Annotated in this window: 54 protein-coding genes (2 of these 54 running past the window's edge); 35 read left to right on the top strand and 19 right to left on the bottom strand. The window is 41.5% G+C overall.

What is annotated here, in order from left to right; genetic code table 11:
• Positions 1-186, bottom strand: the 5' portion of a protein-coding gene (locus tag AB6735_RS02910; RefSeq protein WP_370994326.1) for a hypothetical protein. It extends 15 nt beyond the left edge of the window; only the first 186 of its 201 coding nucleotides appear in the window; the start codon lies at positions 184-186; its stop codon lies off the left edge, out of view.
• 198 nt (positions 187-384) lie between these two features.
• Here AB6735_RS02910 and AB6735_RS02905 point away from each other — a divergent pair, with 198 nt between their 5' ends.
• The 3 genes from AB6735_RS02905 to AB6735_RS02895 are packed head-to-tail and all read left to right on the top strand — an operon-like array spanning position 385 to position 2,497.
• Positions 385-975 carry a TetR/AcrR family transcriptional regulator gene (locus tag AB6735_RS02905; protein WP_370994325.1) on the top strand — a complete coding sequence of 197 codons (591 nt, stop codon included), beginning with the start codon at positions 385-387 and terminating at the stop codon, positions 973-975.
• A gap of 5 nt (positions 976-980) precedes the next feature.
• Positions 981-1,214 carry a hypothetical protein gene (locus AB6735_RS02900; RefSeq protein ID WP_370994324.1) on the top strand — a complete coding sequence of 78 codons (234 nt, stop codon included), beginning with the start codon at positions 981-983 and terminating at the stop codon, positions 1,212-1,214.
• An 8-nt stretch (positions 1,215-1,222) separates the two neighbouring features.
• Entirely contained in the window at positions 1,223-2,497 is a 1,275-nt protein-coding gene (locus AB6735_RS02895; RefSeq protein ID WP_370994323.1) for an MFS transporter, read from the top strand.
• A gap of 445 nt (positions 2,498-2,942) precedes the next feature.
• On the opposite strand, the gene AB6735_RS02890 is transcribed toward AB6735_RS02895, so the two are convergent.
• The gene (locus tag AB6735_RS02890) at positions 2,943-3,554 is read right to left on the bottom strand and encodes a hypothetical protein (RefSeq protein ID WP_370994322.1); all 612 of its coding nucleotides are present in this window, start codon (positions 3,552-3,554) and stop codon (positions 2,943-2,945) included.
• A gap of 112 nt (positions 3,555-3,666) precedes the next feature.
• Here AB6735_RS02890 and AB6735_RS02885 point away from each other — a divergent pair, with 112 nt between their 5' ends.
• On the top strand, positions 3,667-4,161 hold the full coding sequence (locus tag AB6735_RS02885; protein WP_370994321.1) for a hypothetical protein: 495 nt from the start codon (positions 3,667-3,669) through the stop codon (positions 4,159-4,161).
• A gap of 76 nt (positions 4,162-4,237) precedes the next feature.
• Here the strand turns inward: AB6735_RS02885 and AB6735_RS02880 are convergent, their stop codons facing one another.
• Positions 4,238-4,831 carry a fasciclin domain-containing protein gene (locus AB6735_RS02880; RefSeq protein WP_370994320.1) on the bottom strand — a complete coding sequence of 198 codons (594 nt, stop codon included), beginning with the start codon at positions 4,829-4,831 and terminating at the stop codon, positions 4,238-4,240.
• Between the two features lie 397 nt (positions 4,832-5,228).
• Complete coding sequence (locus AB6735_RS02875) at positions 5,229-6,683, bottom strand: NADP-dependent isocitrate dehydrogenase (RefSeq protein ID WP_370994319.1); 1,455 nt, start codon at positions 6,681-6,683, stop codon at positions 5,229-5,231.
• Positions 6,684-6,864: 181 nt separating this feature from the next.
• Here AB6735_RS02875 and AB6735_RS02870 point away from each other — a divergent pair, with 181 nt between their 5' ends.
• The 4 genes from AB6735_RS02870 (at position 6,865) to purE (ending at position 9,404) form a co-directional block, all read left to right on the top strand.
• Positions 6,865-7,245 (top strand): hypothetical protein, encoded by a 381-nt coding sequence (locus AB6735_RS02870; RefSeq protein WP_370994318.1) that lies wholly within the window; start codon positions 6,865-6,867, stop codon positions 7,243-7,245.
• Between the two features lie 65 nt (positions 7,246-7,310).
• Entirely contained in the window at positions 7,311-8,450 is a 1,140-nt protein-coding gene (locus AB6735_RS02865; protein WP_370994317.1) for a 5-(carboxyamino)imidazole ribonucleotide synthase, read from the top strand.
• 72 nt (positions 8,451-8,522) lie between these two features.
• Positions 8,523-8,873, top strand: coding sequence for a four helix bundle protein (locus AB6735_RS02860; protein ID WP_370994316.1), 351 nt, complete (start codon positions 8,523-8,525; stop codon positions 8,871-8,873).
• Between the two features lie 33 nt (positions 8,874-8,906).
• Positions 8,907-9,404: a 5-(carboxyamino)imidazole ribonucleotide mutase gene (gene purE / locus AB6735_RS02855; RefSeq protein WP_370994315.1), complete on the top strand. Its 498-nt coding sequence runs from the start codon at positions 8,907-8,909 to the stop codon at positions 9,402-9,404.
• Positions 9,405-9,483: 79 nt separating this feature from the next.
• Here purE and AB6735_RS02850 read toward each other — a convergent pair whose 3' ends face one another.
• The gene (locus AB6735_RS02850) at positions 9,484-10,047 is read right to left on the bottom strand and encodes a YqgE/AlgH family protein (protein ID WP_370994314.1); all 564 of its coding nucleotides are present in this window, start codon (positions 10,045-10,047) and stop codon (positions 9,484-9,486) included.
• Between the two features lie 190 nt (positions 10,048-10,237).
• Here AB6735_RS02850 and pdxH point away from each other — a divergent pair, with 190 nt between their 5' ends.
• Positions 10,238-10,885 carry a pyridoxamine 5'-phosphate oxidase gene (gene pdxH, locus AB6735_RS02845; RefSeq protein WP_370994313.1) on the top strand — a complete coding sequence of 216 codons (648 nt, stop codon included), beginning with the start codon at positions 10,238-10,240 and terminating at the stop codon, positions 10,883-10,885.
• Positions 10,882-11,379 carry an NADH-quinone oxidoreductase subunit C gene (locus AB6735_RS02840; protein ID WP_370994312.1) on the top strand — a complete coding sequence of 166 codons (498 nt, stop codon included), beginning with the start codon at positions 10,882-10,884 and terminating at the stop codon, positions 11,377-11,379. Before pdxH ends, AB6735_RS02840 begins: the two co-directional genes overlap by 4 nt.
• A 136-nt stretch (positions 11,380-11,515) precedes the next feature.
• Here AB6735_RS02840 and AB6735_RS02835 read toward each other — a convergent pair whose 3' ends face one another.
• Positions 11,516-12,205 (bottom strand): hypothetical protein, encoded by a 690-nt coding sequence (locus tag AB6735_RS02835; RefSeq protein ID WP_370994311.1) that lies wholly within the window; start codon positions 12,203-12,205, stop codon positions 11,516-11,518.
• Between the two features lie 147 nt (positions 12,206-12,352).
• On the opposite strand from AB6735_RS02835, the gene AB6735_RS02830 reads away from it, so the two are divergent.
• Positions 12,353-13,372: a low specificity L-threonine aldolase gene (locus AB6735_RS02830; protein WP_370994310.1), complete on the top strand. Its 1,020-nt coding sequence runs from the start codon at positions 12,353-12,355 to the stop codon at positions 13,370-13,372.
• Positions 13,373-13,490: 118 nt separating this feature from the next.
• On the opposite strand, the gene AB6735_RS02825 is transcribed toward AB6735_RS02830, so the two are convergent.
• Complete coding sequence (locus tag AB6735_RS02825; protein WP_370994309.1) at positions 13,491-14,006, bottom strand: YceI family protein; 516 nt, start codon at positions 14,004-14,006, stop codon at positions 13,491-13,493.
• Positions 14,007-14,219: 213 nt separating this feature from the next.
• Here AB6735_RS02825 and AB6735_RS02820 point away from each other — a divergent pair, with 213 nt between their 5' ends.
• The gene (locus AB6735_RS02820; protein WP_370994308.1) at positions 14,220-14,756 is read left to right on the top strand and encodes a hypothetical protein; all 537 of its coding nucleotides are present in this window, start codon (positions 14,220-14,222) and stop codon (positions 14,754-14,756) included.
• A gap of 108 nt (positions 14,757-14,864) precedes the next feature.
• On the opposite strand, the gene AB6735_RS02815 is transcribed toward AB6735_RS02820, so the two are convergent.
• A complete protein-coding gene (locus AB6735_RS02815) occupies positions 14,865-15,878 on the bottom strand; it encodes an aldo/keto reductase (protein WP_370994307.1) in 1,014 nt (337 codons plus the stop codon).
• Positions 15,879-16,030: 152 nt separating this feature from the next.
• On the opposite strand from AB6735_RS02815, the gene AB6735_RS02810 reads away from it, so the two are divergent.
• Positions 16,031-17,116, top strand: coding sequence for a DNA topoisomerase IB (locus AB6735_RS02810; RefSeq protein WP_370994306.1), 1,086 nt, complete (start codon positions 16,031-16,033; stop codon positions 17,114-17,116).
• 34 nt (positions 17,117-17,150) lie between these two features.
• On the opposite strand, the gene AB6735_RS02805 is transcribed toward AB6735_RS02810, so the two are convergent.
• A complete protein-coding gene (locus AB6735_RS02805) occupies positions 17,151-18,908 on the bottom strand; it encodes a M56 family metallopeptidase (protein WP_370994305.1) in 1,758 nt (585 codons plus the stop codon).
• Between the two features lie 11 nt (positions 18,909-18,919).
• Positions 18,920-19,276, bottom strand: a complete 357-nt coding sequence (locus tag AB6735_RS02800) for a BlaI/MecI/CopY family transcriptional regulator (protein ID WP_370994304.1) — start codon at positions 19,274-19,276, stop codon at positions 18,920-18,922.
• A 246-nt stretch (positions 19,277-19,522) separates the two neighbouring features.
• Here AB6735_RS02800 and AB6735_RS02795 point away from each other — a divergent pair, with 246 nt between their 5' ends.
• The 7 genes from AB6735_RS02795 (at position 19,523) to accC (ending at position 27,772) form a co-directional block, all read left to right on the top strand.
• Positions 19,523-21,106 carry an FAD-dependent oxidoreductase gene (locus AB6735_RS02795; RefSeq protein ID WP_370994303.1) on the top strand — a complete coding sequence of 528 codons (1,584 nt, stop codon included), beginning with the start codon at positions 19,523-19,525 and terminating at the stop codon, positions 21,104-21,106.
• A 123-nt stretch (positions 21,107-21,229) separates the two neighbouring features.
• The gene (locus tag AB6735_RS02790; RefSeq protein WP_370994302.1) at positions 21,230-22,399 is read left to right on the top strand and encodes a histidinol-phosphate transaminase; all 1,170 of its coding nucleotides are present in this window, start codon (positions 21,230-21,232) and stop codon (positions 22,397-22,399) included.
• Between the two features lie 140 nt (positions 22,400-22,539).
• Complete coding sequence (locus AB6735_RS02785) at positions 22,540-23,532, top strand: Hint domain-containing protein (RefSeq protein WP_370994301.1); 993 nt, start codon at positions 22,540-22,542, stop codon at positions 23,530-23,532.
• A gap of 155 nt (positions 23,533-23,687) precedes the next feature.
• A complete protein-coding gene (locus AB6735_RS02780) occupies positions 23,688-24,551 on the top strand; it encodes an SDR family oxidoreductase (protein ID WP_370994300.1) in 864 nt (287 codons plus the stop codon).
• A gap of 217 nt (positions 24,552-24,768) precedes the next feature.
• Positions 24,769-25,260, top strand: a complete 492-nt coding sequence (locus AB6735_RS02775; protein ID WP_370994299.1) for a c-type cytochrome — start codon at positions 24,769-24,771, stop codon at positions 25,258-25,260.
• A 60-nt stretch (positions 25,261-25,320) separates the two neighbouring features.
• On the top strand, positions 25,321-25,827 hold the full coding sequence (locus tag AB6735_RS02770; RefSeq protein ID WP_370994298.1) for an N-acetyltransferase family protein: 507 nt from the start codon (positions 25,321-25,323) through the stop codon (positions 25,825-25,827).
• A 460-nt stretch (positions 25,828-26,287) separates the two neighbouring features.
• Positions 26,288-27,772, top strand: coding sequence for an acetyl-CoA carboxylase biotin carboxylase subunit (gene accC / locus AB6735_RS02765; RefSeq protein ID WP_370994297.1), 1,485 nt, complete (start codon positions 26,288-26,290; stop codon positions 27,770-27,772).
• Between the two features lie 3 nt (positions 27,773-27,775).
• On the opposite strand, the gene AB6735_RS02760 is transcribed toward accC, so the two are convergent.
• On the bottom strand, positions 27,776-28,423 hold the full coding sequence (locus AB6735_RS02760) for an HAD family hydrolase (RefSeq protein WP_370994296.1): 648 nt from the start codon (positions 28,421-28,423) through the stop codon (positions 27,776-27,778).
• Positions 28,424-28,562: 139 nt separating this feature from the next.
• Here AB6735_RS02760 and AB6735_RS02755 point away from each other — a divergent pair, with 139 nt between their 5' ends.
• Together AB6735_RS02755 and AB6735_RS02750 are read left to right on the top strand one after the other, a co-directional pair.
• On the top strand, positions 28,563-30,401 hold the full coding sequence (locus tag AB6735_RS02755) for an ABC transporter ATP-binding protein (RefSeq protein ID WP_370994295.1): 1,839 nt from the start codon (positions 28,563-28,565) through the stop codon (positions 30,399-30,401).
• Between the two features lie 269 nt (positions 30,402-30,670).
• Positions 30,671-30,994 carry a hypothetical protein gene (locus AB6735_RS02750; RefSeq protein ID WP_370994294.1) on the top strand — a complete coding sequence of 108 codons (324 nt, stop codon included), beginning with the start codon at positions 30,671-30,673 and terminating at the stop codon, positions 30,992-30,994.
• Positions 30,995-31,413: 419 nt separating this feature from the next.
• Here AB6735_RS02750 and AB6735_RS02745 read toward each other — a convergent pair whose 3' ends face one another.
• Positions 31,414-31,821: a DUF983 domain-containing protein gene (locus tag AB6735_RS02745; protein WP_370994293.1), complete on the bottom strand. Its 408-nt coding sequence runs from the start codon at positions 31,819-31,821 to the stop codon at positions 31,414-31,416.
• Positions 31,811-32,695 (bottom strand): helix-turn-helix transcriptional regulator, encoded by an 885-nt coding sequence (locus tag AB6735_RS02740; RefSeq protein ID WP_370994292.1) that lies wholly within the window; start codon positions 32,693-32,695, stop codon positions 31,811-31,813. Before AB6735_RS02740 ends, AB6735_RS02745 begins: the two co-directional genes overlap by 11 nt.
• A 321-nt stretch (positions 32,696-33,016) precedes the next feature.
• Between AB6735_RS02740 and AB6735_RS02735 the strand changes: the two genes are divergently transcribed.
• The 9 genes from AB6735_RS02735 to AB6735_RS02695 all read left to right on the top strand — a co-directional run bounded on the left by AB6735_RS02735 (position 33,017) and on the right by AB6735_RS02695 (position 45,219).
• Entirely contained in the window at positions 33,017-33,493 is a 477-nt protein-coding gene (locus tag AB6735_RS02735) for a hypothetical protein (RefSeq protein ID WP_370994291.1), read from the top strand.
• Between the two features lie 155 nt (positions 33,494-33,648).
• On the top strand, positions 33,649-36,603 hold the full coding sequence (locus tag AB6735_RS02730; protein WP_370994290.1) for a two-component regulator propeller domain-containing protein: 2,955 nt from the start codon (positions 33,649-33,651) through the stop codon (positions 36,601-36,603).
• 12 nt (positions 36,604-36,615) lie between these two features.
• Positions 36,616-37,242, top strand: coding sequence for a response regulator (locus tag AB6735_RS02725; protein WP_370994289.1), 627 nt, complete (start codon positions 36,616-36,618; stop codon positions 37,240-37,242).
• A gap of 249 nt (positions 37,243-37,491) precedes the next feature.
• Positions 37,492-37,848, top strand: a complete 357-nt coding sequence (locus AB6735_RS02720) for a VOC family protein (RefSeq protein WP_370994288.1) — start codon at positions 37,492-37,494, stop codon at positions 37,846-37,848.
• Between the two features lie 8 nt (positions 37,849-37,856).
• Positions 37,857-38,726 (top strand): helix-turn-helix domain-containing protein, encoded by an 870-nt coding sequence (locus AB6735_RS02715; protein ID WP_370994287.1) that lies wholly within the window; start codon positions 37,857-37,859, stop codon positions 38,724-38,726.
• 607 nt (positions 38,727-39,333) lie between these two features.
• Positions 39,334-42,522 (top strand): SusC/RagA family TonB-linked outer membrane protein, encoded by a 3,189-nt coding sequence (locus tag AB6735_RS02710; protein ID WP_370994286.1) that lies wholly within the window; start codon positions 39,334-39,336, stop codon positions 42,520-42,522.
• Between the two features lie 47 nt (positions 42,523-42,569).
• Positions 42,570-44,003, top strand: coding sequence for a SusD/RagB family nutrient-binding outer membrane lipoprotein (locus AB6735_RS02705; protein ID WP_370994284.1), 1,434 nt, complete (start codon positions 42,570-42,572; stop codon positions 44,001-44,003).
• 20 nt (positions 44,004-44,023) lie between these two features.
• A complete protein-coding gene (locus tag AB6735_RS02700; protein ID WP_370994283.1) occupies positions 44,024-44,713 on the top strand; it encodes a DUF5011 domain-containing protein in 690 nt (229 codons plus the stop codon).
• A gap of 11 nt (positions 44,714-44,724) precedes the next feature.
• Positions 44,725-45,219, top strand: a complete 495-nt coding sequence (locus tag AB6735_RS02695) for a lipid-binding protein (protein ID WP_370994282.1) — start codon at positions 44,725-44,727, stop codon at positions 45,217-45,219.
• Positions 45,220-45,865: 646 nt separating this feature from the next.
• Here the strand turns inward: AB6735_RS02695 and AB6735_RS02690 are convergent.
• Positions 45,866-48,013, bottom strand: coding sequence for an FUSC family membrane protein (locus AB6735_RS02690; RefSeq protein WP_370994281.1), 2,148 nt, complete (start codon positions 48,011-48,013; stop codon positions 45,866-45,868).
• A gap of 293 nt (positions 48,014-48,306) precedes the next feature.
• On the opposite strand from AB6735_RS02690, the gene AB6735_RS02685 reads away from it, so the two are divergent.
• Complete coding sequence (locus AB6735_RS02685; protein WP_370994280.1) at positions 48,307-50,880, top strand: phosphoenolpyruvate carboxylase; 2,574 nt, start codon at positions 48,307-48,309, stop codon at positions 50,878-50,880.
• A 387-nt stretch (positions 50,881-51,267) separates the two neighbouring features.
• Here AB6735_RS02685 and AB6735_RS02680 read toward each other — a convergent pair whose 3' ends face one another.
• A complete protein-coding gene (locus tag AB6735_RS02680) occupies positions 51,268-51,927 on the bottom strand; it encodes a YdeI/OmpD-associated family protein (RefSeq protein ID WP_370994279.1) in 660 nt (219 codons plus the stop codon).
• A gap of 442 nt (positions 51,928-52,369) precedes the next feature.
• Between AB6735_RS02680 and AB6735_RS02675 the strand changes: the two genes are divergently transcribed.
• The gene (locus AB6735_RS02675) at positions 52,370-53,341 is read left to right on the top strand and encodes a zinc-binding alcohol dehydrogenase family protein (protein ID WP_370994278.1); all 972 of its coding nucleotides are present in this window, start codon (positions 52,370-52,372) and stop codon (positions 53,339-53,341) included.
• Positions 53,342-53,609: 268 nt separating this feature from the next.
• On the opposite strand, the gene AB6735_RS02670 is transcribed toward AB6735_RS02675, so the two are convergent.
• Positions 53,610-54,140, bottom strand: a complete 531-nt coding sequence (locus tag AB6735_RS02670) for an RNA methyltransferase (RefSeq protein WP_370994277.1) — start codon at positions 54,138-54,140, stop codon at positions 53,610-53,612.
• 169 nt (positions 54,141-54,309) lie between these two features.
• A complete protein-coding gene (locus AB6735_RS02665) occupies positions 54,310-55,476 on the bottom strand; it encodes a galactokinase (protein ID WP_370994276.1) in 1,167 nt (388 codons plus the stop codon).
• A 247-nt stretch (positions 55,477-55,723) separates the two neighbouring features.
• On the opposite strand from AB6735_RS02665, the gene AB6735_RS02660 reads away from it, so the two are divergent.
• The gene (locus AB6735_RS02660) at positions 55,724-56,014 is read left to right on the top strand and encodes a YciI family protein (protein ID WP_370994275.1); all 291 of its coding nucleotides are present in this window, start codon (positions 55,724-55,726) and stop codon (positions 56,012-56,014) included.
• A gap of 35 nt (positions 56,015-56,049) precedes the next feature.
• Here AB6735_RS02660 and AB6735_RS02655 read toward each other — a convergent pair whose 3' ends face one another.
• Both AB6735_RS02655 and AB6735_RS02650 read right to left on the bottom strand, forming a co-directional pair.
• Positions 56,050-56,463: a hypothetical protein gene (locus tag AB6735_RS02655; RefSeq protein ID WP_370994274.1), complete on the bottom strand. Its 414-nt coding sequence runs from the start codon at positions 56,461-56,463 to the stop codon at positions 56,050-56,052.
• Between the two features lie 77 nt (positions 56,464-56,540).
• Complete coding sequence (locus AB6735_RS02650; RefSeq protein ID WP_370994272.1) at positions 56,541-57,398, bottom strand: aldo/keto reductase; 858 nt, start codon at positions 57,396-57,398, stop codon at positions 56,541-56,543.
• Positions 57,399-57,548: 150 nt separating this feature from the next.
• On the opposite strand from AB6735_RS02650, the gene AB6735_RS02645 reads away from it, so the two are divergent.
• A protein-coding gene (locus AB6735_RS02645) for a DUF6526 family protein (RefSeq protein ID WP_370994271.1) crosses the window boundary here: on the top strand, positions 57,549-57,671 show its 5' end (the start). 309 nt of this gene lie beyond the right edge of the window; 123 of the gene's 432 nt are visible here — the first part of the coding sequence; it begins with the start codon at positions 57,549-57,551; its stop codon lies off the right edge, out of view.

Genomic DNA, 57,671 nt, shown 5'->3' with positions numbered 1-57,671 from the left:
GCACCAGCATGGGTTTTCGGTACATCTGCATATCTCGCCGCCGGCGCAGGTAATGCTTGTAGCGCAGCCGCCCTGGTTAATGCTGCAGGTAGGACCGCTGGCACCGCCTGTTACATTTTTTAATTGTGTTCTTGTCAGTACTTCGGTAACGCCAAGCCCCAACGCTTTCAATTTTAAATTTTTCATGATTTTTGTTTTAAATGGTGGTTCATTTACTTACTCTTAAAAGTAAAGCGGTAATGTTACTTTATAGTAAATTGACCATGGTGTTTTTCTACAAATGTTCAGAACTTATAGAAAAACGTCTGTTTCACATTGTCAAAATAGTCACATAAATAAAACATCATCATAAATGAATGAATATTTATTTATCTTTGAGACGTTATGCGATTAAGAAATACAGATAAGGAAGAATTGGTAAAGCAAAAAGCTATTGAGCTCATCATCAAAGATGGTTTAGAAGGCTTTAGTATGAATAAACTGGCCAGGGCCTGTAATATTTCGGTAGCTACGCCTTATATATATTATAAAGACCGCGACGACCTGATCATGAAAGTGGCTATGGAGGAACTGAGGGTGATGGAAGAAGCCTTTATCAAAGACTTTGATCCGGAAGAGCCATTTGAACAAGGCTTGCGTAAGCAATGGGAAAACCGTTACCGTTACGCCAGGGAAAACCCCGGGATGAACCAGTTTTTTGATCAGCTGCGCAGTTCAAGTTACCAGGAAGAGTTTCTTTCGGGCTTTATGACCGGATTTATCAGCGCCATGACCAGGTTTATGCACAATATTACAGCGCGTGGCGAGATAGAAACTATGCCTTTTGAGGTTTATTGGTCAATCGCGTTTGGTACTTTATACAACCTCATCCGCTTTGATATGGAAGGAAAAAGCTTGGCTGGTAAGCCCTTTAAAATGACCGACGAAATACTCTGGAAGGCGTTTGACCTGGTTGTAAAATCTCTAAAAAAGTAAAACTGATGGAAACGGCTATAGATTTTAATCACATCCTCCTGTTTAAAACCAACATCAGCAGCAATAAGGGTAAACAACGGCTGCATTCCATACTGGATAAGCATCCCGCGGTACAATGCTGGAATATTGACATGGAGGATAGCGACTATGTATTGCGGATCATATCAGAAACACTGTCGCATACACAAATTATTGAAATCATAAATCATCATGGCTACCAGTGCTGTGAACTAACTTAAATTACATTATGGACAATCAACAACCGGTAGCTTTTACAGGTTACCAAAAACTCATTATATTTTTACTGGCTATCACCCAGTTTACCGTGATACTTGATTTTATGGTGATGTCGCCCCTTGGCGATATATTGATGAAATCACTTAACCTGAAACCTTCAGCCTTTGGTATTGCCGTATCGGCTTATGCGTTTAGCGCGGGTATATCGGGCTTGTTAACCGCCGGCTTTGCCGATAAGTTTGATCGTAAAAAGCTGCTGCTATTCTTTTACCTGGGCTTTATTGCCGGTACTGTTTTTTGCGGTTTGGCACAATCTTATGCCATGCTGGTTGCCGCGCGTATCATTACCGGTCTGTTTGGCGGGGTTATCGGTTCCATATCTATGGCTATTATTACCGATCTGTTTGTCCTGCAACAACGCGGACGGGTGATAGGTTTTGTACAGATGGGCTTTGGCGCAAGTCAGGTTCTTGGGATTCCTATCGGTCTTTATTTAGCGAACGCCTGGGGTTGGGAAGCTCCATTCTGGATGGTGGCCCTGTTAAGCATCAGCATTGCGGCCTTAATAGCCATTAAAATGAAACCTGTGATAGCGCATTTACTTATCAAAACCGAAAAATCGGCTTTTAAACATTTGTTACACACGGTTACCAAAAGCAATTATCGCATAGGCTTCGCGGCTACAGCGTTGCTTTCTATAGGTGGTTTTATGATGATGCCTTTCGGCAGCGCTTTCGCTATCAATAACCTGGGATTAACCAACGGGCAATTGCCTATACTGTTTATGGTATCGGGCTTGAGTGCATTGGTAATTATGCCATTGGTAGGTAAACTGAGCGATAAGATCAGCAAGTTTAAAATATTTGCAATTGCCACCACATGGATGATGTTTATGTGCGTGTTGTATACCAATTTGGGGGTTACCACGTTTCCGATGGTTATTTTTTACAATATATTAATGATGATGGGCGTGATGAGCAGGATGATACCTTCATCGGCCTTAACCAGCGCTATCCCCGATATGGCCGATCGTGGCGCCTTCATGAGCATCAACTCCTCGTTACAGCAAATTGCGGGTGGTGTTGCCGCTGCGGTTGCGGGCATGATCGTAACGCAGCCAGGCAAAGGCGCGCCGCTGCAGCATTATAACATAGTAGGCTATGTAATTGTAGGAATATCCATCATCGCCATCCTTTTAATGCGGAGGGTTGATAATCTCACTAAAAAGAAAGTCGAAAGCGGCAAGTCGATCATCCCCGATGAAGTTATAATTTTGGAAGGGTAATTTTAGCCGATGGTTAGACATAATGAACAATTAATATCCAAAAAGGGGCTGTCACCTCTTTTTAGCGCAAGTCTTGTGTGGCGAACTTGTGGGTAAAGGCTGACTTGTGACGTCAATACCTGGTATATAAGCACAAGTCATCACCCCACGGACCCACACAAGACTTGCGCTATAAGGGGGCTATTACTCTTTTATTGGAACTCCGGTCTGTTTTATTAAACGGAAAAAACAGAACAAACCGACCGTTTGGTATGTTTTATTTGAATGTCAATTTTTTAATACTTTTTAAACTTTTTAAAACACATCAAAACCGTGTCGAAATTTGTTAAAAGTGTTAAAGTGGAGATTTTTTCGAGCTGTTTTTGGACTGTTTTTGATCGGTTTTGGGTCCGAAAGTGTTAAAATTGAAGGTTTAAAAAGTCTTGCCGGGGGAGAAATTTAACCGTTAGAACACTACTTTTTTTTCGTCGACTATCTCTTTCAAAACAGCCTGAAGTACCACGGCATTCCAGTCTTTGGCAAAACTGCGGCTTTTGTACTGTTTTTTATTTTTGCGGTTATAGATCATAAAATAGTTGTAGTAATTGCTGATGCCAACTTCGCTCCATTGCAAAATGTTGAGCGCGTCCCAGCCAATGCCATTGGGGTGAAAGTAGATGCCGCAAAGCTCAAAAGTTTGGTTGATTTTGTACAGGTCATAATAGTAATTGTACTGATTTACAAAGTAATAGCGCCACAGCTGGTGGATGATTTCTGACCAGAGCTGATCATACAGTTTTTTACGGATACTATAATAGCTGCCCAATTTTATACTGACCACCTTTTGCTGATCGGTTTGAATTTCAATAAAATATTGCCTGCCAAAGGTAAAAGCGTATCCCCGTATCCAGCTAACGCCATACCGGAACCCGGTAATGGTTTCAGCAGGTATAAAATCAGGCGACTTTAAACCCGTGGGTTTTTCGATAATCAGGCTTTCTGTTTTAAACGTCAATATCTTACTCGTTTTTTTACTTAGCAAAGCCGGAATCTCAATAAGGCAGGTGTTATTATTCATTGCTATAAAAATAAGCATCTGTTACAAAAATTTACTTAAAAGCAAAAAATAAATTAATAATGCGCACACTGCAGTTTTATAAAAAGCATAAATTAGCCATTCAAATTTCCTGATGCAAAAAGATACACCAAATAAAAATAATGTTCTGCTCAATATCCTTGGTATCGGGTTAATAACCGGAACGCTCGATGGTTTGGCCGCACTACTGTTGAACTATAAAATACAACCGACCATCATTTTTAAATTTATAGCCAGCGCCGCATTTGGGAAAGCCGCCTTTAAAGGTGGCGCCGAAATGGTTGTTGCCGGCATAGTGTTCCACTTCCTGATAGCTGTTTTGTTTACCAGCGCTTTTTACCTGTTGTATCCCTTTTTTAAAAAAGGACTCAGGAATGCTTACTTGATAGCTGTTTTGTATGGCTTTACTGCCTGGATCATCATGAACCTGGTGGTTATCCCCATTACTCAAAAAGCATTCCCGGTGATTAAACTGTCAGTTTTGATAACAGGTATAGCCATCCTGATCGTGTGCCTGGGGCTACCCATAGCGTTGATAGCCGACCGCCATCTGAAGCAGGGAAAGTTCAAGATCTTATCGAAAAAATAATCTGTGTAAAATAAAAGAGCCCGGTATTTGCATACCTGGGCCCTTTTAGATTTAGAATTAATTAAACAAACGATTTTTATTGCGGCATCAACACACCGTTAAGGCCATGTATAACACCATTGCTGGCCATGGTATCAAATGATATCACCAGGGCCGCGTTTCCTTTAGCATCGGTGATCTGCAGGTTGCTCTTGTCGTTAACCGATAACGTTAGGGAGTCACCATCAATGGTTTTTAAAACAGCCTTGCCTTTACCGGCGCCCAGGGCCTTAATGATATCGGCTTTAGTATATTTACCTGCTACCACGTGATATTTTAAAACTTTGGCCAGCTTGGCATGATCCTTCATCAGGTCGTCCATTGTGGGTTTGGGCACTTTACTGAAAGCTACATCATTTGGTGCAAAAACGGTAAATGGTCCGGCAGCTTTTAAGGCTGCTTCCAGATCGGCGTTCTTGATGGCCAGGGCCATTGGAGCAAAAGTGGTTGAGCTGGAAAGTACACCAACCACATCGCCTGATGCTGCGGATGGAGCAGCAGTTGAGGCAGGAGCGGTTTTATTAGTTGTATCGCGTTTAGTTGTATCTTGTTGTTGTGTTTGGGCAATTGCATTGGTTGATAAAAATCCGATAGTTAGTGATGCAATGGCAATTAAAACTGACTTTTTCATGTTCATTTTTCTTTTGATTTTGTTAGTAATTAGCATGTAAATGAGTAGCAGTTTCTCTTATAAATTATCGTTTAAATTAATAGTTTATTTCAATTTGCGTAGGTTTATAACTTATAATTACAATAAATGTTTTTTTAATAATTAAAAAACATGGCTAAGTCGCTAAAAAAGAGGAAAATAAAAGTTGTACGAATTACACGAATTGGGGAAAACTACACGAATTTATCAAGGCTCAAGGGATGAGTTACATAGTATGTTTAGTAGTGTGGTGCCATTTAATGAATTGACGTTTGGCCTATATATTTATAAAAACCTGGTTTATACTTTTTTGAGGAATAAAACATAAAAAAGCCCGTGATCAATCACAGGCTTATTTTATATTGATGTAAGCGGTTACTTATTGACCCTGTGCCAATGTATAGCCGATTTTGCCATCAAAGTTCATCAGGAATTCAACAGAGCAAACTTTAGCCAGTTCAGAAAAATCGGCCGCGATGTGCAGCAGCTCTTTCTGGGTGATCTCTTTACCCGCTTTCTTTTCAAAACGTACCCGGTACTCGTTAACCAGCTCGGTATAAATAGAGCCTGTGGGCCAAACCTGTGTGCCACGGTTGGATATCATCACCAGCTCAAAATTATCGGTCAGTACCTTTTTTGCCATTTCGGCCAGTTCATTAGGTTGTACCCTGGCTTCCACAAAAACATCAACACCGATCATCTCTTCTTTGATATTTTTGGTAACGGTAAGTTTGTTTTTTATGGGTTGCAGATGACTCACCCTGGCTTCAAAATCAGGGTTTGAAAAAGCTCCGCCGTTTGCCGGTACCTGGCCTATATTGGCAATAATGGCATCGGTAAAGGCATTGGTATTGGATGCTGGGATAGCTTTGTTACCAAAATCGCCGGTATGTACGCCTTGCTCTAAAGTATACAACAGGGCATTTTCAATATCTGCCGCGTTTTTGGAAAAGCCTAAAAAACGTAACATTGAAATACCTGAAAGCAGCAAAGCGGTGGGGTTGGCAATGCCTTTGCCTGCGATATCCGGAGCGGTACCGTGTACAGCCTCAAATATGGAAATATTATCGCCAATGTTGGCCGATGGTGCAAAGCCTAATCCGCCGACAAGGCCTGCGCAAAGGTCTGATACGATATCGCCTTGCAGGTTAGTTAAAACAATGGCTTCGAATGTTTCCGGACGGGTTACCAGTTTCATGCATAGGTCATCAACAATAATGTCTGATGACTCTATCTCAGGATATTCTTTGGCTATCTGCTGAAAAGTTTCCAGGAAAAGGCCATCGGTCAGCTTCATGATATTGGCTTTATGGCCACAGGCTAATTTTTTTAAGCCTTTGCGTTTGGCCATTTCAAAAGCGTAACGGATAACCTGTGCCGAGCCGGGGCGCGTGATGATCCGACGACCTACAGCAACGTCATAAGTAAGCAGGTGCTCAATGCCGCCATAAGTATCCTCAATGTTTTCGCGGATAATAGTAAGGTTAATAGGGATGCCGGCTTTAGAAAAAACGGTATCGACACCGTTCAGCGTACGGAAATCGCGCTGATTGGCATAAGTATTCCAAACTTTACGGGCAGTTACGTTGATGCTTTTTACGCCTTTGCCCTTTGGGGTTTCCATTGGTCCTTTAAATAATATGCCCAGGGTTTCAATGGTTTCCTTTGCTTTAGCCGTCATACCGGTGGAGTGTCCCGCATCAAAATACAACTTGCCCATCTCCACAAATTCATACTCCAATGGTACATTATTGGCCTCAAAAACTTTAAGTACGGCCTGCATTATCTCTGGACCTATTCCATCGCCATTGGCTACTGCTATTTTAGTTCTCATTGAAATTATATTTATGTAAAAACGGTGCAAAGGTAGCTGTTTTTGGGGTATTGCGGGGCAATGAGCTTTGTTGTAATCCAATTTGTGACAATAGGATTAAAGCTTTTCGAACTCATATGTGTTTCTTTGCAGCCATAATGTCGGTGCTTAACCGGGCTTATTTATTATATTTGATATCAAGATGAAAATAATTCCTAAACAACTTTTCAGGGTCTTCTTATTCTCAGTTATCCTGTCTATAGCTGCCGTTTGCGTTTATTACAATATATCGCAAAAGAGCGATGATTATACCAAGACATTGCCCAAGATCATGGAGAATGTCACCTTTTTAAATATTATCATTTTTGTAATGACACTGCCTGCCATGTTCCTGGTTAACCCTCCGTATTGGAATAACCGCATTGTGCGTTTTCTGCTGTATTTTGGAGGGTCGGTAGTGTTTATTATTACTGCCCTGAGCATGAGAATAAGTCCTCCAGTTAGAGTGGTTTACCTGATGACAGGCGGTATATTCCTGGTTGTACACGCCATTTTTTATTATTTGCTGGTTAAAAAGCGGTAGTTGATATAGATGTTGAAGCATTTTATGGCTTTTTGAAAGATTTCAGGTAAACTTGCATCTTCAACATGAAAGCATTCTACGGAGATTTAAAATTAGGTATCCTGGGCGGTGGCCAGCTTGGTCGCATGCTGATACAACAGGCCATAAATTATAATGTTACCATAAAAGTTCTTGACCCTGATCGGGAAGCGCCTTGCCGTAAACTCTGCGACGAGTTTATCATAGGTTCGTTAAGCGACTATGAGACTGTTTACAATTTTGGTAAAAATGTAGACATGATCACCATCGAAATAGAAAAGGTGAATGTTGACGCTCTTGAACAATTAGAAAAAGAAGGAGTGATGGTTTATCCGCAGTCGCGCATTATCCGGCTGATACAGGATAAGGGACTACAGAAGCAATTCTTTAAAGAAAATGGTATCCCTACGGCCGATTTCCAGATCATATCATCGCCACAGCAATTACAGCAAAGCTTTATACCGTTCCCGTACATTCAAAAGCTGCGTAAGGACGGTTATGATGGCAAAGGGGTTTATAAAGTAGCCGACGAAAGTTATTTGCCCGGAGCATTCAAAGAACCCAGTCTGATTGAGAAATGGATCGATTTTGAAAAAGAGATAGCCGTAATCGTTGCCCGGAATGAAAACGGCGATGTAAGTACATTTCCATTGGTGGAAATGGAATTTAACCCACAAGCCAACCTGGTGGAGTTCCTGATATCTCCATCAACCTTACCTTTCGAAATACTGGAACGTGCCGAACAGGTGGCTAAAAAGATTGCCGAGAGCCTTAAAATTGTAGGCATATTGGCCGTTGAAATGTTTTTGGATAAGCATGGTAAGATACTGGTGAATGAGCTTGCACCACGTCCGCACAACAGCGGCCACCAAACTATTGAAGGTAATGTAGTTTCGCAGTTTGAGCAGCATTTAAGAGCTATATTCAACCAACCATTGGGTGATACCGCCTGCCTTAACAACGCCATTATGGTGAATATTTTAGGCGAGACGGGTTATGAAGGCCCGGCCATATACCAGGGCATCGAAAAGATATTGAAAATGCCGGGTGTATATGTGCATTTGTATGGAAAAGCTTTAACAAAACCGTTCCGCAAAATGGGGCACGTAACCATTGTTGATGCTGACCGGAAAAAAGCCATTGAAAAAGCAAGATTGGTGCAGCAGACACTAAAGGTGATTAGTTAAATTTGGTTCATAGTTGATGGTTCATAGTTCATAGTAAAACAGGTCATTAGATATTCAATAAATAAAAAATAAATGGCATTTAGGTTTGAAGATCTTCAGGTGTGGCAAAAGGCCATGGACTTAGATGAACAGATCAACCAGTTGACTAAAACCTTTCCTAAAGAAGAAATTTATATCTTAATATCTCAAATTAAAAGGGCTGCAGATTCGGTAGTGTTAAATATAGCTGAAGGCTCAACGGGGCAAAGTAAAGCTGTTTTTAAAGTGTTTTTAGGCTACTCACTAAGATCAGCAATAGAAGTTGTGAGTTGTTTATTTATCGTAAGAAGAAGAGAATATTTGAAAGAAGAGGATTTCAAAATACTATATAATGAATATGAGGTATTGGTAAAAATGATCACAGCACTCAGAAATTCAGTCTGAAGGTTTTTTACCATGAACCATGAACCATGAACCATGAACAATAAAGAACCAAAAGTAGCCATCATTATGGGCAGCAAATCCGATTTAAGTGTGATGCAGGATGCCGCCGATGTTTTAAAAGAATTAGGTGTGGAGTATGAAATCACGGTAGTATCAGCACACCGCACGCCCGACAGGATGTTCAGTTACGCCCGTGCTGCTGCTGATAGGGGCATTAAAGTAATTATTGCCGGCGCTGGCGGTGCCGCGCATTTGCCGGGTATGGTGGCTTCGTTAACGCATTTACCCGTGATAGGTGTGCCTGTTAAATCAAGCAACTCTATTGATGGCTGGGATTCGATATTGTCCATATTACAAATGCCAAATGGTATCCCTGTAGCTACCGTGGCCCTTAACGCCGCAAAAAACGCAGGTATTCTGGCCGCGCAAATACTCTCCACTGCTGATGAATACCTGGTTAAAAATCTCATCGACTTTAAAGAAGACCTGAAAAAGAAAGTAGAAGATTCCGCAAAGGAAATGGAAGGGTAGTTTTAAGTCATAAGTCTTGAGCCTTTAGTACTAAGTCATTTTTAATTGAACTTAAGACTAAAGGCTCAAGACTTAGAACTTAATTCAAAGCCGGGTTCTCCGGAAAATTGGCGATGTGGGCATAGCGCTGGCCCAGACCTATAACAACCTCTTTCCAGAGGTTTTGCTCATCATTGGAAAATAATGTTTCTGATTTGAATTTTTCGGCAACTATCCAGCTGTCCTGTAATATTTCTTCGTCGAGCTGCTGAGAAGTCCATCCGGAATATCCTGCAAAAAACTTAATCTCGTTTTCGGTTAATTGGTAATTGGATATCAGTTCTTTTGCCTGTTCAAAATCACCGCCCCAAAATACACCTTCGGCTATTTCAATGCCGCCTTCTATTTTTTCGGGGCAGCAATGCATAAAATGCAGGGTGTTTTTGGCTACCGGTCCGCCGTCATAAACCGGCATTTCGGAGTAGGAAACATCAGGTAAAACATCGCCCAGCATATATTCACTGTGATGGTTTAAAATAAACCCCATAGCGCCATCGGCAGAGTATTCTGTTAGTAAGATAACCGATCTTTTAAAATTCGGGTCCATCATAAAAGGCTCCGAAATCAGTAAACGCCCTGCAGCGGCAGGAATAGGACTTAACATAAGGTTCAGTTTTTAAATAATACAACAAGCATAATAAAAATATGTTCAATTATTAAATTAAAATTTGTGTGTCTGCTTTCGTATCAAGGTATTAGTATTAAGATGCTTTTATACTATAAATGTTACTTTCAAAAACTGTCTTGATACTTGATACTAACTACTTGCTACTATATTTGTAAGTTTGCATTCAATGAATCAACAGGAAATACAAAATTTAAGGCAGGATTATACTGCCGCTACATTATCCGAAAATGATACCAAGGGCGACCCGATAAATCAGTTCGAACAATGGTTTAACGAAGCTTTAGCCGCAAAATTGCATGAACCCAATGCCATGACGTTGGCTACAGCTACCACAAATGGAAAACCATCGGCACGTGTCGTGTTGTTAAAAGGCTTTAATCAGCATGGTTTTATGTTCTATACCAATTACTTAAGCCGTAAGGGTAAGGAGATCACCAAGAATCCGCAGGGGGCCATCACTTTTTTTTGGGCCGAGCTGCAACGCCAGGTTCGTATTGAAGGAACAATAGAAAAATTGAGCAAGGAAGATTCTGAAAGATATTTCCACACGCGGCCAAAGGGCAGCCAGATAGGAGCCGTAGTTTCACCACAAAGTCAGGAGATTGAAGGTCGTGAGGGGCTGGAAAAAAAATGGAGTGAGTTGGAAGCAGAATATGAAGGCAAGGAAGTGTCCAAACCATCATTTTGGGGAGGCTATATCCTGAACCCGCAACTGGTTGAATTTTGGCAGGGCCGGTCAAGTCGTTTGCATGACCGTATACTGTATAAAAAAGTTGATAAAAAAAGCTGGAAAAAAGTACGTTTGGCACCATGATGTTTGACGATATTAAACAACTGCTCATAGAAAAATTTGGCGAAGCCGTAATTACAGGCGAAGAAACAGGTGGGCTGCAATCTGCTCTATTAATCAACCCTGATGATATTACAGTGGTATGCCTGGAATTGCGTAATAATCCGCAAACCTATTTCGATTTTTTATCGAGCCTTAGCGGCGTGCATTACAATGATGAGGATAACCGCTATGGCGTGGTTTATCACCTGGCATCTATACCTTATAAAACACAGCTTACGTTAAAAATAAGCAAGCCGCATGACCGGGAAAGCACCGAATTGCCTGAATTTAAAAGCATAACCAGTGTGTACCGTACAGCCGACTGGCATGAGCGAGAGGCCTATGACTTGCTCGGTATCTTTTTTGAAGGTCACCCCGATCTTCGCCGGATATTATTACCCGACGATTGGGAAGGCTTTCCGCTCCGGAAAGATTATAAAAATGCCGAATATTATAAGGGAATCAAGATAGATTAAGCCCCCTGCCCCCTAAAGGGGAGCTTTTGAATGTGCGGATTTCAGATGTGCGGATATGCAAATGATCAGTGTTAAACAGAGTATTAAAAGCATCTGCACATCTGAAATTTGCACATCTGCATATTTTTGCTCCCCTTTAGGGCGTTGGGGGGCTCAGCTTAGTTTCATTATAATACTTCAGCAGCTTATCAATATTCTTTAGCCCATATTGATGTGCATGTATTTTCTCGACCACATCGGGATCATCGCCCATAATATCGGTCATAATATCTTCAAAATTCTCGTCGGTAAGCTGTTTCATTTCGGCGGTATTGGCGCCATAGTAATAAATGGTTTTGCCACCGTTACGGCCACGGCCGCCACCAAGGGATATGCCTATACCACCGCCTATACCGCTGCCATAACCTCCGGTACCTACGCCCATGCCAACTCCCGGCGAAATACCAAAACCGCTTCCACCACCGCCACCTTTCCCCCCCTGGGCAACATAAAGCTTAGTAGGTTCGTCTATCACAACTTTTACAAAATCGGTCTCTTCTTTACCCCAGGCGCCATTCTGAGGGGCGTGGGCTACTACAAAGCTATCTTTAGCCACGATGAATGACCGCAAGTCGCTGGCACTTAATTTATAAGGATTGTTTTTTTCGGTTTCTTTAAATTCAATAAAACCTTCATCTTTTATAGGTCCTTTACCGGGAGGGTTAAGCCTGATAAAACCGGTTTCGCGGTTGCCTTTTACATCGGTAAAAGTACCGGGCTGCCATTTTTGAGCCTGTGCCGATGTGAAGCTCAATACGATTAATGAAAGAAGTATGGTAATACGCATAGCGGGTTAAAAAACAGAGAACGTAAATTTAAAACATTTTAATATGACGGATACATATTTGTTACACGCATAAAATACATGGATGATTGTAAAATTGAACGCATATCATTTAGATTTGAGCATCTAAAATAGGAATTAAAAATTATCATGCAATTAACTGTTGATTTACGCAGCGATACGGTTACCAAACCGACACCAGGTATGCTCGAAGCCATGTGGAGCGCCAAAGTAGGCGATGATGTTTTTGGCGAAGACGAAACCGTTGCCGAGTTGGAAAAGAAAGCGGCCGCAATTTTCGGCATGGAAGCGGGCTTGTTTTGCCCCTCGGGAACTATGACTAACCAAATAGCTATTAAATGTTTTACACAGCCCTTAGATGAGCTGGTTGCCGACCAAACTGCACATGTGTACAGGTACGAGGGTGGGGGCATTGCCTTTAATTCAGGTGTATCCACCCGTTTGTTAAACGGGTACCGGGGCATTATTACTGCCGAAATGATAGCGCCCGAGATCAACGCCGAAAATATCCATTACCCCCATACCAGCTTAGTGGTGTTGGAAAATACCGTAAATAAAGGTGGGGGCAGCTGTTATACGCTGGCCGATATTGCCCCTATTGCCGAGCTTTGCCGCTCCAAAGGCTTGAAGCTTCATCTGGATGGCGCTCGTATATTTAACGCTCTGGCCCATACCGGCGATAAAGCCATCGACTATGGTAAATATTTTAATGGGATATCTGTTTGTTTATCAAAAGGACTGGGTGCGCCGGTTGGCTCGGTTTTACTGGCCGATGCGGCAACTATCAAATATGCCCGTCGTATCCGTAAGGTTTTGGGTGGTGGATGGCGGCAGGCCGGTTTTTTGGCGGCTGCAGGTATCTATGCACTCGACCATCATGTAGAGCGGCTTAAAATTGACCATGCTCATGCCGCTATTTTGGGCGACGAGCTAAGTAAATTATCCTGGGTAAGTAATGTACTGCCCGTAGAAACCAATATCGTGCTTTTTGATACTGTTGAGCCAGCGACAGCGGTACTGGCCAAGCTGGCTATACATGGTATTAAAGCCATAGATACCGACAAGCACCGCATCCGTTTTGTAACGCACCTGGATGTTCACCCGGATCAAATAGAACACGTTATTAAAGTGTTAAAGAGTTTTGAATAGGGAAGCAGGAGAAAGTATTCAATCAAAAGCCCGGAGTTTTTAAGTTCCGGGCTTTCTTTTTGAGCCATTAAATTAAAACACACAATTCGCCCCGCATAGCTCAAAATTCATGAATGGCTTATTTGATTACCGGCACGGTTAAGGAAATGTCCAGGTAATCGGGCGAACCATTTTTAGTGATGCCGAAATCTTTGGTAATTACTTTAAAAGTACCTTTAAAAATGCCCTCGTTTCCTTTATCATCAAATGTAAAATGGATAGTAACAGGCTTAGTAACACCCTTTAAAGTAAGCTTGCCGTTGGCATCATAACCCGCATTGGTTTTGCTCACAGCACTTGATGTAAAGCTGATGATGGGGTAATGGTCCACATCAATAGCATCCTTAGAGTGGCTGGTTTTAATAAAAAAACCTGTGCTTAAAGTAGTAGCATCAATAGTGGCCGAGATCCTTGCGTCTTCAGGATGTGCTTTATCGAATTCAATATTCGCTTTTAAACCCTGAAATTCCCCATGAATTTTACCGTTAGAGAATTTTATTTCATAAGGATCTTTTACCTTCCAGGTAGTGGCCGCAATAAAGGCCGAAATGCTGATGAATAATATGATCAGCGCGGGATAGACAGTTTTTTTCATGTGAATATTTTTTTGATTTGATATATAACCCCGTTTAAATGATGGTCGTTACAAAAAATACGATGGCTTTGAGTAATAGGTTGCCTGCACTAAAAAAATCATGCTAAGTCATTTTATATGGCTATTAATTAAAAAATAAATAAGAGGGGAGGCAACCTATTTGCAAATGAGATAGTAATGTATATAAACAGTGTTTACTAAAAATTATTACAAATGAAAAAACTATCAAAACTAATAGGTGTAGCTTTTATGGCAGCTATTTTGTTTTTTGCAACCAACGTAAAAGCGCAAACTACCCCGGCCAAAGACTTTGTTTTAAGCTTAGGCATTGAATCGGGCCTTCCGACTGGAGTTGCCAAACTGGGTACAAACTTTAGTCTTGGCGGAACCGCACGCCTGCAGTACGGTGTTACTAATGATCTTGCTATCACCTTTACTGCCGGTGGTTATCACTTTTTCCCCAAAAAAATACCCGGACAGGACAGAAGATATCAAAGCTATGGTGAACTGCCTATAAAAGCCGGTGTTAAGGAGTTTTTTCTGCCCAATGTATATGTAGGAGGTGAAATTGGCGTGGCTTTTGAAAAACTGGAAGGTCCGGATTGGGGGCCTCGCCGTTTAGATCTGTCACCTAACCTGGGTTATGCTACCAAACACTGGGATTTCGGTATTCATTATGATTACCTTACCCATAAGGAAGATCATCTGGGTATATTTGCCGTACGGGTAGCTTATGGCTTTGGATTATAATTTTGCTATCTGATGATATACACAAAAGGGAAGGCATATCATGACTTCCCTTTTGTGTATTACGGAGTAAAGGTTTACTCATAACTCATTGCTCAAAACTTCTTTAGTCTACCTGAACCTATTTTGATAATCTATGATCCAGCCTGGGTATTCAACCGGGAGTGCGCTTACTTCATTGATCTTTTTCAGATCATCATCAGATAATATAATCTCGGTCGATTTAATATTATCCACCAGCTGATCATTGTTTTTTGCACCGATGATGGTACTGGTGATCCCTTTTTGCAGGCGTACCCAAGCCAGCGCAATCTGCGCGGCCGATGCGTGATGCTGTTTGCCTATTTCTAAAATTACATCAATAATATCAAATGCCTTTTCCTTATTTATCGGCGGGAAGTCAAACGTCGCTCTTCGCGATCCTTCGGCGTTTTGATTGTCGCGGGTAAATTTGCCCGATAAAAAACCACCTGCTAATGGGCTCCAGGGCATCATAGCCATATTTTGGTCGATAGCTACCGGCAATATCTCTCTTTCAATATCTCTGCCTGCCAGTGAGTAAAAACATTGCATACCTACAAACTTGTGCCATCCATTTTTTTCGGCAATTCCCATGGCTTTCATCACCATCCAGCCGGGCCAGTTACAAACGGCTACATAACGCACTTTGCCACTTAAAATAATATCATTTAATGAGCGCATGATCTCTTCCACTGGGGTATGATAATCCACACCATGCACATACAATATGTCGATATGATCCAGCTGCAGGCGTTTTAGGCTGGCATCAACCGATTGGAATATGTGATATCGGGATAAACCTCCGCTGTTTTGTCCCTGGTTTAAAAAAGCCCGTACTTTGGTGGCAATAACCAATTGGTTACGGTCAAGCCCTACATCTTTGATCGATTGACCCAACAGTGATTCAGACTCGCCAAACGAATATACATTGGCAGTATCAATAAAGTTGATGCCCGAGTCAATAACCGTTTTCATAATATCATTAACCTCTTTTTGCTGGGCCTTGCCGATTGCCTCATACAAGCCGGTACCGCCAAAGGTCATAGTGCCAAAGCAAAGCTCGGAAACCAGCAAGCCGGTATTCCCTAAAAAATTATATTTCATCAATTAGTGGTTTTTGTTTGATGTGAAATTAGTTAACAAATCGAATGATTGTAAAATATAACAACATTATTAAGTAAAAGTTGATTCGGGTATTTCAGCTCCCTTGCCTGCTCATCAAAACTTAATGATCAAGGCTTTGTTGTTCCAACTATATGAACCGATTGCTGCAAAAACTGGAAAAAATTGGTCGTGATCCCAAGGTCACCGCAAAAGCGGTCGGATTAAGATATGTGTCAGATTCATCGCCGGGCTATACCCGCAAAAGGTCGGGTAAAGGATGGAGTTTTTACGATGCCGGGGGCAATTTGGTAAAAGATAAGGAATTGATAAACAGGTTTACCCGGTTGGTGATTCCTCCGGCCTATACCCAGGTATGGATATCACCCTATGAAAACGGGCATTTGCAGTTTACCGGTATCGACGCTGCCGGGCGGAAACAATACCGCTATCACCCCGGGTGGAACAAGATCCGCAATCAATCCAAATATTATCGCTTGCAGACTTTCGCATCTTATTTGCCTGTGATACGGGAGCAGGTAGATAAGGACCTGGCCAGGCACAAACTCGATCATGAAAAAGTAGTAGCCCTTGCCGTACGCCTCATGGAATTAACCAGTATCAGGGTAGGAAACGAAGCATATCAGAAATTGTATGGCTCTTTTGGACTTACCACGCTGCAAAACCGGCATATTAAAATTGAAGGAGCAACTATCAGGTTTGAGTTTAAAGGTAAAAAGGGTGTGCAGCATAAAATAAGTCTGCAAAGCCGAAAGCTGGCCCGCTTGGTAAAACAATGCCGTGATATACCCGGAAAAGAGCTTTTTCAATATTATGACGAAAGCGATGAGCGCCACAGTATTGACTCCGGTGATATAAACAATTACCTGAAAGAAATTACCGGCGAAGATTTTACAGCCAAGGATTTCCGTACATGGGCAGGCAGCGTAAGCGCCTTATACGCGTTTAAATCGGCTGGTGAATTTGCCAATGCAACCGAGTGCCGCAAAAAAATTGTAAGCGTAATTGACGAAGTGGCTGTTACTTTAGGAAACACCCGTTCGGTCTGTAAGAAATATTATGTACATCCATTGGTGATCAAAAGCTATGAGGATGGCACCCTGTTTAAATATATTAGCGAGCTTGATGAGGATAAGGATGAAAAGGCCACCCAGCTTAACCAGGCAGAAAAGGCATTGCTTAACCTGCTTGAAACAGAAAAACTGGCCGAAGCCAGTTGATATATTATTGTGATCGGTAAGCGAATGTTTTTTATTAATCAACCTTCTTTTTAGTGGTTATTATTATAACACCATCTTTAGCTTTATTGCCGTATTTCTTGGTGGCGTCATCTCCTGTTATCACGTCTACTTTTTCTACCCTGTCTGGATTTATATTTTTTAGCGCCGCTCCTGTTGTCTCAGTTCCATCAACCATGATTAAAGGATTTGAACCATTATCAGCGGTAATATGGATGCCCTTGTTACTGCTTACTGAGATTCCGGTTGTAGATGACTGGCCATTGGTAGATGTCTTTGAAATAGATCTCAGTGTAGTCAGAGATTTTTTTAGAGGGGCTATAGAATCATCAGCACTGACAGCAGTATGGGCGCCATTTACATTAGTTGAGGTTTTAGTAGAGAAGGTGGTAGTAACCTTGGGGTCGGGTTGAACTTTAAAGCCGGTAACCACAATCGCGTCTACCTTCGTATCAGGATTAACTTTATATCCGTTTAGTACAATGTCGTCTGTTTTTGCTGATTTTTGCAAACGTGCTTTTCCCTCGGGCGAATCTTTGGTAATAACAAGTATTACACCAGCATTTCTTACATCATCACGATTAACATATGTGGGCAAGCGGTCTACATGATCGCCTTTTAATACATTAACTTCCGCTATATTATCTGGATCAATATTTTTAAGACTGCCTTTTACACCATTGATATAACAAACCACAGAATCTTTATTGTTTTTATCGCCGATAATAAGCACTTTTTTGATAGTATCTGGTTTTACAACCGGCAAAACTTTAGCTGTCTGTCGGCTTACCTTTTTAAGCTTTGGAAGCGGCGTATTACCCGCCGGATTAGGTAGAGCGGCAACAGTGATGATGTTTTCAAGCGGCTTCACAGCGTTGACCAGCTTTACCCGGATAGGTTTGGCAAAATCGGCCTTTGATATGCTGAATACCAGCAGCAAAGTAATCACCGCGGGTACAAGGAAAGCGTATCGCGTAAGGTTTATTTTCGAAGATCTTTTAGCGTTCATCATGATAATGCGTTTTTTGATGGTTGATATATTAAAATGGTTCACTATACCAGGTTGTTGGTTGTTAAAGCTTACCGAAACCAGGCTATATTGATAAGTTTTACTGTCGATGCCATGGTTCAATATTTTGCGGTCGGTTATAAACTCTACGTTTTCACGGATAGCTTTTTTCATGAGCCAGATGCCCGGGTTAAACCAGTAAAAAATACTGCTTACTTCGGCCAGCAATATATCAGCGGTATGCCATTCGTTCACGTGTATTTGCTCATGCAATAATATAGCCTTCAGGTCGGCAGGTTCATGTTTTGATGGGTTCACAAAGATGCTTTGCCAAAAAGAGAAAGGCGCGGCGTCTTTGTCCATGATCCGTACCTGGTGATTATTAATGGTAGCCGGTTTGGAGCTTTTATATAATCTGTACAGCGAGAATAACTGTACCACCAGTTTAAGAGCCAGTATGTAGGCACCCAACCAAAAAATAACCTCGGCCCAGCGCCAGTAATCGGGCTGGCTCATCGATTTTACCAGTACCGGCGCCTGCCAGTTAATGATCACTTTTTGTACCGGTTTAACCAATTCTTCATGCCGCTGTAAAAAGGCCGAAAGATTGAGCCATGGGTACACACTGGCAAATACGATAGCGGCAAGCAGATAAACGCGGTTGAGCGTATAAAAAGTAAGCGGCCGGAGTACCAGGTAATAACCCGCGCAAAATAATAACAGGGCAATATTTACTTTAAGTAAAAAAACAAACAATGCTGGCATGTTAGTAGGGTTTATTGTTTTTCAATTAGTTTAATGATCTCCTGCAGATCGCTGGCGCTTATCTTTTTTTCATTGGCGAAAAACGTAACCAGGTCTTTGTATGAGTTTTGGAAGTAATCGCTCACAAAGCCGCTCATAAAGCGTTTTTTATATTCCTCTTCTTTAATAATAGGGATATAACGGAGCGAATTGCCCATTTTTTCGCTTTTTAAAAATTCTTTGCGCTCCAGGTTTTTAATAGTGGATGCCAGGGTGGTATAAGGAGGTTTGGGTTCCTGCAATTGTTCCAGAAAATCTTTAATAAAACCAGGGCCGCATTGCCACACGGCCTGCATGGCTTCTTCCTCTTGCTGCGATAATTTCTCCATTGTATTTACGATTATTTCGTAAATCTACGAATATTTCGTAGATGTGCAAATTTATTTTAAAAAGTATCTGAACCGGAATTTATAGAATGAATATTTTAATTGTTATTCTGCACGATGGTTTAGATGGCAGGGCAAATTAGTTGATCAAATTCTGAAAATTCTTTAATTCTACAAATTCCAGTTCAGACAATGTTTTAATAATTATTATCTTTAACACACAACATAGTATAAAACATAAAACGCTTATTGAAAACAATTACCCGCAGAGACTTTTTAGGTAAAGGAGCTATGCTTGCCGGTGGGACTTATCCTGCTATGATGGCCCTGGGTTTGTTACGCCCGGCACCCGCTCATGCTTTTAATTTGGAAGGTAGTGGCAAAGGCAAACACATCATTATATTGGGGGCTGGCCTTGCGGGCATGACCTCTGCCTATGAACTGAATAAATTAGGTTACCAGTGCACCATACTGGAGGCGCGCCAGCGTGCCGGGGGGCGTTGCTGGAGTATCCGCAATGGCAGTACCCACCAGGAGATCGATAAGCCCGCTGTAACTGCCCGTTTTGACGATGGTCTGTATTTCAACGCCGGACCGTCGCGTATACCACACAACCATGAGCTTACTCTTCACTATTGTAAGGAACTGGGTGTACCCATACAGGTTTATAATAATGTAAATGAAGGTGCCTATTATTTTGCCGAAGGCAGGGGGCCGCTGTCGAACAAAAAAGTACGAGTTAGGGAAGTCCATAACGATATCCGGGGATACATGACCGAAATGCTGGCCAAAAGTATTGATCATGGCAGCCTCGACAGTAACCTGACCAAAGAGGATGGCGAAAAGATCATCGAATATTTAAGAGCAGAGGGTGGTTTAGATATCGATAAACTATATAAGGCATCGGCACGAAGGGGCTACGCCGAATCGCCGGGAGCAGGGGACAAGCCGGGTAAAATTGCCGATCCGCATAAACTGGCCGACATTCTGCATTCGGGCTTAATGGATCCTGATTTTTATAATGTTGCCGAATATACTTATGAGTTGCAGATGACGATGTTCCAGGCCGTAGGCGGTATGGATCAGATAGCTAAAGCGCTGGAGAAAAAAGTAGCGCCATCTATAAAAATGGGAGCCGAAGTTACGGCTATAAACAATTTGGCAGAGGGTGTAAAAATTATTTACAAAGATGCACAAGGCGAACATCAGCTTACCGGCGACATGTGTATTTGTACCTTGCCGCTTCCTGTTTTAAGTAATATCAGTAATAATTTCTCGGGCGATGTAAGCAGGGCTATTGATTATATCGGGTATAACTCAACGGGTAAAATAGGCTTGCAGTTTAAGCGCCGGTTTTGGGAAGAGGATGAACATATTTATGGCGGCATTACACATACCAATAACGACCTGACACAGATCTTTTATCCGTCCTATGATTATCTCGGAAAAAAAGGTATCTTAATAGGATATTACAACTTTAATGAAAAAGCCCAGAAAACAGGCGCTTTAAGCTATGCCGACCGCGAAAAATTCGCGCTGGAAAAAGGCAGACTCATACATCCACAGTACGATACGGAATTTGAACGCTCCTTTTCGGTAAGCTGGCACAAGACCAAATACAATTTAGGTGGATGGGCCGTTTACACTACCGAAACGCGTAAAAACCAGTATCCGGTGCTGCTGAAACCGGACAAGCAGGTTTATTTTGCCGGCGAACATTTAACTTATTTAAACGCCTGGATGGCCGGGGCATTTGAATCGGCCAGGAGCACAGTGGCCGCCCTGCATGCCAGGATGAGCGAACAAGGTATTCAATATAATAGTATCAAGTAGTATAATAATAGTATCAAGTAGTTAGTATCAAGTATCAAGATTTTTTGATGAGTTTAAAAGAAAGATGAAGCTGTCTTGATACTTGATACTAACTACTTGATACTAAATTAAAACCAAACCACCATGGCAAATTCACTAAACCGCAGAACCTGGATCAAATCCAGCGCATTTATGGCCGGGGGACTGGCCTTCTTTTCTGGTACTATCAATAAGCTGGCAGCAATGCCGGTTCGTGCTTTTAAACCCTCGGCACTTAGTTTAAATGATCTGGAGGCCATAACCCATGCTGGCTTTGAATTGAAAGCGAGATTATTGGCTAATGAAAATCCGTTTGGTCCCTCAGCCAAAGCAAAAAAGGCCATCCAGGATGCTATTGACAAATGTTATCAGTATCCATTTTTTGATCTGCCGTTGCTTTATAATAAAATAGCCGATTATGAAGGAGTAAAATCCAGTAACATTCTGATGGATGCCGGTTCAACCCCGCTGTTGCTGGCTGCTGCCATGCACTACACCAAAGGTGGTAAAACGGTGATCACCGGTGACCCTTCTTATGATGACCTGCCAGGCCGTGCCCAGGCATTGGACGGGAAATGGGTGAAAGTACCGCTCACGGCCGATTATAAACTTGATCTGGACGCGATGGAAGCTAAAGTAGATGATAACACCGGTTTGGTTTACATCTGTAATCCCAATAATCCAACGGCTACTATTGTGGATACTGCCAAACTGAAAGCTTTTTGCGAGCGTGTATCCAAAAAAACAACGGTATTTGTTGATGAAGCTTATATCGATTATCTGCCCGATCCACAGTCTTCTACCATGATCAGCGCTGTTAAAGCAGGCAATAATGTAATTGTGGCACGTACATTCTCCAAATTGTATGGTTTTGCCGGTATGCGTTTGGGTTATATCATATCGCAGCCCGATACCATTACAACCTTTAAAAAATATACTACACAATCATGGAGTATTTCGGCCCCAACGCTGGCTGCCGCGCTTGCCGCTTACCGGGAAACTGATTTTTTAAATGATACCTTAAAGAAAACGAATGCATCCAAAGAGTACTTGTATTCTGTACTTAAAAAGGAAGGTTATGAGTATATCCCGTCATCGGCCAACTTTGTGATGTTCCCGCTTAAAATGGATGGCCAGAAATTCGTAGGTGAAATGATGAAACGCGGTGTGGGCGTACGCAACTGGAAATTAAACGATAAAGACTGGTGCCGCGTAAGCATTGGCCGTATGGACGAAATGGAAGCCTTTGCCGAGGCATTTAAACAAATATCTTAATCTTAACAGAATCAAGAGATAAGAGTCAAGAAACAAGATGAGAAGCAAAAGGAATATTATCCTTACTCCGTCTTTTGTTTTTTCCGCCTCTTAATTCTTATATCTTGATTCTTGACTCTTATATCTTGACTCTTTTACATATGCGTAAACTAACATTAACACTGCTTTTAACAGCTTCAATTTATTTGTGCCGGGCCCAAACGGTAAACCCAAGGCCACTCACCATGGCCGAATATGATAAGGCGCAAGCTTTTACTATCGCCGACCTGGATAAGGACACTTATGTGAAATTTGAGAATACTTATGTGCTCGATAGGTATGAGGGCCGTAAGCCCTATTTTGTTACAGGAGCCGACGGCTTAAAGAAGCGTATTGACCTGTACAAACTCATCGCTAAAGAAGGAATGCAGGAAATAGGACTAATGGTGTTTTATACCAACGAAAAAGGGAAACTATATAAGACCCTTGTTCCCGATTTTACAGCTGATGCCAAAGTTTGGGCAAAATATTTTCAGGATATTGACAACATTAATAAAGAAGAAACAAATTTCATTTTAAAGCTATCTTATATCCTGTCAAAAGAGGTGAGCTTTCAACAGTACAAAGTCTTAAATGGAGGCAAGGACCTGAAAGAGGAGGCTGCCACTTATGGTAACGATATTTGTTTTCCGGGAGATGAGTTGGTGACGATGGCCGGCGGCGAAAAGAAAATGCTAAAAAGCATAAAAACCGGCGATAAGGTGATCACTATTGATCCGGCTACTAAAAAACGTTCTGCGGTAAAAGTAATGGAATTAACCATACATGAAGCTAAAAACTACGCGTTAACCCAACTGGTGCTGGTATCGGCTATCGTAAAAAACAGCAATGCCGGGCAACAGATCAGCTTAAACACCAAAGTATTACAAGCTACCCCGAATCATCCTATGTTGACCAAACAAGGCAACCTGAAAATGGGTGAAATAACCGAAGGGCAGGAGGTGCTGTGCATGAATGAGCAAACCGGTCGTTATGAAACGTTTACGGTTTTGCAGAAAACAGAACATGGCGGAGGCTTACAAAAAGTGTACAACATTGTAGCTGATGGCGGTAGTACCTTGCTCATGAATGGCGTAATGGTTATGCAGAAATAACGGCCAACTCAACGCTCCCGTAAAATGGAAAAGGTATTATTACCCCCGGTTTTCTTGTTTTTTAATTATTCCAATAGAAATTTTACGTTTAATCGATACGGAAGCGTTTAAAACAATAGTACCTTCCACAAATATTTTTTCAGAGAGTAGAGGGCATGGCTTTAAAAACAACCATCATCACCGGGGCAACATCCGGCATAGGACAAGAAACCGCTTTGGCACTGGCCGCGCAGGGGCATGCACTTTATTTACTGGTACGTAATATACCCAAAGGCGAGCGGCTCAAAAAACAAATAATAGGTAAAACGGGCAACAAAGAAATATATATACTGCGTTGCGACCTGGCCGATTTACAAAGCGTGCGTGAAGCTGCAGACGAACTAACCGAAAAGCTATTTGCCATTAATACGCTCATCAATAACGCCGGTGGGGTTTTTGACGAACGTCAACTGAGCAAGAATGGGTTTGAAATGACATTAGCTACCAATCACCTGGGACATTTTTTATTAGCCCACTGCCTGATGCCCTTGCTGCAAAAAGGACAGGCCCGCATCATCAATGTAAGTTCGGAAGCTCATAAATGGGGTAAACCACGGTTTGATGACCTTCAATGGGAGCAATTTTACAGCGCTTTTAAGGCTTATGGTATGAGTAAGCTATTCAATATTTATTTCACCCAATTACTGGCCGAAAAATATGCCAATAAGGGTATTCTGTCATTCTCGGCGCATCCGGGTCTGGTGAAAACTGCTTTTGGGGCTACCCTCAAAGGTTTTGGCAAAATAATGATGCTGCTGGCACGCCCGTTAATGATAACGCCTGAACAGGGAGCCGAAACCATTATATACCTGGCTACCGCAGCAAAACTCGAAAAACATAACGGCGCTTATTTTATCAAAAAGAAGGTTGCCAAAACCTCGGCTATTGCAACAGACACCGAATCACGTAATAGGCTCTGGGCCATTAGCGAAAAACTCCTTTCACGGTATTTGATCTGGCCGGTTATCAACGCGAATTAAGGTTAAGAACCGGGAATCAAGAATCAAGACGAAGAATTAATCACAAAAGACCTGTATTTTAGTAATCGTTTAAAAATAAAGATATACGATTCTCTTACTTCCTGACTCTTTGCTCTTGACTCTCTTTTTTGTATCGTAAAAATTACCTTTTTTACGCCATCAGGTGTTGTGCCATTAAAACTTAATAGTTATTTTAGGTGACTTAAATATGACAATCATGCCTTTTAATAGAAAAATAATTGCTACCCTCGGATTGTTATCTGTTGTAGTATTAGGTGCTATGACATCCATGACTCCCAAAAAGCCACAGGATGACGGGTTTAAAAACCTCAAGGTGCTACCAAAAAACATCACCGGCGATAATCTTCATAAAGTAATGGAAGAATGGGAGCATTCTTTAGGTGTGCATTGCAACTTTTGCCACGTACGTAATGACGAAACCAAAAAAATGGACTGGGCGAGCGATGCCAAACCTGAAAAGGAAATGGCCCGCGATATGTTCAAAATGATGAATAAAATAAACCAGAAATATTTTCATGCCAAAAAAGATTCATTAGGCATGGTCATGCAATCTGGTGTCAACTGTAATACCTGCCATCGTGGTACAGCACATCCCGAAGTTGTTATACCTGCCGGTGGTGCCCCTGGTGGCATGCCTCCTGGCGGTCAGCCCGCTCCTGCAACCGGTAGCCCTGATAAAAAAGGATGATCCTTAAATATTCAAAGCACCTCTTACATAAAGTAAGGGGTGTTTTAATTTACTATGAATATGAACAGTATAATCAAGGTCAGAAATGCTAATGAAGACGATCTGCTGGCTATTCTGCACATATATAACGATGCCATACTAAACACCACTGCTGTTTACAGCGAACAACCGCATACGCTTGAAATGCGCCAGGCATGGTACCAGGACAGAATAAGTAATGGCTTTCCGGTGCTTGTGGCAGAATCGGGTGGAAAGATAGCCGGTTTTTGCACTTACGGCCATTTTCGCATCTGGCCATGTTATCGTTATACTGTTGAACATTCCGTTTACATTGACCCTGTTTTTCAGGGACAGGGTATCAGCAAACTTTTACTTCGGCCACTTATTGAAATAGCCCAAAAAAACGGTATTCATGCGATGATAGCAGGTATCGACAGCGAAAATCAGGTTAGCTATCATTTGCATCAGTCACTGGGTTTTAGGCAGGTTGCGCACTTTAAAGAGGTTGGTTTTAAGTTTAATCGCTGGCTCGACCTGCTTTTTATGCAATTATTGCTTGATGAGTAATATTAATTATCAATTTAAAGAAAAAAAAGCTATAAATTTAATTGTCTTTTAGTTAACTTTAGTCGCCCCCTGATTGAAATGCGAATTTATTGAATAAATATGCGCTTTTGGTAGTTTTATTTCAGTTGGATGGTGAAAATCCCCTTAATTAACTGACAATGACTGTTGAAATTGAAGAAAAACCGGTTCTTACCATTGATTCCCCCAAAAAAACAAGCCATGCACACACGGTTCATTGCAGACGTTGCAATAATATTAATATTAACCGCATACCTCGTGGCTCATTGGTAAAAATGTTTTTGTTTTGGCTGCCGCTTAAAAGATACGTCTGCTATCGCTGCCACAGCAAATCATACAGGTGGAAACTCTGACCAAGTCTGATTGATTTTATTATTCCTGTATCTTTTTTCCGATCAAGAAAATAGTATTTTGCAAAGTGTAAATCCATTACATTTGTTAAATGCAAAAAATACTGATCGCTAACCGGGGCGAAATAGCTTTAAGAGTAATGCGCTCCGCGCTCGAAATGGGTATTAAAACTGTGGCGGTATATTCAGATGCCGACCGTGGCGCGATGCATGTACGCTATGCCGACGAGGCAGTTTATATTGGCGCAGCTCCCTCAAACCAGTCATATCTTAATGGTGAAAAGATTATTGCAGCCTGTCAAAAAACAGGTGCTACGGGTATCCATCCCGGTTATGGCTTCCTGAGCGAGAACGCAGGTTTTGCGCGACAAGTAAAAGAGGCCGGACTGATACTTATTGGCCCGTCGCCCGAGGCTATGGAAGTTATGGGCAACAAGCTATCGGCCAAAGCAGCTGCTTTAAAGTATAATATACCCATGGTACCAGGCACCGAGGAAGCTATTACCGATTTTGCCGAGGCAAAATCAAGAGCTGTAGAAGTTGGTTTCCCGATACTGATCAAAGCCGCCGCTGGCGGCGGAGGTAAAGGCATGCGTATAGTAGAAAGTGAGGCCGACTTTGAAGAGCAAATGGAACTTGCTGTATCCGAGGCTACTTCGGCATTTGGCGATGGATCTGTTTTTATTGAACGTTATGTATCATCACCCAGGCATATCGAAATACAGGTTTTGGGCGATACGCATGGCAATATCGTACATCTTTTTGAGCGCGATTGTTCTGTGCAGCGCCGTCATCAAAAAGTGATAGAAGAAGCGCCTTCAAAAGTGCTTACTCCACAGATCAGGGAGCAAATGGGTAAATGCGCGGTTGATGTAGCCCGGTCTGTAAATTATACCGGTGCTGGTACCGTTGAGTTTATTATGGATGATGCCCTGAACTTTTATTTCCTGGAGATGAACACACGCCTGCAGGTAGAACACCCGGTAACGGAGCTGATAACCGGTATCGATCTGGTGAAAGAGCAGATACGCATAGCGCGTGGCGAAGCTATTAGCTTTAAACAGGAAGATCTGCAGATACGCGGGCACGCTATTGAACTAAGGGTTTATGCGGAAGACCCTGCAAATAATTTTTTACCGGATATCGGTACGCTTCAAACTTATATTACTCCTAAAGGAGCAGGGGTAAGGGTTGATGATGGTTTTGAGCAAGGCATGGAGATACCTATTTACTATGATCCGATGATTGCCAAACTGATAACCTATGGTAAAGACAGAACCGAGGCAATTGAAAGAATGCTGCGCGCTATTGATGAGTACCAGATAACCGGGATAACTACCACGCTTGGTTTTGGCCGGTTTGTGATGCAGCATGAGGCATTTACATCGGGCAACTTTGATACACACTTTGTAAAAAAATATTTTACTCCAGAAGTTTTAAATACCGAAGACGAGGGCGAAGTGGCAATTGCTGCCGTAATTATGGAACAACTGCTCAATCAAAAGAAAGCCATAACTGCACCGGTAGCAACAGCAGAAACAAGTAATTGGGTAAAAAACCGTACCCGCCTGCAGTAGCGGTTACAGCAGTTCTGCAAGCTCCTTAAAACTATCCACAGTAGCTATCATGCCATCAGGTACTTTACCAAATCCGTAGCTGGCAAAAATAAAGGGTACGCCAGCCTGATGTGCCGCTGTATAATCGCCCATGGTATCACCTACGTATGCGGGTGCTTTAAGCTGATGATCGTTTACAATATCCTTAATATTATCGGCCTTTGGATTGCCTTTGGTACCAAAACACTGATGCCCTAAAAAATATGTGTGCATGTTATTCAGGTCCAGGAATAACTCGATATAACCGTTTTGGCAATTGCTTACAATATACAGTTTGTATTTGGTGCCCAGGTATTTCAGCGTTTCTTCCAGTTGCGGATATAGCTCACCGCCTTTGGCATGCAGGATCTCCAGCTCGCTGATAGCACAAAGGGCTTGTACTTCCTTACGTTGGTTGGTATCCAGATTGGGGAATAGCTTATCAAAAATGGCATCGTAGGTCATGCCGGTGATCGATTTAACACGTTCTACGGTCATCAGTTCATCAATATAATCTACTTTTGAAAGGGCTGCCTGCCAGGCCAGGGCTACTGTGGCGGTGCTGTCCCAGAGGGTGCCATCGAGATCAAAAATTATACTGTCAAATTGATTGTGTAGTGAAGAATTCATCATGGCGGCAAAAGTAATAAAAAGCGGGTTATTGTTCTGGCAGGCGGTTGCTGAAAAAACAAGTCAATGTAAAATAATTTTCCCTTTAGGTGGTTAGGTGCCTAATTGGTTAAATTCGCTTATATCAACTAAAGAATAACTATTGAAGACAGATCGTCCACCCAAAAACACCATCACTCATAAAGTTACTTTAAAGGAACGTTTTGAGGCGCTCCGTAATTTGCCCGCGTTTTTTAAACTGGTATGGCAAACCAGCCGCTGGATGACGGTAGTGAACGCCCTGCTGCGGATCATACGCTCAGCTATGCCATTGGGGCTGCTGTATGTAGGTAAACTGATCATTGACCAGGTAGTAACGGTAAGTCATGCGCATGTTAAGGATATGACCTATCTGTGGCAACTGGTAGGGCTGGAGTTTGCCCTGGCCATATTAACCGACGCACTTAGCCGCGCCATAACACTGATGGATAGCCTGTTGGGCGACCTGTTCAGTAACTATACTTCTGTCAGGATCATGGAGCATGCCGCCACATTGGATCTGGATCAGTTTGAAGATTCGGTATTTTATGATAAGCTGGAACGCGCCCGGCAGCAAACCGTGGGTCGCACCATATTACTCTCGCAGGTCATGAGCCAGGTGCAGGATCTGATCACCATGGGTTTCCTGGCTGTTGGATTAATGGCTTTTAATCCCTGGCTTATTGTGCTGCTGCTTATTGCTATTATTCCCGCTTTTTTAGGTGAATCGTACTTTAACGATCAAAGCTACGCGCTTACCCGCGGGCAAACACCGGAGCGGCGTGAGTTGGATTACGTACGTTACCTGGGGGCCAGTGACGAAACAGCCAAAGAAGTAAAAATATTTGACCTTTCGGGCTTTATTATCGACAGGTTCAGGCTCCTGTCTGATAAATTTTATGGCGATAATAAACGGTTGGCCATAAAGCGTTCCTTATGGGGGACTTTTTTTGCCATGCTGGGCAGTCTGGGTTATTATGCCGCCTACCTGGTTATTATTGTACGTACGGTTAACGGAAGCGTTACCATTGGTGAGCTGGCATTTTTAGCCGGTTCGTTCAGGCAACTCCGCACTTTGTTGGAGGGTATCCTGACCCGCTTTACAGCCGTGTCACAAGGCGCTATTTACCTGCGTGATTTTTTTGAATTTTTTGAGATCGTACCTAAGATCAAATTGGCCGAAAATGCGCTGCCATTTCCTAAGATCATACAACAGGGTTTTACTTTTGAGAATGTGGGCTTCCGGTATGTAAACTCTGATAGATGGGCCAACCGGCATTTGAATTTTACCTTGTTTCCGGGCGAAAAACTGGCGCTGGTGGGCGAAAACGGCGCCGGCAAAACCACGCTGGTAAAATTGCTCGCCCGTTTGTATGACCCTACAGAAGGCCGGATATTATTGGATGGCATCGACCTGAAACAATATGACCTTACCGACCTCCGGCTTAACGTTGGTGTTATTTTTCAGGATTATCTGCGCTATCAGATGTCCTTCGCCCAAAATATAGCTGTAGGCAAAATAAGCGAAAAAGATAACCGGCCACTCATTGAGAACTCAGCCCGCCAAAGCCTGGCCGATCTACTGGCAGCCAAACTTCCCGGTAATTATGATCAGCAATTGGGCAAACGCTTTGCCGATGGGGTTGAATTATCCGGAGGCGAATGGCAAAAGGTTGCCCTGGCACGGGCCTATATGCGCGATGCCCAATTGCTCATATTAGATGAGCCTACATCGGCCCTTGATGCGCGGGCCGAATACAATGTTTTTGAGCGCTTTGCCGAATTAACTAAAGGGAAATCGGCGGTACTGATCTCGCACCGTTTTAGTACCGTTCGTATGGCCGACCGTATTTTGGTATTGGAAAAAGGAGAACTGGTGGAAATAGGCAGCCATGCCGAGTTATTGCTTAAAGGAGGTCGTTATGCAGAGTTATTTGATTTGCAAGCTGCAGGATACCGGTAAATTTAATCAGTAGTTAATGCCATATCGATATCTTCCTGATATTTAAGTGATAATCATATATCTTCATTGTTGTTTTTATTTTTAATAAATTAGTTATTGTAATCATCAGGAATTATCAATAAATCAATAGCTTATTTAAGGATATTCAAAAATGCGTAGAAATACGTAGGCTATACCGTATTATCACCCTGTTATTTGTGGTGTGGTAAGATTAATTTTGAATTAATGTTTAACGGGTAATTGATTAAACATTAACCAACCTATTTACTATGAAACTTTTTTACCATTTTTTAATTTTCGTTTTTGTTTCCCTTGCACTCGTGGCTTGCGCCAAAATATTTACTTCAGATAGTGAAATAAAAACATTCAATAACCTGCCATCTGAAATAAAGTATCAGGATAACAATCAGCCTGATAGCGTAGCGCAAACAGATCTCAAAAAGAATTTTTCTATGATCTCAGGTTTTAGTTATAAAAGCCTTTTAAAAACAAAAAGGTGGGCAGATAATCAATATAATTATAACAGTGTTTTTTATATTAAAAATGTACAAATGGTTATTAACCGTTTAGGCCAATACACACAACAGTATTAATGATCGTTTAGTTTAGTTAGTTTAATTAGGGAAACAGTTGACAAACAGTCGTTACAGCAATATAACGGCTGTTTTGTTTTTAACCTGGTTGCAGGCATTCCATCTGCAACCAGGTTAGATAATGCAAATTTGTCTCACTTATAACTTGGGAAGTGTCCAAAGGTAAAAAGTAAAGTAAAAAAGGGGATGGCGAGTAAAATATAGATCCTTGCTAATTGCTGTTCATCGGCATTGCCCATTATAAATACATTATATAAGTCTTTTTTTATGATGTTTAATTTCGCTTTCATGGTTCAAAAAATATGATGTGATACAATTTTGACCCAAAGCCAATCACATAGTTTAATAGTAGCGAAATTATTTGATCATAAAAAAGCGCCGGCAAGTAAAACCAGCCGACGCTTATCATCATCAAAAGATCAGTTTATTTTGTCGCGGCTCATTTCAGGGTGATAGTGCAGGCCTGGTGTAAGCCAGTACAATAGCATAACCCTTGAATACCTGAAGTTAAAAGGCGAAAGTATAACCGCAATAGCCAATATAATAGTAACATATAACCATGGATTGTGGCTTCCGGTTAATACGCTTATGGCCACTGCCGCTGTTACCATTTCGGCAACATTAAAAGCGTAACTTACAAACATAGCCACATAAAAATAGCCGGGCTCTCTTTCATACGTTAAACCGCAGTGTGGGCAGGTTTTGTGCATTTGCTGACCCTGAAAGCCATACATGGGGGTAGCAAACATATCGCCACGTCTGCAACGTGGGCATTTGGCATGTACAAAAGCTGGCCATGCCGCTAATTTATAATTGTTATTTTCCATGATCGTTTAATAGTTTTTTTCTGAATTCTTCGGGTGTAATATTTTCCAGTTTTTTAAAAAATTTGGTAAAATAGGAGTTATCACTAAAGTTTAATTTCAATGATATTTCGTTAATGCTAAGCTGTGGATTAGTCAGCATACGCTTAGCTTCCAGTATGATCCGGTTACGGATCATTTCGCCAGCCGATACACCCATCATGTCTTTGCAAACGGCGTTAAGGTGGTTGGGGGTTATATACAGCATAGCGGCGTAATCCTTAGGAAGCTTGATGTCGGTATAATGATGTTCGATTAAATTTTTAAAATTTTTGAGCAGGGTTTGGTTGTAAGATGAACTATTGTTTACTGTAGGCGTTGTGGTAACCCTGTTAACCCTGATAAATATTTGAAGCATCAGCAGCCTGATCATATCCGCAGCTGATGCACCCGGATTTGCGGCTTCGGCTAATATAGTTTCAAAAAGTGGCCTGATAACTTCATAAGTTTCAAGAGGTAAATTAATCACTGCGTCGGCCAGGTTACCGCTAAAAAATGAAAAATTATCCAGGTAGCCATGTTGCAACACGAATGATTGGATGAACGATGCCGAGAAATTGATAATATAACCGTCTGTAAAGCCCTCAAAACCCCAGGAATGAACCTGGCCGGGTATCATAAAATAAATTTGTCTGGGTTTAACCTCAAAGTTTTCAAAATCTATGGAGTGTGTACCAGATCCTTCTGTAAATAATACCAGGTGATAAAAGGAGTGACGATGGGTAGTAAACAGGTTTTTATGGGTATCCAGGTATGGCGCAAAACGGCTTATCAGTATATCGTCCTGATTGATATCGGATAGCGAACAGATGTCATATAATGGTATGTTTTGTAACATGAACAAAATTACACATCAAATTGCCATTTATAATGGTACTATTTTTATTTTAAATGGTACTATTCAACGATAATTGAAAAATACCACTAATCAAAAAAACTTATTTTGAATATTGAATAATGAGTGTCCGATATTTAAATAACGAAGGAAGAAATCGATGCTGGGTATTAAAAATCATTATTCGATATTATTTCTTCTCTTTTAGTTAATGCCATCGGTGTTATACGCATATTTTTTGGGTGCTCTACGCATATTTTTATGGTGTTCTGCACACATTTTTATTTTGAGGTCATGGTGAAATTTGATAAAAAAAACATCACAATGAAAATCAAATTTTTAGTGGCTTGCTTAATAAGTTTATTATCAGTCACATCAATCTATGCTTACACAGGTCCAAAAACTGAGGATGCCGGTTATGCTTCAGTGATCCGCGACTTTATCGATAGCCATATGAATGGAAATTATAAAGAGCTTAATAAGATACTGGATGAAAATTATACCCTAAAGATCCCTCGCGGCAATAAAGTAATTCAGCAAAGTAAATCGAGTTTAGTTGATGCTATGAAAAAAGAAGCAGGCACCCAGCAAAACTGTCAGTCAAATTATGAGGTGCTGGCCAAAAGTGATGCGCTGGTTATAGCCAGGGTTGATTTTAGTTACCACGACAGTATACAACATAATTATCTCATACTTGAAAAGGATGATGCCCAGAAATGGAAAATTACTCAGGTTTGTAAAATGTTTGAGGACCTGGAAACCCCGGCAGGTAATAATGGATCTGTAACCGCCAAAAATTGAGTTTTTTAACTGATCTTAATAAAGCATTATAGGGGATTTTGACCAATTTGCCCTGTAGACAGTGAATCACCCCAAAAGGGTGATTTTTTTTGTTTTATTTAGCTTTATTTTGAGTTTAATTACAGTAATACTGTAAACTATTAATTTGCGTGTAAGTGAACAAGTATTTTTTATATGCGGTGCGGGTGTTTTTGTGTGTTGTATTTATTTGTTTAATGCAGATATTTCCGGCTTTGGGGCAAAAATATACGTTCGCGCATTATGATATTGATGATGGGCTAATCCAATCGCAGGTAAACAAGTTTACTATGGATAACGATCACCGTTTGTGGGTAGCCACGTTTGGCGGAGCATGCCGTTTTGATGGAAAGGAATTTTTAGGATACTCCAGGCAAAACGGATTACCCAACAACTATGTAAGCACCATTTTTTCTGACCGTGCCGGCCATGTATGGTTTGGAACCCTCGACGGACTGGCTATGCTTTCTAACGGTAAGATCAGGAATTACAAACCCGCGACCTCTCAAAAACACAATATTGTAACTGATATAATTCAGGATGGAAATGGCACCATTTGGGCCGTAATGAGCTATGGTTTATTTAAAATTGCCGGTAATAAGATGGAGCCGGTATCATTTGATGATAGCAGTAAGGTAACAACTATAACCGTTGATAAAAACGGCAAACTTTATGCCGCCGTTTACGGAAAAGGTATATATGCCTTAACCCGTAACGGATGGGAGTATTCCACCCGCTTTAACGGTAAATATGAACAACTGGCCGTAAGAAAAATACTGTTCGACAAATTTGATACGCAAAAGGCTTACCTGCTAACCTGGAAAGGCTTATTTTATATCAATGATAATCAGGTAATGCCCTATGCCCCGGCCCAAATGGCAAACGTAAAAGGCCAACTGTTATGTATTGAACAGGATGAGTATAAGAATATTTGGTTAGGTACCGATAATGGAGCCTATTGTTTAATAGATGGCGAGGTTATTCATTACGATTCATCAAACGGGCTTACTGATATTTCCATAGCAGACATATATGTAGATAAGGATAATAATTTATGGCTTGGATGCCTGGGCAATGGTTTATATCGTTGCGAAGGCAGCAAGTATGTAACTTTTGATGGCACACAAGGCTTGCCTGAGTCGAAAATAATTATGGCTATCACTAAAGATTGGAATGATCATATTGTGTTAGGCGCTGATGGGGGGGGATTAATAAGATATAATGGTAAAAAGCTTAGTAACATAGCAACACCGCCTAATTCTAAATATTTAGTCGGTATACAATGCCTGTATACCGATAAAAATAAAGCTATTTGGATAGGTACAAGCCAGGCAGGATTGTGGCAATATGATCAAAAAGGTTTCAGACAGATAAAAGGAAGTGACGAAATAGCCTACCATGCCATCACGGCCGATGGCAGCGGGGTTATCTGGCTGGCAACATCACTGGGATGCTATTATTACGAAAAGGGTTTGCTTAAGCAATTGGATGGTGTGCCTGAATACTCATCATCATTAGTCGCGGCCGGCCGCGATTCTGTGTTTATAGGTACACAAAATGGTATCGTTTTACTGGTTAATAAAAAAGTAGTTCAAACCTATAATCAAGGCCGTCTTAAAAACTCCGCTATCCTTACCATGATCAAGTATCATAACCTGATTTTAATAGGTACAGACGACCGGGGTTTATTTGTTTGGAACCTGGAAAATGATCGTTTCCAAAGTTACACTGTAAATGATGGTCTTAAAGCAAATACCATATATAGTCTGATAACCGATGATGCAGATAATGTTTGGATAGGTACAGGTAAAGGAGTTAACCAAATGAAGTTTGACCGCACTGCCGGCAGGTTTGTGGTTATTGACAATTCCGGTTCAAAAGAGCCCGTTTTTGAAACTAATCAAAACGCCATACTGTATAAAGATCATCAGATTTGGGTAGGAACCACAAAGTCTGTAATGGTGTATAACACCCGTGCGCAAGTACGATCTTCGCCGCCACCACATATCATTATAGAAAATGTAAAGTTAATGCCGCAGATAAGCAGGAGTAAGGATACCGCTTTTTCTTATTTAACAGACGGGGCCACTTTAACTTATGATCAAAATCATCTTGCTATTTCTTTTTTAGGCATTTATTTAAAAAACCCTTCCGGTGTATCATATCGGTATAAATTAGTTGGTTTAGACAGCACCTTCTGTTCACCAGTAAAAAACAATGTTGTAGAATACCCTATGTTGCCCCCTGGTAAATACACTTTCAGGGTAAAAGCGATTAGTCCGGATGGTAAAGTTTCGCCAGATACGGCTAACTTTAGTTTTGAAATTGTACCACCTTTTTATAAAACACTTACTTTTCAGATATCGGCGGTACTGTTTTTTGTATTAATAGGTTTTGGTTTGCAAAATATCTGGCATCATAGTAAAATACAGCGGCAGCAGGCCATTGAGGCTATTAAGCAGGAAGAAAAAATAAAGATCAGGCAACAAACGGCTGAAGATTTTCATGATGACCTGGGTAATAAACTTACCCGTATTTCCATACTGTCAGAAATTTTAAATGCCAAAATTGATCAAACCAAGACCGATCAACATGGGCTCGTTGATCAGATCAAACAAAACGCGGCAGCTCTTTATAATGGCACCAAAGATATTTTATGGGCCCTTGATCCTAAAAGTGATAATTTATATGAAACTTTGGTGCACATTAAAGAAATCGGCATAGAGCTTTTTCAGGATGTACCTGTTGATTTTGAGTTTAATAAAATTGATGACTACCTGAAACAGATTAAGCTGCCCATGGAGTATAGCCGCAATATTACCATGATATACAAAGAATTGCTTAATAACGCGCTTAAACACGCCGAAGCCGAAAAGGTTATAATGCACTGGACCTATGCCGATAAAGATGAGATCAGTTTGCGGCTTACCGACAATGGCAAAGGCTTTAGCAATACCACCATATCAAAGGGGCATGGCATGCATAACATAAAGGCACGGGCCAAACGTATTAATGCTGAACTGATTATTGTTTCGGAAGAAGGCAAAGGAACTTCGGTGGAATTAAAGTTCAGGAAAAATGTTGTCGCTTAATTTTTAAAAGAGATGAACCGTACTATAAAAATAACCATTATTGAAGATGATGAGACCATTAGAAATGGTTATGCTTACTTAATTGGCGCTACCGAAGGATATGAAGTAGTGAGCTCTTATAGTTCCTATGACGAGGCAGCCAAGAAAATAATCACCGATCGCCCTGATGTTGTACTATTGGATATTGAATTGCCCGGCACCAATGGGGTAGACGCTATCCCTAAGTTAAAAAAGCTGTTACCCCAATGTTATGTTTTGATATTAACGGTTTACGAATCAGAAAAATTAATATTCAACGCGCTGGCCAATGGAGCATCAGGATATCTTACTAAAAACACGCCGTCAGCTAAAATAATTGAATCCATTAAGGAGGTTAAGGATGGTGGCGGCCCAATGAGTATTAATATTGCCAAGCTGGTTATACGCTCATTTCAAAAAAATCAGGAGTCACCGCTCTCCAGGCGCGAAACTCAAATCCTGGAATTGATAGGCGATGGAAAAAGCCGTAGTCAAATTGCCAAAGAACTTTTTATTGACCTTGAAACCGTGCGCAGCCACATCAAAAACATATACGTGAAATTGGATGTCAACTCCCGTGCCGACGCTATAAAAATGGCTAAACAAAACAAGCTTATCTGATCTGGATGATGCTTTTTCCCATAACAGGGTAATCTTCAATACATTATTTATTGTATTTATTATTATTTGATAATAGATAAATCCCCCTATTTGGGGGATACGCTGCCTCCGCTACCGGCTTATCTTTGGTATGTGCAGTAGTTTTAACTGATCGGCTATTGTAACCCACACCAAAATCATCACCCTTAACTACTTGTTATTGATATTGGGTTGATTTCCATTGAAGTCTTTTATAAGAGTTATTGCAACATGAAATTGAAATATATCCCGGTTTTTGCAGAGGATGCCGACGTGCAGATAGATTTTTATACGCAAAAGTTAGGCTTTAACCCGATCAGTAATATGTCATTTGCCGAAGGCGAAGAATATACCGTATTGCAGGCCGACAACCTGGATGTGGCACTTGTTGTTGGCGGCAGCGCCTTCAAAAGCTGTGTTATTTTAAATACGGATGACTGCCTAAAAGATTATCATTTATACAAAACCGCGGGTGTGTTTTTTTCTGCAGTTCCGCGTTACCTGCCCACCGGCCTTGCGGCCGAATTCCTGGACCCTTCAGGTAACCGGTTTATTTTATTGGAAGAAAGAAATTATACAGAAATATAAATTTTTATATGATGGATTACTCAAAAACCTTACGTAACAATAATAAAATATATAGCCGTACCAATGGTCAGAAGCAAAATCAGCAATACAGCTCAGATTTTAGCCTGCGGTTTGTTTTTGCAGGCAACGAACGCTATGACATAGGTAATCGGCATTTATCCATTTATCCCGACTCTTTTTTAATATTGAACAGGGGTACACAATATTCTACCGATACCGATTCGGATATCCCGGTACAATCCTTCAGCATAACCTTTGATCAGCAATTTTTACAGGATTTTAAAGAATGCTGGGTATTAGGTGATAACCGTTTGTTAGGAAAAAATGGGTATAAAGGAAAACAATTTCTGGAGTTTGATGAAACCATTTATCCGTTTGCAGGTGATATTATGCACAATGTGTATCACCTTAAACAATACCTGGATAATGGCCTGCATGATGAATTACTGATCAATGAATATCTGCACCATTGCCTTATCAATTATTTTAGCATTTATAATGAAGAGATATTTAAAAAAGCAGATAAACTTCATTTTTTAAACGCCAGTACCAAAATAGAGATCTTACGCAGGCTTAACCGCGCTAAAGAATATTTATATAGTAACTATAATCAAAATATAAGCCTGGAAGACCTGGCCGAACATTCATGCCTTTCAGTAAATCATTTATTACGAACTTTTAAACAGGCATTTAATTTAACCCCACATCAGTTTTTAATACAGCTGCGGTTAAAAAGAGCGCAATTGCTGTTAAAAAGTACTGCTTACCCGATCAACGAGGTGGTAAACCTTATTGGCTTTGAATGCCCCAGCTCGTTTATCAGGTTATTTAAAACGCATTATAAAATTACACCGTTAAAATACCGGCAAACCGCCTGATAGTTTTGCGTTTGGATTAAATAATAATATAATAATAAGTTTATGCTTAGATGATAAACTTATATGCGGAAATGATCAAAATGGTGATTATCGCATATCCTATAATATTTTCATATGGTATTATTGTGTTTGTATTAGCTGTATAAGCTTTAATTAGCTTATATATAATTAACTATTAAACACGAATCTTATGATAATAGCACCCACTTAAATTTCTGTTTTAATTACTGTTATACCGGAGTATCACCAAAATACTCATAAACCAGTCACAAGTTTCAATTGACAGCGTCAGTTGAGGCATTCATAAATCAAAAGGTTCTCTTTAATTTTTTAATACGCAGATCCGGTTCGCCGAAAATTAATTCGTTTTAAGATTAGATTAAATCACCTGTTTGTTCTTTATAATCAAGTTGGTATTTCTTTCGGAAGCCTCAATCGGCTGCTTATTTAGAAATTGAAGGTCATTCAAATTTTTTAAATCAAATCTGTAAATATGAAAATAAAATAACATAACCGTATACGTAGTCTACTTCGGTTGTTAAACTTTAATTAAAGTTAAAACCTCGAAAAGTTAAACAGTACATTCTAATAATTAATAAAAAAAAGCATGAAGCACAAATTACTTAAAATTTTCATGGTTTGTTTTTTTTGCACAGCGTCAATGGCCTATGCACAGAACAGAATCATTACCGGTGTTGTCACCTCGAAGGACGAAGGTTTTGCAATTCCGGGAGCAACAGTTAAAATCAAAGGGACCAGCAAAGGCACACAAACCAGCAACGATGGTAAGTATTCAATAAGCGCCGCTGACGGTTCAACATTGATTTTTTCATTTCTCGGATACGAAACAAAAGAAGTTGTTATTACCAATAACGTCATGAATGTTGCATTAGTATTAAGCAGCAAGCAATTAGGAGAAGTGGTAGTAACCAGTTTGGGTATAAACAAAGCAAAAAAGACTTTGGGTTATACGCAAAGTACAGTTAAGAGCGATGTAATTAATCAATCAGCGCCTAATAACCCATTTGGGGCTTTACAAGGTAAGGTAGCAGGCGTAAATATTTCAAATGTAGGGGGCAGCGCAGGAAGCTCAACCAAAATCATTTTGCGTGGTTACACTTCATTAACCGGTACCAACCAACCTTTATTTATTATTGATGGCGTACCGTTGAATAACTCCACCAGTGGGTCTGATGCCAATTTTGACTTTGGTAACAATGCCAATGATATTGACCCTAACCAGATCGATAATATATCCATTCTTAAAGGATCAGCTGCAACAGCCATTTATGGTTCGCGTGGATCAAATGGTGTAATTGTGATTACCACCAAAAAAGGAAAATCAGGCAAGCCTGTTGTTGATGTCTCAACTGCTGCAACGATGACCGATCTTGCTTTTGTTTATAAGCCTCAGGATGTATTTGGCCAGGGATGGGACGGACACTTTGTACCAGGTGAAAACGGAAATTGGGGTCCCAAATACACAGGTAAAGTACAACCATGGGGTGGTATAGTTGATAATTCACAACTATTAAGACCTTTTTCATTCATAAAAAATAATGTTAGGGATGCCTATGACCGTGGTATTGATATAAACACGAATGTTTCGGTAAGTGGTGGTACTGAGGCTTCTACATATTTATTTTCTTACAATAATATTTATTCAAATGGTATTTTACCTGGCCCTGCGGATAAGTTTAAACGAAATAACTTTAGTTTGAAAGGATCAACTGTTTATAAAAACTTTTCGGCTGATGCCTCTTTGAATTATGTGGCCAAAAATGGAAATTTCGTGGCAACTGGCCAGGGACCAACTGGTATTGCCAGCACATTTTATGAAAATATTCTGCAGATACCAGGCTCAATACCGATCAAAGATCTGAGAGATTATAAAAATAAATTTTTTGATGTAGATACCTACTACACGCCATTTGCCGAAAATCCATTTTACAGTTTAAATGAAAATGGAAGCCACAGTAAAAGTGATCGCTTTTATGGCAACATTAACCTGAACTATAAGTTTACCGATTGGCTTACGCTTAATTTTCAACAAGGTGCTGATATATCGAATATGGGTAATAAAATCTGGTTTAACTCTAATTATCCAACTCCGGGAAGTTGGGTAGGTGGGGCTAATACAGAAGGTGCTGTAAGAAAACCAGATGTTGGTAGTGTTCAGGAAGATAACTTTCAAAATTTTGAATACGATAGTAAATTACAACTACTTTTCAATAAAAAGGTTGGCTCAGATTTTGACATTAACGGTCTTGTTGGTATAAACTATAACGACCGTGGTTCACGTGCGCACAGTAGCAGAATTGAAGGTTTAGCCATACCAGGTTTTTTCAATTTATCTAACAGCTCAAATCAACCGGTAGCAACTGAAGCTGAATTGCATCAGCGCCTGGTTGCTTTTTACGGACAAGCCACAATAGGCTACAAAGATTACCTGTATTTAACCGTAACCGGACGTAATGATATTACATCGACATTGGCAACTGGCAATAATAGCTATTTTTATCCTGCAGCCAACTTGTCATACGTGTTATCAGAGGCTTTGGGGCTTAAAAGCTCAACTGTAAGCTATCTTAAATTACGGGCAAGTTATGGTGAAACAGGTAGTGATACCGGCCCTTATAACTTACACAATGTGCTCAACTCTACTAATGTACCGTTGGGTTTTGGTAATCTGGCATTTCCTTTTCAGGGTGTCCCGGGTTTTTCCATTAGTAATACCTTACTTACTTCAGGTTTAAAGCCAGAGCGGGTTAAGGAATACGAAGTTGGTGGTGAGTTCAGATTTTTAGATGATCGTGTAGGCTTAGATCTTACTTATTATCATAAGATCCGTAAAGATCAGATTCTGAATGTACCAATAGCGCCGTCAACAGGTTATGCAAGCCAATTGGTCAACTTTGGGGAAGTTAAAGAAAAAGGGATTGAGATCGCGTTTAATGCCACACCTGTAAAAACTTCTGTGGTTAAATGGGACTTTACCTATACCTTTTCAAAAAACAAAAGTACTGTGGTATCATTGCCTCCCGGGCTAAACAAAGTTATCCTGAATGCTGATGGGTATGGAGGGCAGTTTGTTGCCGTTGCCGGGCAACCTCTGGGTTTGTTGCAGGCTCCGGTTCCTTCATATGATCCTCAGGGCCGTATCATAGTTGACAGCCAGGGATACCCTGTTACCGCCCCTGAAAATGGTACTTATGGTAATTTTCAGCATGATTTTGTTATGGGCTTTACCAACAGTGTAAAAGTACAGAACTTTACTTTAGGCTTTACATTTGAATGGGATAAAGGTGGTAAGTTCTATTCCGGAACTGCCGATCTGTTTAACTTTGTGGGTGCCGATCCAAAAACGTTATACAATGATCGTAATCCTTTTGTTGTGCCAAATTCTGTTCAGCGGGTTATTGATGTAAGCGGGAAGGTAATTGGCTATAAAGAAAATACTACGCCAATAACTGAATCTACTAATGATGATTATTATTATACAACCTCCAACAAAGCATTAGCCTGGTCAAGAGATATATTAGACAGAAGCTTCCTGAAATTAAGAGAAGTTACTTTAAACTACAATCTACCAAAAACATTTATTAGTAAAATAGGCGCTTCAAAAGCGTCGGTTGGTATTTTCGGCAGAAACCTGATTACATGGCTTCCGGCAGGTAACCGTGTTGTTGACCCTGAGGTTTCAAACTATGGAACCGACTTGGGAAGTGAATACGGAGAGTTTAGAACTGCCCCACCATTAAGATTCTATGGTGCTTCACTAAAAGTTACATTTTAATTATTCGCATCATGAAAAATAGAAATATAAAAATTAAAACAATATTCATGCTTGCAGCAGTATGTACATTAGGCTGCAAGAAAATTACAGACATAAACAATAGTCCCAATAATCCGCCTATTGAAAGTGCAACTCCGCAGGTTTTATTCCCTTCCGGGGTTGTATCAACAGCAGGCAGACTTGGTGGCGAGTTGGATATCATAGGTGGTATATGGTCACAATATTGGACTCAATCGCCAATTGCTAACCAGTTTAAAACCATTGATGCCTATAACCTGCAAAGGCAAGATTTTAATGGTAGTTATAATGAATTGTTTTCAGGCGCTTTAGCTGATTATCAATTAGCTATTACCAAGGCAAAAGCTGCTAAACAGAATCACTTTTATTTAATGAGTACGGTAATGAAGGCTTTTACCTACGAAATATTGGTTGATTTGTATGATAAAGTACCTTATACAGAAGCATTTCAGGGAGCAACAAAGTTAAACCCCAAATTTGATGATGGATTTACCATTTACAAGGGTTTAATCGCCGAAATAGATGCCGCTTTGGCAACTGATTACTTAACCAATGCTTTTATTGGAGATGATAGCAAAACCGACTTATTGTTTGGTGGTAATATGGTTAGATGGCGCCAGTTTGCCAATACATTAAAGTTAAAAATGTATTTACGCATGGTTAATACTCATGCTGCTGATGCGGAAGCTGGGGTAAAAGCATTATATGCGGCCCATGCCGATTTTCTTGATAATGACGCTGTATTAGCAATTTTTAAAGATGCAACTGATCAAAGAAATCCAATATTCTCTTATACAGTATTTAACTTAGGTGGAAATGACTTGCGTGCCAGCGCAACATTTGTAAGCTGGCTTACTGTAAACGGTGACCCCCGTACGGTTAAATACTTTGGTACAGCGGCACCGGTAGCAATGGATCAGGGTTATAATACTGCTACACAAGCAGAACACCCTGCTTACTATGCGGCTACTGCTCCCGCTTTTGCAGCAACAGATCCGGTTTATTTTATAAGCAAGGCTGAGTCACACTTTTTACAGGCCGAGGCTGGTTTGCGCTACGGAGTAACAGATGCCGAATCGGAATTTAATAAAGGCGTTACAGCTGCTTTTGCTCAATATGATTTAACTGCTCCAACTACAGGCGTATATGTTTACCCTAAAAGCGCCGATCTGCAAACTAATTTAAGAGCTATTATTTATCAGAAATGGGCCTCGTATCCTAACTCTCATACTTTGGAAGGCTTTTTTGACCAGGAACGTACCGGTTATCCGGAAAACTCTCCTGTTTATTCACTTGATGATGATTACATCCCAGGTCAATGGGTATATTCAAAAAGTGGTGTAACGGCCGGCAGATTTCCAAAACGCCTGGTTTATCCGGATTCTGAACGCAGCAGAAACTCTAATACGCCACCAGAAGTACCAATTACTCAACCTGTATGGTGGGGCTTACCTAATAAATAAACTTTAAATCAGACAAGAAAATGAAAAGATATATAAATTATTTGGTCATGGTAACGATATCAAGCATATTGTTAACAGCCTGCAGTAAGGATAATTTTAAGTACGAGCCGGGGCATGTGGGCAGTTCAAAAATCACAAATTATGCTGTTTTTACGCTAAAGAACATCGTAGTAGCCAATGGCTTGAGTTACACCGCGATAGCTAAGGGAAGTGCATATACTGAACCAGGCGTAGAGGCAAAGGCTGGATCTGAAACTTTAAAAGTTACAACTTCAGGAACGGTAGATACCAGCACGCCCGGCGTGTATGTAATAACTTACGGGGCAACAAACAGTGATGGTTTTGATGCAACTGCTAACAGGTATGTAGTAGTTTATTCAACAGATGCAAGCGCTGCCAGTCACGATTTTTCTGGTAGTTATATACGAACCTCAAATCAGTTGATAGCCAAATGGGCAAAAATTGGACCCGGAGTATATTCTGTCCTTAACCCGGGCGGTGCTGCCAATACCAATTTAACTGTAGTGGCGTTCAATGATACCGCAAACCATATATTTATACCTCAGCAAGATGCCAGCGATGGAAGCTCAACAAAGTCTAAGTCTGAATCTACTACGGTTTCACCAGATGGTATACTGACTCGGTACTCCATGATTATCGTAAACCCTGGATATGGAGCTGGTTTAAGAACATTTAATATTTCACAATAAACTGACCAGAAATGAAAAAAATAAATATAATAGTATGTACGCTACTTGCATTTTTGGTAGCAGTATCATTTACGTCCTGCCAAAAGGATGAAAAAATAGGTGGAACGGCGGTGCAAAACCTTGCGGGAGAATACTGGGTTAAGGTTACCGCTGATGATGGCTCAGGTACAACAGCAACCTATTCCAAAATATCCATTTATAATACTTCGTCAAACAGGCCGGATAGTGCCTGGATAGATGATAGCCAAACCTTTTACAGTCTTAAGGCTAAAATCCACACGGATGTGCCTTCCCTGAGTTTTTCAATAACTAATGGGGATGAAACCTATAATGGGGTAAAAGTTACCATTACTGGCGGAAAAATAATTAAAAATGCAGCAACCGCTCCGGGAACTAAGTTAAAAACCGATTCGATATACTTTAAAGCGCAGTATAGCGACACTCCCGGTGTAACATTTACATATGGTGGATACGCCAGAACACGTTTTGACGCTGATGATCACTAAGGATTATTAGCTCTTTGTATGATCAACCCGGAACGCCATTAAAGCGTTCCGGGTTCTTTTTATGATGAATGGCATATTATTATACCGGATATATAAGAAGAATTACACTTATAAATGCCCATTTTTAACTATTATTAGGGCTTTAACAATCTGCAATTTATGCACATACCCTATTATGGGTGATTTTCACATATCCTATTTTTAATTTACGTACTATGTTTGTAACAGCCAAGTAGTTTTCGTTAAGATATTTGGTCAGTTAATAGTTAATTAAAAAAGTCAGTAACGCGAGGTCACTGACTTTTTTTTGTATATAGCTTTCAGGAGGTAAACAACTATTATATAATATATTAATTGTTTATGGGTGCGCTAAAATCACTTTTTTTTAATTTATTGTAACGTTTTGCTATTTACTGTCGTCATATAGGTATCCAAACTCCTAAACATGAAAACTTTAATCTTATTAGCAATAACCGGCGGCTTGTTTTTTACTTCCCCTGGTTTAGATTCCAGGCATACAAAAAGCAACAAAACGTGCGCAAAAAACTATGTAAAGCACTGTGTGAAAAAAAACTGCACTCATGCAAAAAAAACTAAGCTGTCCAGTTAACCACACAAATCATTAAGAAGCATCTTTAACTTCATTTTACTGTAGGATACTGTCGGTTATTTTGGCAATATCATAACTGATCTTGTTGATAAAACCCAACTGTTCTTTCAGCAAAGTATCTTCTGCCGATAGCTCAGCCTTTTCGGCTTCATTAGCGGTTATTGTTTTTCCGATGTTAAATTCAATAGGCTCCCCCTGAAGCTTTTTATTGCTTTCGTTTAGCACCGATATACTTTTCTTAACCAGTTTAAGCGCTTCGGCATGTGGTAGCTGTGATTCCTTTTTTACTAACCCGGAGGCTATATTGGCAATGTACGATGACAGGATGTGGTTTAAAACCACAAACTTATGCACATCTTTTACTTTACGTTGTTTGCTTTTGGGTTCCGAAGTCATGCGCTCAAAGGCTGCCGATAAGTTGGCCGATTTTACGTACACATCCTTACGGGCCAGTTTGTACATGGTAGTACCGGTTACTTTACCCGATAAACTTTCGGCAATGGTTATCAGGTAGTTAATATTGGCTACCACCACATCGCGCAGGGTTTCCTGTATCTGGTCAAACTCCCAGGTGGGGAATATGAGGTAACTGGCTATAAATGCTATAGACGAGCCTATCAGGGTGTCTAATATACGTTCCTGAGCCACGTTCAATAAGCCTACGCCCAAAAACTTGAACAGGATAAGTACAAAGGGCGTCATAAAAATCACTGATACTACATAATTTAATCTTGAAAAACTATAGGTGCCGATCATAAACACTATTAAAAAAATAAATTGTACAGTGTTATCAGGTATAAAGCTTAATATGAGTATGCCAATAGCTCCACCGCAGATAGTGCCGATGAGCCGCTGATAATTACGCTGTTTGGATAGGCTAAAACCTGGTTTCAGGATCACGATGATAGTAAGCAGTACCCAATAGCTATGATGCCCCTGGGCCACTGTTTTGGCCGTAATAAAGCCCGCCAGGCAAACCAGCGACACCCGCAGCGCATGTTTAAAAGCACCCGAATCAAGCGTGAAGTTGTCAAAGAAAATATGTGGGGCATAGTCCTGGTGCGTAACAAACTGGGAGTACTCCACATCGCCGCGCACCTCGGTTGATTTGGGGGCGGCTTTAGAATTGTAATAATTATATACATTATTAATGCTTTCGCCCAGATCGCGCAGGTTGATGAGGATCTTTTTAAGCACCAGGTTACTGGTTTCCTGGTTGTTTTTACCGATGTTGTCTATCTTTAATTTTAGTTTTTCCAGCTCGATGTTAAAATCAGTAACATGGCGATTCCTGGCGTTGGATAGCACCATATAGGCTATTTCATCCAATTCATCGGCCATGTGCTGCAGTATACGAGAAATTTCATTCAGGATGCCGGTATCTTTAAAGCGTTCGCGTATCTCGCTGTAATCATAATGGGTAGCCATGATCTGCTCAAACATATCCACCAGATCAACAAAGGTCAGTACCAATACTCTGCTGGCCCCGGTTGATTCTTTAACCAATACTCTGCTTTTAAACAGCAATTCGCGCACGGCGTCCTGGTGTTGGCTAACCTGTATCTGCTGCGATACCAGTTTGCGGTAATTATCGTCAATATCTTTTTCGGGTAAGTAAAAGTCGGCTTTGATCCTTAAAAATTTAGCGATATCGGCTACATTTTCGCCCAAAGCCTGCTGTGCCGCGCGGTAGGGCCTGATACCAAAGAATATCAAACTGAAAGCCATATACCATAACCCACCCACCAGGATAGTGGCGCTGTACCACAATACACTACCTGGCGGTTGTGCCTTATCCATCATAAATATCATGATGAGCAGCGAACAGGTGCCCACAGATGCCGCCCGGTTACCATAAACCGTAAACATGGAGAACAGGAACGAGAATAAAGTGATCTCTAACCCCAGCGTATATAAATTCAACCGGGCAAAACCAGTAATGGCTGCTACCAGAAAAAGACATAAATTGCCAATAGCCATGGAGTTGCGTTTGTGAGTAACCGGGCCGGGATTATCAATAACACAAATACAAAGCGCGCCCAGACTAAGGGTGAGTCCCAAATCAAACTGGTTAAACTCCAGCAATACCAGTGAGGGCAGCAGTATGCCTGCTGTTATACGTAAACCATCAGAAAAATACTGGCTGTAAAAAAAGCTTTTTATTTCCCTGGTATTAATATTCATCAAAGTAGTGTTTATTTTTGGCGGTGGCCGGGCTATACACAGGCAAGTTATAAAAATCTTTGTTTACAGCTAAACGGCATAATTTCTTTAATATCATTTTAATTTAAAATCTGGTTGTAAATTTACAATAATTAAATTTTTTTACCTTGTTTTAGTAAATTTGATATCAAATTCATAATAATATTATTAAATTTATTACTTTTAGCTGAAATTTAATTTTAGATAATTAAATTCACCCCCGGTTTTGCCTTATAGCCTGTACCAATCAATTTTTACCAATTATATTTTGAGCTATGTCATTAACTTTAAAACTCAGTCAACGGGAAGCAGCTTTTAACAACGAGGTGGTTACCAGGTTTGAGTTGTATAACAGCTTATTTCAAACATTACCGTTTTACCAGGTAAAGGATACCGGTATTTTACTGCCGTTTTTTAGTTCACATTGCGAAAAAGGCGCTGGTAAGCAAGCGTCACCAACAGATATTATTGAGTCGTTCTTTAAAAAATATGTGCCGGATATCGATCATCGCGAGCAGATCAACCGCATGTTCCGCTTTATTCAGTACATTGAGCGCCAGGTGGTTTTGTTTGATGCCATTGAAGATTCGTCCTTTAATAAGCTGGGTAAGTTTGATGATTCGGGTAACCTGCAAAGCTTGCTTGCACAAGCCACCAACAGCGAGGAAACACGCGCTAAGATTAGCGAGAAACTAAAAGATTTTTCATTACGCCTGGTATTAACCGCGCATCCGACGCAGTTTTACCCGGGTACGGTACTGGGTATCATGACCGACCTGATCGAGGCCGTAAAAAACAACGATATCAACAATATCGATGTGCTGCTGCAGCAATTGGGCAAAACGCCTTTCTTTAATAAAACATCCCCCACACCTGTTGACGAGGCCATCAGCCTGTCATGGTTTTTGGAGAATATATTTTATCATGCCGTATCGGGCATACAATCTAAGCTCGAAGAGGAGTTTGATATTGACGCGGCCAGCAGCCGTGTACTGGAACTGGGCTTTTGGCCTGGCGGCGACAGGGACGGCAATCCCAACGTAACCACGCAAACCACTAAAGAGGTAGCCAGCTTTTTAAGGCAGCGCCTGTTCCGTTGTTACTACCGCGATTTCAGGGTGCTTAAACGCCGCATTACTTTCCGCGGGGTTGAAAAGGCTATGGCCAAGTTGGAAAAACTGTTGTATAAAAACGCCAATGAACACCCCGATTCCAAAAATCTGCAGGGCGAATTGCTGAGCTTGCTGCAATCTATTAAACAAACTATTATTACCGATCACGACAGTTTGTTTGTGGATATTGTAGAGAACATGATCCAGAAGGTACGTCTGTTTGGCTGTTACTTTGCTACACTGGATATCCGCCAGGATAGCCGCGTTTTACGCAGTGTGTTTGATTATGGCGTAAAAAATATCAAAACAGGTATTGTTAAAGGCTACGCCGACCTGGATGAGGAAGAAAAATTAAAACAGATCAGCTTTAACGAGGCCGATTTTCATTGCCCTTCTGATGCTGATGCCATGACGCAGGATACGCTGAACACTATTCGCCTGATGCAGGAGATCCAGCAAACCAACGGAGAAAAAGCCTGTCAGCGTTTTATCATCAGCAACTGCCAGCAGGCATCTGATATTTTACAGCTCATCGACCTGTTTTTATGGAGCGGTTGGGAGAAGGACAGCCTGAGTGTCGATTTTATGCCGCTGTTCGAAACCGTGAACGATCTTTCCCGTGCAGGCGAGATCATGGAACAACTCTACACGCATCCGTATTATGCCGAGCATCTGAAAAAGCGCGGTAACAGGCAAACCATTATGCTTGGTTTTTCTGACAGTACCAAGGATGGCGGCTACCTGATGGCTAACTGGTCCATATATAAAGCTAAGGTGGAACTGACCGCTATGGCCCGCAAATATGATATCAGCCTCGCATTTTTTGATGGCAGGGGAGGCCCACCGGCTCGTGGTGGCGGTAAAACACATCGTTTTTACGCGTCAATGGGTAACGAGATCGCTAACGATCATATCCAACTGACTATTCAAGGACAAACTGTGAGCTCGCAATATGGTTCGGTGGAGACTGCCCGGTTCAATATGGAGCAGTTGATCAACGCGGGTATTATTTCTGCCCTGCACCCTAATCATAATGATCTGCTGGATGAAAGACACAAAGCCCTGATATCGGATATGGCCGGCGAAAGCTATGAGTTGTTCATGGCCCTGCGCGCGCATCCTTTATTTGTGGAGTACCTGGAGAAATTCAGTCCGCTTAAATTATTGTCGCGCATTAATATCAGCAGCCGTCCAACCAAACGTAATGCCGGTGCGCCATTAAAACTGGAAGATCTGCGCGCCATCAGCTTTGTAACTTCCTGGAGTCAGCTTAAACAAAGTATCCCTGGTTTTTATGGTGTTGGTACCGCGTTGAAAAAAATGAAAGACGATGGTAACTGGCTCGAAATAAAAGAACTGTACCGGACCTCGGGTTTCTTTAAAACCATGCTGGATAACTGTGCCATGTCCATGTCGAAATCTGACTTCAGGGTGACCGCTTATCTGGAAAAAGACAAAAAATTCGGCGCTTTCTGGAAGATGCTGAAGAACGAGTTTGAACTGACCCGGGAAATGTTGCTGGATTTAACCGGCAGCACCGTGCTGATGGAAGAATACCCGGTGGAGCGCCGCTCTATCGCTATCCGCGAGAAGATTGTGTTGCCGCTCGTGATCATCCAACATTATGCCTTACAAAAGCTCAATAGCAGCGACGACAGTGAACTGATCGATATATATGATAAGCTCGTGATCCGTACCGTTTACGGCATTGTGAACGCCGGTAGGAATTTGGCGTAATCACCCCTCTAAATCTCTCCTGAAGGGGGGCTTTTGTTTACAAAGCTGTCATGCTCCGTCGAAGTATGGTGGATGGGGCCCCTACGCTCGATCCTTCGACGGGCTCAGGATGACAGGCCCTCTTTTAGAAGAGAAAAAGCCTTGACCCCTTCTTCCCCTTCTCTCGGGAAGGGGAAGAAGGGGTTTCTTCAACACTGGCTAAAACTTTATATAAACTACAAAAGTTTGTCATCCTGAGCGGAGCGAAGGATCTATCCGCGTTCCTGTCGAAGAAGATGCTTTACTCCGTTCAGTATGACAGTATTTTTTTGAATTTGTATTTTGAATCTTTATTTGCGCTCGTTTATAACGAGTGCTTAAATGGTTTTGGCGATTGCATCGCTCCAGTTACTTATCCGAAGGGTTCTTCTTTTTATTAGTCAGCATCTCTATCATTTTGGCCATGCGGTCCTGACGGGTTTTTTCCTGTTTGGCGGTGAGGATCCACAATACATATTCCTTTTTATGGCTATAGGCCAGCTGCTGAAACCAGTTTAGTATATCCGGATGTTGCTCCAGCGATGCCTTGATATCATCGGGCAGGGTTACGGTTTTATTGTCCACATCAATATAAGCGCTATATTCGTTATTCCGTACCGCATCATTTCGGCCCGCCGAAACTTTTACTTTGTCAAACGGACGAAAACGCAGGGCCGTCCACACCTCGTTAACCGCTGCCGAAGCCACCGGACGGATGCCATATTGGGCCGGAGCATCCCAGCTGCTCATCATCTCGAGGTCGGTTGTTATGCCCGAGTTCTTTTTTGGATAGATGATCCAGAATATGGTATCATCCTCCAGTAATGGAACGATCACTTTCAGTTCATCCGCCAGTTCTATACTGTTGGTTACAAACAGTTGTATACCGTTAAAGCTCCCCGTGGTATTATGTACTATCTCTACATCATCGGGCAGGGGTTCCAGGCTTTCCAGATAATTGGCCGGTGCATTATGTAGCAACCAACGGGTATTGGGTTTCATCTGTAGCTTTTTGGCAAGGACGTTCATTGGTATAATTTTATAGTTGATGGTTCATAGAGCATAGCTAATTTAATAACAATTTATGCTAAAATGGAATGCAGGGCGTAAACGACTCACCCGACCGTCGCTGCGCTTGGTCACCCTCTCTTCAGCTTTGCTGGAAAGAGGGAGTTCTTTTCTCCATGCGTCATTGCGAGGAGGAACGACGTGGCAATCCCCTACTTACAGAGCGCCTCTGCTAATTGGGGATTATTAATGTTATTAATTGTTTTTTTTAAGGCATTAATGAGCTCTCGCTGGTCGGTTGTCCACGCTGCGCTCGCAATGACGCCGTTTTTTTATCTCCCCGAAGGCGAAGAGAGGGGCGTTAAGCGCAGCGCAGACGGGGTGAGTCGATTCCTGTATTTGATAACAAATGTTATCGTCTGGCGCCATCAGCCGCTCTACTTTTGTGTAAATAATAAATAAAATGAAAGCAGCAGTAATGTATCAAAAAGGAGGTTTACCTCAATATACAGATTTTCCGGAGCCGATAGCTCAACATGATGATGAAGTACTGGTAGCCGTAAAGGCGGTAGCCATTAAACATTTGGATAAAAGCAGGGCCAGCGGCAAACACTATTCGAGCGATGCGCCAAAAGAAAACGGGAAGGTGATCGGTGGCGACGGTGTTTGTCTGTTAGATGATGGAACGCGCGTATACGGCATGGGTATAAGCGGCATGTTGGCCGAGAGAGCGATCATTGACAAAGACCGTATCGTAAAAATCCCGGATGGATTGAACGATGTTACAGCGGCTGCCCTGCCAAATGCGGTGATCGGCGCAGCTATGGGGCTTAAATTTAAGGCGGATATTCAGCCGGGTGATGTGGTGCTGATTAACGGGGCCACCGGTTTTACCGGGCGCGTAGCAGTGCAGATAGCTAAACATTACGGTGCCAAAAAGGTGGTCGTGACCGGCAGGAACCAGGCTTCGCTGGAGGACCTGTTATCGCTTGGTGCCGACGAAATAGTTTCGGTATTGCAGGATGATGAAAGTTTTAAAGCGCAACTGGTCGCTATTCACACATCGACGCCTATTGATGTGATCATCGATTACCTGTGGGGGCATACCGCCGAAATGATACTGGCCTGTATAAAAGGTAATGGCTCATTTACCAACCGGATGAGATATGTATCCATAGGGGCCATGACTGGAGACCTGATCCAACTATCAGCTGCAAACCTTCGCAGCGTCGATCTGCAATTGACAGGCTCGGGTCTGGGCGCCTGGTCAAAACCACAGGTTGGTCAGCTTTTTAGCCAGATCTTGCCCGAGATGTTTGCGCTTGCCGCTGCCGGTAAGCTCAAGGTTGAAACCATCGCCGTAAAACTGGAGAACATAGCAGAACTTTGGGATTTGGAAGTGGATAGCGGGAAGCGTTTGGTGGTGACTATTTAAGTGACTGATTTTGCTAAAAAACTTCGTAAGTCTTTAAAGCCTCGTGCCTGTCACCCTGAGCCTGTCGAAGGACGTGCGTAGAGGCCTGCCCACCATGATTCTACGAGCTCAGCATGACAGCCTTTGTCTAAAGGGTTGGGGCTTTTACCACTATGTCATTGCGAGGAGGAACGACGAAGCAATCTCCTCGCGTTCTCATGGATAAGAATAGCTACGAGATTGCCACGCTACGCTCGCAATGACATGGATTTAGTTAAATGCATTTACCTTACATCGCCATTTTAGCAAAGAAATCCCAAAGTACTATCCCTGCCGATACCACGATGTTAAAAGAATGCTTGGTTCCGAATTGGGGTATTTCGATGCAGGCATCGATGTTTTGCATTACCTCATCACTTACGCCATTTACTTCGTTACCGAAAATGAGGGCGTATTTTTCATTATCGAGCGGGGTAAACTCGTTGAGCATGGTGCTGTTTTCGGCTTGTTCTACAGCTATAATGCGGTAACCATCCCTGCGTAACTGCTCTACAGCCTGCAGCGGGGTTTCGTAATAGGTCCAGTTAACGGATTGCGTAGCGCCAAGAGCAGTCTTTTCAATTTCGCGATGCGGGGGCTGGGCGGTAATTCCGCAAAGACAGATCTGCTCCACCGCGAAGCCATCCGAAGTACGAAAAATAGAGCCAATGTTGTGCATGCTGCGCACATTATCCAGTACAACGGCTACAGGCAGTTTATCTTGTACTTTAAATTCATCAACCGAAGCCCGGTTCAGCTCATCTAATTTTAGTTTGCGCATAGTAAGTTCATTGGTTCATTGGTTCAGTAGTTCATTAGTTTATCAATATCCTGATAAGCATTCGAATAAGTACCAATAAAGAGGGCAATCCCGTTAATCGACAAAAATAAGAATAATACCCAGTGTAAATGCCATTTGATAAGTACCAATGAACTACTGAACCAGTGAACTATTGAACCAACAGATTCAGCAATCCTACGCCATTACCGATTAGCGAGCTGTAAACGGATGGGGCATAGCCAATTTTTTTGGTGTAGTATTCGGTTATTTCGGCACTGTAGTTATCAAAAGCATCGGCTTTAACCAACGTTATGGCGCAGCCGCCAAAACCCGCGCCGGTCATGCGGGCACCTGCTACGTTGGGGTTGGTTTTGCTGTATTCGACCACAGCATCCAGTTCGGCGCCGCTTACTTCGTATAAATCGCGCAGTGAATCGTGTGAAGCATACATTAACCGGCCAAATTCCTGTAAATTATTAGCGGCCAGGGCAGCTGCGGCCAGTTTAACACGGTCATTCTCTTCAATCACGTGTTTGGCGCGGTTCAACACTACCGGGTTAGTGATCAGGTGCTGGTATTTTTGGAATGTTTCAGCATCAATATCGCACAGGTAATTGATATCCAGTTCCTGTTGCAGTGCTTTCAGCGCTTGCTGACATTCCTGTACACGTTCGTTATATTTTGATTCGGCCAGTTTGCGGGGTTTGTTGGTATTGATGATGGCCAGTACATGATCGCCCAAGTTACTGTCAACCGCCTGATAATCCAGGGTGTCGCAGTTCAGCATCAAGGCCTTATTCTTTTCGCCAAAGGCAACGGCAAACTGATCCATAATGCCGCTGTTTACACCGATAAAATTATTCTCGACAGATTTCGACAGTTTTACCAGGTCGAGCTTGCTGTAACCACAGTTAAACAGATCATTCAAGGCATAGGCCGTAACCACTTCGATAGAGGCAGATGACGACAAACCCGAACCGATAGGGATATCACCATAAAAAAGCATATCCAGGCCTTTTAGCTGATGGCCATCCTTACCGAAATGATCTATAACACCAATAGGGAAGTAGTACCATTCGTCGCCCGTTTTTTCATAGCGTTGCTGAACGGGGATGTCATCCTGATCGGTAAAGTTTAAACTCCTGAAACGAAAAACGCCATCTTCATTGGGCGATATTAACAGGTAAGTGCCAAAAGTAATGGCGCATGGCATCACCAGGCCGCCGTTGTAGTCAATATGTTCGCCTATAAGATTTACGCGACCAGGAGAAAAATAGGTGGCGTCGGCCTCTTTATTATAAATTTTAGCAAATTCCTGCTGCAAAGTATTCTTCATTATTTCAGGTTAGTTATTTGGAATAACAAATATTGTAAAAATTGTCAAATATACATTTATAAAATAAATTTAAAATAGAAATTTTTAATTTTTTCGGGGCGAAAATCTGATCAGACGGGAACTTTAAATGTATAGGTTTGCTGTATTCTTGGGCAAACAGAACGGATGGTTCCCTGTTGAATAATTATAGCAGAAACGTGTGCAAATAAAAAAATCACTAATTCACCAACTCAATAATTCACTAATTATGAAGCAATACCTGGTTACGGGATATGATTATACAGATGACGGCGCATTGCAACGCAGGATGGATGTGCGGCCTCATCATTTAGATGGTGCCAGAGTGCTAAAAGCAAACGGTAACTACATAGAAGGAGGAGCTATATTGAATGACGAAGGCAATATGATAGGCTCCGTAATGATCATGCAGTTTGAAACCGACGAAGCTTTGGAAGCCTGGAAACAGAACGAGCCCTACATTACTCAAAAAGTATGGGAATCGGTTGATGTGAAGCCGTTTAAGGTAGCGGTTGTTTGATAGTCGATTCAGCTACCGCTTGGTCTGTCAGGATATTAAACGGCGGCGGCCCAGGTATCCAATTGCCAGTAACCATCGGCATCCTTTTTATAAAAGGCGATGTAAGACTTTCCCTGCATGGTAAGGTTGAATGAGAATTCCTGAGCCGAGCGATCGTGCGGTATAAAATGGGGTAGCACGCTGTTGGCAGCCAGGGTAATGGCTTCGGTAAATTCATCGCGATTTTGTTGCTGCTGCTGAGTCTCCTGTTGCAGATGCATAGCATAATCACCATAGGTGGCAAATTCGTTTACATCACCTTTTATTTGCCTGGCAGCATTAAAAGCGGCTTCGGCGTATTGTTCTTTATAGGTCTCCATAGCTTTCAGCAGGTCGGGAGCCGATATTTCGGGTAAACCATCATTGCCGGTGGTATTAAAACTGTTTAGGATCTCTTCTTTACTCTTCATATAATTAATGGTGATACAAATTAAAAGGATGCCTGTATTTGATAGCATCCCTTTAATTTATCCCGTTTGCGGATGATTTATTTTGCGTCTTTTAACCCTTCCAGGATCAGTATATCGGCATCATCCAGTTTGATATCGGCTGCTTTCATGTTCTCTTCCAGGTGCTCTACGCTTGATGTACCCGGAATAAGCAGGATATTTGGCGAGTGGTGCAGTAACCAGCTTAAGGCAACCTGGTGTATGGTAACACCATATTTATGGGCCACCCCCTGCAATATCTGTTCACCTTTTACATTGCCGCCGCCCAGTGGGTACCAGGGTATAAAGGCGATGTTTTGCTCGCGGGTGTATTGTAGTTCGGCTTCCCATTTGCGGTTATCTACACTGTACATGTTTTGTACCGATACTACCTCAAAAAACTGCTGCGCCTGTTTGATCTCATCTACGCTAACTTCCGAAAGGCCAATGTGTTTGATCTTACCCTGCTGCTGTGCTTTTTGTAAAAACTCAAAGGTTTTTTCGGCAGGCACATTAGGGTCTATGCGGTGCAGTTGATACAGGTCGATACGCTCCTGTTTCAGGCGTTTTAAGCTGCCTTCCAGGGCTTCCTGCAAGTGAGCGGGGGATGAGTCGATATTCCACTGGTTAGGGCCTGTACGCAGGAAACCGCCTTTGGTACCAATGATGAGCCCGGCAGGGTAAGGTGCAAGCGCTTCGGCTATCAGCTCTTCTGAAATATTAGGGCCGTAACTGTCGGCGGTATCAATAAAGTTTACGCCCAGTTCTACAGCCCGTTTAAGTACACGGATGCACTCATCCTTATCTTTTGGCGGCCCCCAGATGCCCTGGCCGGTAATGCGCATGGCACCGTAGCCCAGGCGGTTTATGGTATAGTCGCCACCTAATGTGAACGTTTTTTCAAATGTGTTTGCCATAGTGTATTTGTTGTTATTAAAATCAACTCAAATATGCCTGCATTGTTTAAAAATATTATAACCCGATTGTAATAATGGATTTTGGGCAAGGATTTTTGAACAAGGAAATAAGGATAATAAATTAGCGCTATCTTTCGCCAAAAACAAACCATGACCGCGCAAAACTTAGCTAATCACAAACGTTCAGTTACAGGCTTCCATTATTTGCTGGGAGGCATGCTCATTGTAGGATTGATAGTTTCTATAGTGAATGTGGTGCTTCAATGGCAGACG

Origin of the sequence: Mucilaginibacter sp. RCC_168 (genome assembly GCF_041355315.1) — a bacterium.
Lineage (GTDB): Bacteria > Bacteroidota > Bacteroidia > Sphingobacteriales > Sphingobacteriaceae > Mucilaginibacter.
The sequence above is the reverse complement of the archived record's forward strand: the minus strand, read 5'-3'. Positions and strand labels throughout refer to the sequence as shown.

Coding starts and splice junctions, on each gene's coding strand:
- AB6735_RS02710 (WP_370994286.1), top strand. CDS start 39,334: ATGAAGCACAAATTACTTAAAATTTTCATGGTTTGTTTTTTTTGCACA.
- AB6735_RS02750 (WP_370994294.1), top strand. CDS start 30,671: ATGAAACTTTTTTACCATTTTTTAATTTTCGTTTTTGTTTCCCTTGCA.
- AB6735_RS02850 (WP_370994314.1), bottom strand. CDS start 10,047: ATGTTAAGTCCTATTCCTGCCGCTGCAGGGCGTTTACTGATTTCGGAG.
- AB6735_RS02835 (WP_370994311.1), bottom strand. CDS start 12,205: ATGCGTATTACCATACTTCTTTCATTAATCGTATTGAGCTTCACATCG.
- AB6735_RS02775 (WP_370994299.1), top strand. CDS start 24,769: ATGCCTTTTAATAGAAAAATAATTGCTACCCTCGGATTGTTATCTGTT.
- AB6735_RS02820 (WP_370994308.1), top strand. CDS start 14,220: ATGAAAAAACTATCAAAACTAATAGGTGTAGCTTTTATGGCAGCTATT.
- AB6735_RS02675 (WP_370994278.1), top strand. CDS start 52,370: ATGAAAGCAGCAGTAATGTATCAAAAAGGAGGTTTACCTCAATATACA.
- AB6735_RS02900 (WP_370994324.1), top strand. CDS start 981: ATGGAAACGGCTATAGATTTTAATCACATCCTCCTGTTTAAAACCAAC.
- AB6735_RS02875 (WP_370994319.1), bottom strand. CDS start 6,683: ATGAGAACTAAAATAGCAGTAGCCAATGGCGATGGAATAGGTCCAGAG.
- AB6735_RS02695 (WP_370994282.1), top strand. CDS start 44,725: ATGAAAAAAATAAATATAATAGTATGTACGCTACTTGCATTTTTGGTA.
- purE (WP_370994315.1), top strand. CDS start 8,907: ATGAACAATAAAGAACCAAAAGTAGCCATCATTATGGGCAGCAAATCC.
- AB6735_RS02810 (WP_370994306.1), top strand. CDS start 16,031: ATGAACCGATTGCTGCAAAAACTGGAAAAAATTGGTCGTGATCCCAAG.
- AB6735_RS02740 (WP_370994292.1), bottom strand. CDS start 32,695: ATGTTACAAAACATACCATTATATGACATCTGTTCGCTATCCGATATC.
- AB6735_RS02800 (WP_370994304.1), bottom strand. CDS start 19,276: ATGGAGAAATTATCGCAGCAAGAGGAAGAAGCCATGCAGGCCGTGTGG.
- AB6735_RS02890 (WP_370994322.1), bottom strand. CDS start 3,554: ATGAATAATAACACCTGCCTTATTGAGATTCCGGCTTTGCTAAGTAAA.
- AB6735_RS02660 (WP_370994275.1), top strand. CDS start 55,724: ATGAAGCAATACCTGGTTACGGGATATGATTATACAGATGACGGCGCA.
- AB6735_RS02880 (WP_370994320.1), bottom strand. CDS start 4,831: ATGAAAAAGTCAGTTTTAATTGCCATTGCATCACTAACTATCGGATTT.
- AB6735_RS02745 (WP_370994293.1), bottom strand. CDS start 31,821: ATGGAAAATAACAATTATAAATTAGCGGCATGGCCAGCTTTTGTACAT.
- AB6735_RS02865 (WP_370994317.1), top strand. CDS start 7,311: ATGAAAGCATTCTACGGAGATTTAAAATTAGGTATCCTGGGCGGTGGC.
- AB6735_RS02840 (WP_370994312.1), top strand. CDS start 10,882: ATGATGTTTGACGATATTAAACAACTGCTCATAGAAAAATTTGGCGAA.
- AB6735_RS02805 (WP_370994305.1), bottom strand. CDS start 18,908: ATGCCAGCATTGTTTGTTTTTTTACTTAAAGTAAATATTGCCCTGTTA.
- accC (WP_370994297.1), top strand. CDS start 26,288: ATGCAAAAAATACTGATCGCTAACCGGGGCGAAATAGCTTTAAGAGTA.
- AB6735_RS02670 (WP_370994277.1), bottom strand. CDS start 54,140: ATGCGCAAACTAAAATTAGATGAGCTGAACCGGGCTTCGGTTGATGAA.
- AB6735_RS02825 (WP_370994309.1), bottom strand. CDS start 14,006: ATGAAAAAAACTGTCTATCCCGCGCTGATCATATTATTCATCAGCATT.
- AB6735_RS02685 (WP_370994280.1), top strand. CDS start 48,307: ATGTCATTAACTTTAAAACTCAGTCAACGGGAAGCAGCTTTTAACAAC.
- AB6735_RS02785 (WP_370994301.1), top strand. CDS start 22,540: ATGCGTAAACTAACATTAACACTGCTTTTAACAGCTTCAATTTATTTG.
- AB6735_RS02860 (WP_370994316.1), top strand. CDS start 8,523: ATGGCATTTAGGTTTGAAGATCTTCAGGTGTGGCAAAAGGCCATGGAC.
- AB6735_RS02650 (WP_370994272.1), bottom strand. CDS start 57,398: ATGGCAAACACATTTGAAAAAACGTTCACATTAGGTGGCGACTATACC.
- AB6735_RS02870 (WP_370994318.1), top strand. CDS start 6,865: ATGAAAATAATTCCTAAACAACTTTTCAGGGTCTTCTTATTCTCAGTT.
- AB6735_RS02715 (WP_370994287.1), top strand. CDS start 37,857: ATGATGGATTACTCAAAAACCTTACGTAACAATAATAAAATATATAGC.
- AB6735_RS02815 (WP_370994307.1), bottom strand. CDS start 15,878: ATGAAATATAATTTTTTAGGGAATACCGGCTTGCTGGTTTCCGAGCTT.
- AB6735_RS02770 (WP_370994298.1), top strand. CDS start 25,321: ATGAACAGTATAATCAAGGTCAGAAATGCTAATGAAGACGATCTGCTG.
- AB6735_RS02700 (WP_370994283.1), top strand. CDS start 44,024: ATGAAAAGATATATAAATTATTTGGTCATGGTAACGATATCAAGCATA.
- AB6735_RS02655 (WP_370994274.1), bottom strand. CDS start 56,463: ATGAAGAGTAAAGAAGAGATCCTAAACAGTTTTAATACCACCGGCAAT.
- AB6735_RS02830 (WP_370994310.1), top strand. CDS start 12,353: ATGCAATTAACTGTTGATTTACGCAGCGATACGGTTACCAAACCGACA.
- pdxH (WP_370994313.1), top strand. CDS start 10,238: ATGAATCAACAGGAAATACAAAATTTAAGGCAGGATTATACTGCCGCT.
- AB6735_RS02725 (WP_370994289.1), top strand. CDS start 36,616: ATGAACCGTACTATAAAAATAACCATTATTGAAGATGATGAGACCATT.
- AB6735_RS02780 (WP_370994300.1), top strand. CDS start 23,688: ATGGCTTTAAAAACAACCATCATCACCGGGGCAACATCCGGCATAGGA.
- AB6735_RS02790 (WP_370994302.1), top strand. CDS start 21,230: ATGGCAAATTCACTAAACCGCAGAACCTGGATCAAATCCAGCGCATTT.
- AB6735_RS02665 (WP_370994276.1), bottom strand. CDS start 55,476: ATGAAGAATACTTTGCAGCAGGAATTTGCTAAAATTTATAATAAAGAG.
- AB6735_RS02885 (WP_370994321.1), top strand. CDS start 3,667: ATGCAAAAAGATACACCAAATAAAAATAATGTTCTGCTCAATATCCTT.
- AB6735_RS02735 (WP_370994291.1), top strand. CDS start 33,017: ATGAAAATCAAATTTTTAGTGGCTTGCTTAATAAGTTTATTATCAGTC.
- AB6735_RS02895 (WP_370994323.1), top strand. CDS start 1,223: ATGGACAATCAACAACCGGTAGCTTTTACAGGTTACCAAAAACTCATT.
- AB6735_RS02705 (WP_370994284.1), top strand. CDS start 42,570: ATGCTTGCAGCAGTATGTACATTAGGCTGCAAGAAAATTACAGACATA.
- AB6735_RS02720 (WP_370994288.1), top strand. CDS start 37,492: ATGAAATTGAAATATATCCCGGTTTTTGCAGAGGATGCCGACGTGCAG.
- AB6735_RS02760 (WP_370994296.1), bottom strand. CDS start 28,423: ATGATGAATTCTTCACTACACAATCAATTTGACAGTATAATTTTTGAT.
- AB6735_RS02905 (WP_370994325.1), top strand. CDS start 385: ATGCGATTAAGAAATACAGATAAGGAAGAATTGGTAAAGCAAAAAGCT.
- AB6735_RS02680 (WP_370994279.1), bottom strand. CDS start 51,927: ATGAACGTCCTTGCCAAAAAGCTACAGATGAAACCCAATACCCGTTGG.
- AB6735_RS02690 (WP_370994281.1), bottom strand. CDS start 48,013: ATGAATATTAATACCAGGGAAATAAAAAGCTTTTTTTACAGCCAGTAT.